Source organism: Streptomyces sp. NPDC050509, from assembly GCF_044457965.1.
Classification (GTDB): Bacteria; Actinomycetota; Actinomycetes; order Streptomycetales; family Streptomycetaceae; genus Streptomyces.
Genome location: NZ_JBITHL010000005.1, coordinates 569,959 through 627,629, shown reverse-complemented (window position 1 = coordinate 627,629; position 57,671 = coordinate 569,959). Strand labels below are relative to the sequence as shown.

The window sequence follows — 57,671 nt, the reverse complement described above, 5'->3', positions numbered from 1 at the left end:
GACCGTACGACCCGGCTGTGCATGCAGTCGGGCGATCATATCCGCGGTATCCATCACCACTGTCGGAATGGCCTCGGACAGTGTGCCGGCCCATTCGTGGACAGTGACCGCGGCAATTGGGCCGGCGTCGGCCATCATGAACGCGACCCGGTCGGACGGATAGTGCGGGTCGATCGGCAGACAGGCACCCCCGGCCTTGAACACGGCCAGCACCGCGATCACCATCTCGCTCGATCGCGGCAATACCAGCGCCACAACCTTTTCCGGACCCACGCCGGACTCGATCAGCACCCTCGCCAATCGATTTGACGCCGTCTCCAGCTCTGCATACGAAAGCTCGACATCTTCGAACATGACAGCCGACGCACCGGGATTTCGCCCGACCTGCGCCTCGAACAATTCGGAAACCGTCGCCGGGTCCACCGGTGCAACCACACCGTTTCGTTCTTCGAGCCAGGCCAGTTCGTCCTCACCGACCAGCGCGAACTCACTGATCCTTCGGGCCGGCTCGCGCACGATCGAGGTCAGGAGCGTCCGAAAATTTACGGCCATTCGCTCCGCCGACGCCCTATCCAGCACGGTGGACGAGAACTCAAGCTCCCCCTGCAGTCCACCGCCCGAGCCCGGTTCGACCGCGAGCAGTGTCAGCCCGAGTTCGAACTTGGCCGCTCCCCGGACGTTTCCGGATGAACTCGCGGCGATCGACTGCATCCCCAAGTCCTCGCCGTGATGCTCAAGACGCAATCCTGTACTCAGGTAGTTGAACGCGGCGCGGAAGAATGGATTCTCGGTGCCGATACGCCGACCGCTCCCGGCCGGGACTATCTCAGTCAGCGGCACGCTCTGGTGCTGGAGTACACCTCGGACACGCGGTGCCATCGATTCCAGAACCTGGCCGAAAGAAGCGAGGCCGGACATATCGCACCGCAACGGCAACGTATTCGCGAAGAATCCCACCGAATCGGCGATCGGCAGCTCACGGTTGGCCCAGACCGTGCCGAGTGCGAAATCGTACTGGTCCGTACAGCGGGCGAGCAGCACCGCGTAGGCGCTGACAAGGACTGTGTACGGCGTCATCGACCGGCGTGCTGCCAGTGCCTCCACCTCGCCCCACAGCGAGGCCGGCACGGTGAAGTAGACGGCGTCGTCTCCCTCGGTGTCTTCGCCGGACGCCTCTCGTCGTGGCAGTTCGAGGCGGGGTACTCCATCGAGCTCCGACCGGAAGAATCCGAGGGCCTCGTCGAAACGGCCTTCCCGCAGGCTGTTCTGCTCCCACCTGGCATAGTCACCCAGGTGCCGGTCGACCTCGGCCTCGGCGAACTCCGTACCCTCGCCGATCGCACGACAGGCGGCAAAGAAGTCCCGTAGGAAAACCGCGCAGGACCAGCCGTCGGTGATGGCGTGGTGCATGGTGAAGCACACATGCTGCTCATCCGGCGACGTGTCCAGCACCAAGCACCGCAACAGTGCTTGCCCGCCCAGGTCGAGGGGGGTCAGTTCCTCACGCCGGATCCGCTCGGCCAGCACCTCGGTCTGATCCTCGCCGAGCGCCGAGAGGTCCTCGAACACCACCGCAACCGCGCCGTCCTCACGCACGACCTGGACGAGGTCGCCGTCCCGGACGACGAACCCGGTGCGCAACGCCTCATGCCGCCGCGTGGTCAGTTCCAGCGCCCTGCTCAGCAGCGCGTGATCCAGCGGGCGAGTGGTACGGAGTTTCAGCACCACGCTGTACCGGGGGGTGCCAGGATTCAGATGTTCCAGGAACCACAGCCGGCGTTGCCCCTCCGACGCCGGGTGCTCAGCGCGTTGCGCCGCACGCTCCATGGGGTTCGCCGTCGGCCTCGTCAACGGGCCGCCGTAGAGCTGGTCGAGGAGGTGACGGGCCACGGCGTCGGGGGTGGGGTGGTCGAAGATCGTTGTCGCGGGCAGCGCGACCCCGATGGCTGCCGTGAGCCGGTTGCGCAACTCCACCGCCGTCAGAGAGTCGAACCCGACCTCCTTGAACGCCTGCGACACCCCTGGCTGGTTGCTGTCGGCAGCACCGAGTACGACCGCGGCCTCGGCGCGTACCAGATCGGTCAGGGTCGACAGCCGCGTAGCGGTATCCAGCCTCGCCAGCCTGTCCACCCAGGCACCATCGGTATCGGTATCGGCGGTGTGCGCCGTTCGACGGACCTTGCCCACCACGCCACGCAGCATCGCAGGCAGCTCACCGGCACGGGCCTGCCCCCGCAACGCCGCCGTATCCAGCTCCGCCGCCATCAGCACCGGTCGGGAGGAGGCCATCGCGGTATCCAGCAGACGCATGCCCTGATCGGAGTCCAGCGCCCGCATCCCCATGCGATTCATCCTGGCCAGCTCACGCTGCCCCAGGTGCCCGGTCATGCCGCTGGCCTCGGCCCAGTACCCCCAGTTCAGCGAGACCGCCGCATGGCCGGCTCGCCTGCGCCGAATGGCCAGCCCGTCGAGGAACGCGTTGGCCGCCGCGTAATTGCCCTGCCCACCGCTGCCCAGCACCCCCGCAGCCGAGGAGAACAGCACGAACGCGGCCAGATCCAGCCCCCGGGTCTCCTCGTCCAGGTACACCGCCGCGTCCGCCTTGGGGCGGAGCACGGCGTCGAACCGCTCGGGAGTCAGCGCGCCGATCACACCGTCGTCGAGGACGCCCGCGGTGTGCACCACCGCGGTGAGCGGCGCCTCCTCGGGGATGTACGCCACCAGGGCCCGCACCTGCTCACGGTCGGCGACGTCACAGGCCACTGTGCGTACCCGCGCCCCCAGCCCCTCCAGTTCCTTGCGCAGTCCGGCCGCCGCCGGCGCGTGCTCACCACGACGCGAGGCCAGTACCACGCTGCGAACCCCGTGCGCGGCCACCATGTGCCGCGCCACCACGGCGCCCAGCACCCCCGTCCCGCCCGTGATCAGTACTGTGCCTGCCGTGTCCAATGGCCGCGTCGGCCCCCTCTGGCCGGACCGGACCAGCCGCGGCACCCACACCACCCCACGACGAAGGGCGAACTGGGACTCCTCGGCGACCGACACCTGGCCCAGTACGCCCGACACCGCCTCGACCACCGACGCCCGTGTCCTGTCGGAACCGGCCCGCACCGGAACATCCAGATCGGCGAGCAGGATCCGGTCGGGGTTCTCCACCTGGGCGGTACGCACCAGCCCCCACACCGCGGAGGCCACCGGATCGACCGGAATGTCCTCGTCGCGGTCCCCGACCACGACGCCTCCGCGAGTGACCACCACGAGCCGGGAGGACGCCCACACGGAATCGCTGAGAAATGCCTGCAACACCGCCAAGGTGACCTTGATCGCCGATCGGGCCCGCTGCGGATCACCCACATCCGCCAGACCCGAATCCACGCACAACAGCACCCACTGCGCGTCCTCACCCGTCTGAGCCGCCTCGGCGAGGTCCCCCACGTCCGAAACCGGAACCACCGACGGCTGCCCGGTGCGACCTCCGGCAGGAAGACCGAGCCAGTCGATACCGAACAGCGCACCCTCGTGGTGATCACCGCGACTCTCCCCGGTGTCCTCGAGCCGCCGGACCGGGACGGGTCCGCTCAGCGCGGAGCCGACCGACAGCACCGGCATGCCGATCGGGTCGGTCAACTCCACCGACGTCCCGTCGGCACCGGGCACCAGCCGAACCCGCACCCGTCTGGCCCCGACGGCGTGCACCACAACCCGATTCCAGGTCAGCGGCAGCACCACGGCACCCGTATCGCCGTCGTCACCCGACGGGACGCCCGCACCGGGTCCGGCGCCGAGCCAACCCGCGTGCAGAGCGGCTTCGAGGAGGGCGGGGTGGAAAGCGAACCCGGCGGTCTCGGTCTGCGCGGGCAGCTCGACCTCCGCGAACCATTCGGCCCCACGAACCCAAGCGGCGCACAGCCCCCGGAACACCGGGCCGTACTCATGACCCCACCCGGCCAGGGTGTCGTAGAAACCCTCGACCGAGACCGGCGACGCACCCGAAGGCGGCCACACATCCGTCGTGTGGCCGACCGCGGCGGAACCGATCTCGGCGGCCAGGAAACCCGAAGCGTGACGGGTCCAGATCCCCTGCGCACCGTCGGAACGCGAATGGATCCCGAGGGAGCGGCGCCCCGTCCGATCGAGTTCACCCACCCGGACCTGGATCCGCACCGACCCCGTCTCCGGCAGCCGCAGCGGCGTCTCGATCACCAACTCCTCGACCGCGGTCAGCCCGACCCGGTCACCGGCCGTGATCGCCCACTCCACCAATGCCGCGCCCGACAGCAGCACCACCCCGGCCACCACATGGTCGGCCAGCCAGGGATGTGTACCCAGCGACACCCGTCCGGTCAGCACCGCCCCGCCGGACTCCGGATCCTCCACCACGGCACCCAGCAACGAGTGCTCCACCCGTTCCAGCCCCGCACCCGACACATCCGCCCGCACCTCGGGGTGCACCCAGTACTTCTGCCGTTGGAAGGCATAGGTCGGCAGTGCCGCCCTCCGGCCCGCCCCCGCCGGCAGCAGACGCGTCCAATCCACCTCGACGCCCTGAACGAACAGCTCCGCCAGCGAGTGCACGAACCGACTGGAGTCGCCCTGGTCACGGCGCAGCGTTCCGCACACCAGACCGGTCACCCCCACGTCCTCCAGGGTGTCCTGGAGGCCGGCGGTCAGCACCGGATGCGCACTGATCTCGACGAACACCCGAAAACCCTGCTCTGCCAAGTCCCGGGCCGCCGGTGCGAACCCGACCATGTGCCGCAGGTTGCGATACCAGTACCGGCTGTCGACCCGGTGGGCGATCCAGCCACCGTCCACGGTGGAATACCAGGGCACGGCAGGTAGTTCGGACGCGACACCGTCCAGGATTCCGGCCAGCTGGTCCTCGACGGCCTCCACCTGTGCGCTGTGGGAGGCGTAGTCGACCGGGATCATCCGGGCGCGCACACCCCTCGCCTGATATTCGGCCTGGATCTCCGCCAGCGAGTCGGGGTCGCCCGCGAGTACCACCGAGGCCGGGCCGTTGAGCGCGGCCACCTCGACGGTGCCGTCCGCCCGGATCCGACCGTCTTCGCGTACCTGTTCCTCGGGCAGTGGCACCGACAGCATTCCGCCGTGCCCGGCCAGCTCGCTCGCGATCGTCCGAGCACGCAGGGCCACCACGCGTGCGGCGTCGGGCAGCGACAACGCGCCCGCCACACACGCCGCAGCGATCTCTCCCTGGGAATGCCCGATCACCGCATCCGGTCGCACACCACAGGACTGCCACAAAGCCGCCAATGACACCATCACGGCGAATGTCACCGGCTGGACCACATCGACCCGGTCCAAGGTCGGTGCGCCCTCGACCTGGCCGACCACCTCGGACAAGGACCAGTCCACATAGGGCGCGAGCGCATGCTCACACTCGGCCATCCGTGCGGCGAACACCGGTTCGGTCTCGCACAGCCGCTGTCCCATCCCGGCCCACTGCGTGCCCTGACCGGGGAACACGAACACCGTCCTGCCCACCGGGCCCGAACCCGCGACACCCGTCACCACACCCGGCGCCGGCTGCCCCGCTGCCAACGCCCGCAGCCCCTCCACCGCTCCCGCGGTGTCGTCGGCGACTATCAGAGCCCGGTGTTCCCACAGAGTGCGGCTGCTCATCAAGGAGCGCGCCACTTCACCCAGATCCGGCCCCGCGGCGGCCCTACCGGACTCCAGGAACGACGCGAGCCGTCCCGCCTGCCCGGCCAGCGCCGCCGCCGTCGGCCCCGATACGACCACCGGCAACGACGTCCCACCATCCGCCTGGTGCCGCGGATCAGGATCGGTGTCACCTGCGGTGGTGTCCCGCTCGACCGCCGGGACCTGCTCGAGGACGACATGCGCATTGGTACCGCTGATGCCGAACGAAGAGACACCGGCCCGGCGCGGATGCCCACTGTCCGGCCACTCCCGCGGCTCCGTCAGCAGTCGCACCGTGCCGTCCGACCAATTGATCTTCGTCGACGGCTGATCCACGTGCAGCGTCTTCGGCAGCAGGCCGTGGCGCATCGCCAGGACCATCTTGATCACGCCGCCCACGCCCGCAGCGGCCTGCGTATGCCCGATATTCGATTTCAGCGAGCCCAGCCACAACGGGCTGTCGGCAACTCGGGCCCGGCCATACGTCGCCAACAACGCCTGGGCCTCGATCGGGTCACCCAGCGGGGTACCCGTGCCGTGCGCTTCCACCACGTCGACCTCCGACGCGGACAGGCCGGCATTCGCCAGCGCCTGCCGAATCACCCGCTGCTGCGCCAGACCGTTCGGCGCGGTCAGGCCGTTGGACGCACCGTCCTGATTCACCGCGGTGCCCCTGACCACCGCCAGCACCTCATGCCCGAGCCGTCGCGCGTCCGAGAGCCGTTCCACCAGCAGCACGCCCACGCCCTCGGCCCACCCCGTACCACTCGCGGCCTCGGCGAACGACCTGCACCGCCCGTCCGCCGACAGCCCCTGGCGTTTGCCCAACTCGACGAAGACTCCCGGCGTGGCCATGACCGTGACACCGCCGGTCAGCGCCATCGAACACTCCCCGGACCGCACCGCCCGACAGGCCAGATGCAAGGCCACCAAGGACGACGAGCACGCTGTGTCCACCGTCAACGCCGGTCCCTGCAGACCCAGGACGTACGACACACGACCGGACAGCACGCTCGGCGTCGTCCCGGTCAAGGTGTAGCCCTCGGAGTCGCCGGGCGCCTCGTGCGCCCGGGGTCCGTAGTCCTGAGGTATCGCCCCCAGGAAGACACCGGTGTGGCTGCCGCTCAGCGACGAGGGCACGATCCCGGCGTCCTCCACCGCTTCCCAGGCCGCTTCCAGCACCAGCCGCTGTTGCGGGTCCATCGCGAGAGCCTCACGCGGGGAGATCCCGAAGAAGCCGGCGTCGAACTCGGCCGCTTCCTCCATGAAGCCTCCGCCGCGCCCCGTGGAAAGCACCTCCGCGCTCCACCCGCGGTCGGTCGGCATCGTCGATATCGCGTCCGTGCCCTCGCGGACGAGGTCCCACAGGCCTTCCGGCGAGTCGACACCGCCTGGAAATCGACAAGCGATGCCGATGATCGCGATGGGCTCGTCCTCCGCGGCGCCGATCGGCGTCGGTCGGGCATCGGCGGTACCGGTCGTCCCGGACATCTCCGAAAGCAGAAAATCAGCGAGTCGGGCCGGACCCGGGTAGTCGAAAAGAGTACTGCTCGTCAGCATCAAGCCGGTCGCTGAACTGAGCCGGCCCACCAGCTCGACGAGCTTCGCGGAATCAAGACCGATCTCCAGGAAGGTCCGGTCGAGCTGGACGTCGTCCAGCTCGTCGACCCCCAGAACTGCCGCGCATTCGTCCCGGACGAGCTTCTCAAGGTCGACATCTCGCTGTGTGCCGGAAGGATTCTGCTGGACATGCGGCTGACGCCCCTGGTCAGAATCCGTTTCCGAGACAGGTAGTTCCACCCTGGTGGCACCGTCGAAGAATGCAGTCCAATCCACCTCGACGCCCGCAGCGTAGAGTTGGGCCACTGAGACCAGCAGCCGATCAGCGCTTCCTTCACCCCGGCGAAGACTGCCGACTGCCGCCGCGGAAGCACCTGCGGCCTGAGCAGCCTCCTGCACATTCCCGATCAGGATCGGGTGGGGACTCGCCTCGACGAAGGCATCGAATCCGTCTGCGAGCAATTCACTCACCGCGCCATAAAAGTTCACGGTTTCACGCATATTGCTGTACCAATAGTGCGGGTCGCACGTCTCGGTGTCCAACCGATGCCCCGTCACCGTGGAGTAGAACGGGACGCGGGAAGCCTGCGGCTGAATCGACGTCAGGAAGGATTTCGTGCGCCCCTCGATCCGCTCCACAAACGTGGAATGAGCGGGGAAGTCGGACTTGACCGGCGCCAGAAAGGCGGAGCCGGCCCACTCGGCCATGAGCTCGGACAGAGCGTCTTCGCTACCGGACACGGCCGTCAACGCCGGGCCGTTGACAGCAGCGATGGACAACCGCCCCTCCCAACGGGACAGCCTTTCACGTACGACCTCGACCGGGAGCCCCACTGCCACGACCCCGCCGATACCGGAGAGCCCCTCGACGATCGCCGTTGCACCCGCGGTCACGATCCGCGCTCCGTCCTCGAGGGACAGCGCACCGGCCACGCAGGCCGCGGCCACCTCTCCCTGCGAATGGCCGACCACGGCGGCGGGTTCCACGCCGTACGATCGCCATACCGCCGCCAAGGACACCGTGACCGCCCACACGACCGGCGAGATGACGTCGGTACGCTCCAACAGGGTGGCGGCCGCGTCGCCCCGCACCACATCCAGCAACGGCCAGTCGAAAAACGGTTCCAACGCCGCCCCGCAGGCGGCCATCGAGTCGGCGAACACCGTCGAGGTCTCCAGCAGTTCGACTGCCATCCCCGCCCACTGTGTGCCGTGGCCGGGAAACACGAACACCACACCGCGAGCACCGGGGCCATCGCCAGGGACCGCTTTCCCTGTCACCAGGCCCACCGCGGACCGTCCCTCCGACAAGGCATGGAGCCCCTCCAGCAGCTCCTGGCGTCCGGCGCCGAGCACAACACCGCGATGAGGGAACGTCGCCCGCGTGGTCGCGAGGGAGAAAGCCACATCGCTGATGGACAGGTCAGGCCGTGCTTCGACATACCCGGCCAACTGGGCGGCCTGCTGCCGCAAAGCGGTCTCCGAGCGGCCCGACAAAACCCACGGAATCGAGTTCGCGGTATCCATATTGACCCTCCTGCGAGTCAGAGCGTGGCGGCGAAGCGAGGGGCGTTCGGCTACTGCGGTGTAGGTGATGTCTCGCACGCAAGTGCCAGTGGTGGGGGGCGGGTGTGAAAGAGCGGGTCCCTCGGTAGAGACGTGGTCGGTGAGACCCAACTCGTCCAAGGAGACCCGCTGCCAGGCCAGTTGACCACTGGGGGCGCTGTTGCGTCCACTTCGGTCCCTCGCATGACTGTTACGTGCACCGGTGCGGGGCCGCTCAATGCGGGACCGCGCGTTCTGAGCCGTCCCACCGATATGACCGACGCGGAACGGGCTCAGATCCATGCGTCGACGCCGGTCCCGGCCTGGCTGGAGGGCCGGGGCGGCCGCCCGGAAGCGTTCTGCCACCGGGAAATGGTCGACGCGCTGCGCCACGTCGTCGACAACGGCGCGAAGTGGCGTGCTGTCCCCGCTGATTTTCCCTGATGGCTGGCGGTATACGACTTCTTCCGGCGGTGGTGTCGCCACGGTTACGTGCGCGAGCTGTACCAGCGACTGCGGCGCATCGAGCGACAGCAGCAGGGACGGTCCCCCGAGCCGAGTGCCGGGATCATCGACGCCCTGTCAGTCGACGGCGCGGACACCGTCGCCGGCGACAGCCGCGGCTACGACGGCGCGAAAGGGAGGGACGGCCCCAAGCGCCACCCCCTGACCGACACCTGCGGCCTGCTGCGGGAGGTCACCGTCACACACGCCCTAGTACCGGTCGCCGTAGGGCCGGTACCGAAGGTGGTTCTCCGCCACCTCCGGACCCACCGGAACCACCACAGAACTGACGGCCGCTACGAGGAGCGACCTGCTGAGGCGTCAGTCTCCGGGGTCGGCGGCGCGGGCCGGGTGCCGGCCGATGCCGGGGACGAACCGTCCCGCGCGGGCGCTGTATTCGAGGTAGGCCGGGCCGTGCGTCTGTCGGAGGTAGGGCTCTTCGATGACCCGGACCTGCAGTTCGATGGCGACGACGAGAGCCACGAACGCGGCGAGTGCGAGGACGTTGGGGACGGTCAGCGTCAGTCCGGCACCCGTGACGGCCATCGCGGTGAAGATCGGGTTCCGTACGTACGCGAAAGGGCCGCCGGTGACCAACGCGGTGCGGTCGTGCCGGTCGACCCCCACCCGCCAGGAGGATCCCATAGCCGTCTGCGCGGCCAGCGTCGCCCCGATGCCCACGACGGTGACGGCCACTCCCGCCGCGTGCGGTGCGGTCGCCCCGTCGATGAAGACCGGCAGGCCCGCCAAGGTAGCGGCGGGAGCCAGCGCGGCACCGAGCAGCGCTGTCAGGAAGAGGACTCCGGCCCACCAGGACGCCGAGCCGGGCCTGCCTGACAGTCCACGGAAACCCGTGTCGCCCGTGCGGCGACGCTGGAGGACTGATCGCCAGCCGAAGGCCGCCGTGAGCCACACCAGGTACAGGGCAAGCGCGGTCCAGGCCCAGCCGCTCACCGGCCCGCCTCCTCGGCTGAGCTGGAGCAGGCACAGCCGGGGCCACACCCGCACCCGTCCCGCTCAGCTCGCGTGACGCCAACGGCGGGCACCGCACAGCAGTTGTCGCCTCGCCAAGCCTCCCGGCCCTCCTTGACGGCGACCGCGGCGATCACCAGGGCGGCGATCGGGTCGGCCCAGGACCAGCCGAACAGAGAGTTGGCGAGCAGACCGGCCAGCAGTACAGCCGAGAGATATGTGCACAGCAGTGTCTGCTTGGAGTCCGCGACGGCCGAGGCCGAGCCCAGTTCGCGGCCCGCTCGGCGCTGGGCCGCCGACAGGAACGGCATGATCGCGAGAGACAGAGCGGCCAGGACGATGCCTGTCGTCGAGTGCTCCGCCTCACTCGTGCCGGTCAGTGCGCGTACAGAGTCCACAGCGACGTACGCGGCAAGCGCGAAGAAGGAGACGGCGATGACGCGCAGCGCGGCCTTCTCCCGGGCTTCCTGCACGGCGTGGTCGGCGGCGGAGAACTGCCAGGCGACGGCGGCGGCGGAGGAGACCTCGATCACCGAGTCCAGGCCGAAGCCGATCAGGGCGGTGGAGGAGGCGGCGGTCCCCGCGGTGATCGCGACGATCGCCTCGATGACGTTGTAGGTGATGGTCGCGGCGACCAGCAGACGTATGCGGCGGGTCAGCGCGGCCCGTCGCTCAGGCGCCGGGGACACGGAAAGAGGCACGGTCATCAGCAGCAGTCCTTGTCGTCCGCGTCCGGGCAGGTGCGGTCGGCCTCCACGGCAAGGACGGCGCCGCGCAGGTCGTCCAGGGCATGGCCCAGGCGGGCGTCGGCCAGTTCGTACCGCACCCGGCGCCCCTCGGGCACGGTCACGACGAGCCCGCAGTCGCGCAGGCAGGCGAGGTGGTTCGACAGTCGCGTACGGGAGATTCCCAACGCGTCGGCAAGGTCGGCCGGATGGGCCGACGCCTCCCGGAGGGCGAGCAGGATCCGGCAACGGATCGGGTCGGCGAGCGCGCGGCCGAATCGGGCCAGCGCGTCGATGTCAGATGCGACGGACAGCACGTCCCGACGGTACACAAAATCTTGAATTCAGGAAACCATGTATCGTCACGCCTTGAGACGATGCGGTCCGCAGCACCCGCGCTCGGTCCACTCCGAGGCCATATGTCCGGCATGCGGCTCGTGTGCCTGTGCAACGGTGGGGTGGCTGAGCCGCTTGAGCGTCGGTGGATACGCTTCCAGGGAGCGCGGGGAAGCACTCCGCGCCTCATTTCCTGTTCCGTCCGTCCCAAGGACGTACGTCTCCAAAGGCTCGCGACACATGCAACTCGGTCCGGTACGACCCGCCTCCCCGGCGACCGGGGTGTTGCGCGGGCTGCGTGCGTCGGTGCTCGCGGTGTTGTGTGTGCTGCTGCCGCTGGCCGGACACGCCCTGTCGCAGGGGCACGCGCCCCGTGTAGTCATCGTGGTGGGGATCGCCGCCGTGGCCATCCCCGGCGCGGTAGCACTGACGCGTCATCGGTTGACCGACGCGCAGGTGTTCGGCGTCCTCGCGGCCACCCAAGTGGCCTATCACGCCGCGTACTCACTGCCGGGCGCCTGCCGAGCGGTAGCGGGAGGAGCCCCGCCCCCCGGCGGTCTTCCCGCCGCCGTCGAGCACGGCGCGGTCGCCGGACCACCCGCCGGTGTGCTGCTGGCCGGACATCTGGTGACGCTGGCCATCGGTGCCCGGCTTCTTGGGTTCACAGAACGGCTGCTGTGGCAGAGCAGGCCGTTGCTGCTGGCCGTGGGACACCTGCTGCTGTTCATCTGGCCGCCGGTGAGCGCCACCCACCGGCAGGGCCCGGAACTCGAAATCCGGGAAAGCACCTCACCCCTGAAGTCGGCCGTACTGCCGCGGCTGAACCCGGGCAGAGCTCCTCCGCCCCGTGGGCTCGCTCCGTTCGCCCTTCACCGGCCGACACCGATCGGCGGTCCCTGCCTGCCCTGACGGGTACGACGGTGGACCCGCTCGGCTCGCCGGGTCCTATCGTCCCGGCGGCGTGGCCGCCGGGGGACACAGAGAGTCCCCATACATGCCCGTCATCAACCGGCGTGCTGCCCGCGTGGCCGTACGCACCATCGGCGTACCCGTGGTCGCGGCAGGTGCGCTCGCCGTCTCCGCTCCGCAGTCGGCCGCCCACACCGAGCTGGTCTCCAGCAGTCCGGGCAATGCCGCCACACTGGGCCGGCCACCCGAACGCGTCACGCTGACCTTCAGTGACGAGATGACGCAGAAGTACGCCAAGCTCGTCGTCACCGCATCAGGCACCACATCGGACGTCGGCGCGTCCGGCACGCCACAAGTCGCGGGGCAGGTCGTCTCGCTCGCGCTGAGGCCCGGCGCCCCGGACGGGCGTTATACGGTCGGTTACCGCGTTGTCTCCGCCGACGGGCACCCCGTCTCCGGTTCGTACACTTTCACCGTCAAGACCGCGGGCACCCCCACCGCCTCGGCCTCCGCCGCCGAAACGCCCGTCACTCCATCCCCCTCGACAACCGCCGCCTCCAGTTCCGGCGGAACGCGCTCCAGTACGAACACCCCTGTAACGGCCGGCGTCGGGGCGCTGGTCGTGGTCGGCGCCGGAGTCGGCGCGTACGTCGCCCACCGGAAGCGGGCCGGTCATGGCGGCTGACGGCACGTCCACGGCACGTCTGTCTCTCCTTCTCACCTCCGCAGCGGGCACGGCCGTCGCCGTCACCCTGGTCACTGTCCTTGCCGGGGGCGGGGTGACCGTACGGATTCCTGGGATCCCGGACGCCGGTCCGGTGACCGCCTGGGGCCTGCCCGTGGCCCGTACGGTCGCCGACGCGGCGGCCGTCGCGACGGTCGGTGCCCTGGTGCTGGTGGCGGTGCTGCTGCCGGGCGGGCGGCGGCTGAGCGGAACGCAACTGCGCTATCTGCTGTGGGCCGCATGCGCTTCCTTGGCATGGGCCGGGGCGTCGGCCGCCACGATGGTTCTCACCCTGTCCGATCTGTTCGCCCAGCCCGTCGGCGAGATTCTGTCCCCCGCCGTGGTGGCGGACTTCATCCTCAACGACGCCCAAGGGCGCTCTTACGCCATCACGGTGGCCGTCGGCCTCCTGCTCGGGACCTTTTGCCTGGGAATCGGCACCGCACGCTGGGCCCGCTGCGCGCTCGCGGTGGCGTTGCTGGGGGTGCTGCCGCCCGCGTTCACCGGTCACTCCTCGGCCGCCGCGAACCACGACTCCGCGGTCGTCAGCCTCTGCCTGCACCTGGTCGGCGTGACGGTTTGGGTGGGCGGGCTGCTCTTCCTCCTGGTCGTGGCCGCCCGCCAGGAGGAGGGCACCGGTGAGGCCGTTCGGCGTTTCAGTCCGCTCGCCGGATGGTCGCTGCTCGCGGTCGGCGCGAGCGGGATCGTCAATGCGGCGGTCCGGCTGCCCGCACCGGCGGAGGTGTTCACCAGCCGGTACGGCCTGCTGGTCCTCGCCAAGGCAGCGGCACTCGCCCTGCTCGCGGGGATCGGCCACTGGCACCGGAGACGCACCATGCCAGGGCTGTGGACCGGTGGGAGAAGTGCCTTCGTCGGACTTGCGGCCGGTGAGCTGCTGGTCATGGCGGCGGCCGTGGGGCTCGCGGTCGGGCTGTCCCGTACCCCCGCGCCCGGGACGGGCGAGGCCGCGCTGTCGCCCGCCGAGGAAATGCTGGGCTTCCCCATGCCGCCGCCTCTCGGTGACTTCCCCTGGACGCCGCTGTTCACCCAGTGGCGCTTCGACCCGCTCTTCGCCTTCGGAACGGCCGCTGCCGCGCTTCTCTATCTGGCAGGGGTACGCACCTTGCGCAGGAGGGGAGACACGTGGCCAGCCGGCCGGACGGTCTCCTGGCTGCTGGGGCTCGCGGTCACGGTCCTGGCCACCATGAGCGGGCTGGCCGTCTACGGCAAGGTGCTGTTCAGCGTGCACATGGGCCAGCACATGATCCTCGCCATGACGGTGCCGATCCTGCTCGTTCTCGGCGCCCCGGCCACCCTCGCCCTGCGCGCACTGCCGTCAGCGCCCAAGGGCGGCCCGACCGGGCCCAGGGAGCTGTTGCTGAAGCTGCTGCACAGCCGCTACGTGAAGGTCGTCTCGCACCCGGTGGTGGCGAGCGTGCTGTTCATCGGCAGCGCCTTCGCCGTCTACTACTCGTCCCTCTTCGAGACCCTGATGAGCAGCCATCTCGGTCACCTGGTGATGCTCGGGCACTTCCTCGCCGTGGGACTGCTGTTCTTCTGGGTCATCATCGGCGTCGACCCGGGTCCGCGCCGCCCGCCCCATCTGGGCAGGCTGTTCGTCCTCATCCTGACGATGCCGTTCCACTCCTGGTTCAGCATCTCCCTGATGAGCTCGTCCGACCTGATCGGCGCCGGCTGGTGGAACTCCCTGAGCCGCCCCTGGGTCGAGTTTCCGCTGGACGACCAGTACAACGCCGGAGCCATCGCCTGGGCCACCGGCGACATACCCGTACTGATCACCACCCTCATCCTGGCCGCCCAATGGATCCGCTCGGACGCACGGGAGGCCCGCCGCGTCGATCGCCAGATCGACCGTGGTGACGGGAACGACCCGCTGGCGGCCTACAACGCCTACCTGGCGAGCCTGCACGCCCGCGACCGCCGTCCGGGCCCACCGGCACCGCCGGCTCCCGGGGCGAACAGCGCCGCCCACGAACCGGTCGTCCCCGCCCCGCCCCCCACGTCCGCCGCCGCCACCCGACAGACCGAGGAATCGTGAAGAAGCACCTGTACATCGCCATGGTGATGGTGGCCGCCTTCGCCGCCGCCCTCGGTTCCTTCCTGCTGTTCTCCCCCGACGAGCCGCGCGGCTCCGTGGACGCCGAGCCAGCCGTCGAGGCCCTGCACGTGCGTGAGTCGAGCCATCGCCTCACCCGGCCCGAACGCTCCGAACTGACCGTCGTGGAGTTCCTGGACTTCGAATGCGAGGCGTGCGGGGCCGTGTACCCGGTCGTGGAAGAACTCCGCGAGAAGTACCAGGACCGCGTCACCTTCGTCGCCCGTTACTTCCCGATGCCCGGCCACCGTAACGGCGAACTCGCCGCCCGCACCGTGGAAGCGGCAGCCCAGCAGGGCAAGTTCGAGCAGATGTACAGCAAGCTCTTCACCACCCAGGCCCAGTGGGGCGAAGCCAAAGAATCGAAGGAAACCGTCTTCCGCGACTACGCCGAGCAACTCGGTCTGGACATGGGGCAATTCGACGCGGCGCTGAAGGATCCGGCAACGACCGCACGGGTGCGGGTGGACCAGCGCGACGGGCTGGGCCTGGGCGTGCAGGGCACACCGGCCTTCTTCCTCGACGGCGAACGTGTCTCCCCGGCTTCCAAGGAGGAGTTCGAAGCGCTCATCAAGGACCGGCTGTCCCGACCGTGACCGCACCTGTACCCCAAGGAGAACGCGCCCCCATGCAGTACCTCATCGACCAGGCCGGCGTATTCCCCGCGCGCGCCGCGGCACACAGCCTGGACCTCGGCTCCCTCGCGGACGGCGACAATCCCCGCGCGATGTTCATCACCTGCTCGGACTCCCGGATCGTACCCGCGCTGATCACCGGTGCCCGGCCGGGAGACCTCTTCGAACTGCGGACCTACGGCGCCGTCATCCCGCGCTTCACTCCCCACGAGCCGGCCGGAGAGTCCCGGACGATCGACCACGCCGTGGAGGAACTGAAGGTGACCGACATCATCGTGTGCGGCCACTCCCACTGCGGCCTCGTCGAAACCGATATAAGAACCGGCACGGCGGAAGACGCAGACGGCGCTCCCTCTCCCGTCGGTTCGACGGCCCCGATGACCGGTGACCTCACCGCCGCAGGCCACTGCCACGTACTGACCCAGTTGGACGTGCTCAGCGACTACCCGTCGATCGCCCCCCGCCTGGTCGACCGCTCGCTGCGGCTGCACGGCTGGTTCTACGAGATCGAGTCCGGCGCCACCCTCGAACATCGCCCGCGAGCCAACGCCTTCCTCCCGCTATGAGCAGCCACTCTTCCGACGCATACGACAAGGTGAGCACCGTGACCAGCAGCAAGGCACCCATCTACGACGAACGACTGACGGCGCCGAACACCTGGTGGGGCATCGCCGCTCTCTTCGGCCTGGCCGTCGCACTGGTCTTCCTCCCGTACGGAGGTATCGCCGCGTTTCTCGGCCTGATGGCCGGGGCCGGCCTGGCCGGGCTCTTCGTCAGCAAGCAGGGATCGGTACGCATCAGGGTCACCCGCGACCTGCTGGTCGTCGACGACGCCCGCGTCCCCCTCGCCGCCCTGGGTGAGGCACAGGTACTCACCGGCGAGGACGCTCGGGCCTGGCGTACGTACAAGGCGGATCTGCGGGCCTTCATGGTCATGCGCAGTTACATCACGACGGCCGTACGCATCGAGAACCTCGACCCCGAGGACCCCACGCCGTACCTCTACCTGTCCACCCGCGCGCCCGAGCGCCTGGCCAAGGCCATCGGCACTCGCGACTGACCTCGAATGGGCGGACTCCGGTACGCGACGGAGCTATGGCCCGTCGCAGCCATCGCGGCCTGTGGGAGGTGACGACCAGCCGTGTGAAGCGGCCGGCTGCGGCTGACGATCGGAGGTCAGGACCTGTGGGGCGGTACGGACGCCGCCCCACAGGTCCTGGTTCAGGCCGAGGCCCCGTGGCGCTCGTGCCGGGCGACGGGTGCGTTGTGCTGATCGGTCCAGTTCTGCAGGGCGCTCATGCAGGCGTGGTCGAGATGCCGCAGACCTGACAGGCCGAGTTCGACGGGGCGATCGGCCGGCAGGGCTTCCAGAGCGTCGAGAATGCGCGGCAGGCGCAGAAACGTCGCGTTGCCGGAGATGCGGACCTTCACCGGGCCCGTGCCCTGATCGCTGACGTCGACCTGGACGTGCGAGGTGTCCCAGGCGAGCTTGACGATCGCGAGCAGCAGCCCGATGAGAACGCCCTCGAACATGTTGGTGACCAGGATGGCCACCGCGGTGACCGCCAGGACCAGCGCCTCACCCCGGTGCTCGCGCCAGAGCGGGACGAACTCGCGTACGGGCAGCAGCTTGAAGCCCGCGTGGACGAGTACGCCCGCGAGTGCGGCGGTCGGAATCACGCCCAGCGCTCCGGGCAGAAGCGCGGCGAACAGCAGCAGCCACACACCGTGCAGGACGCGCGAGAGCTTGGTGCGTGCTCCGGCCTGGACGTTGGCGGCGCTGCGCACGATCACCGCGGTCATCGGCAGGCCGGGCGCGATGTCCGCCCCGCAGGTGCCCCGCGTGATCGGCGTCGACGGCTTCGCCCTACGCCGGCGTCACCGCTGTGCCACCGTGGTGATCGACGCCGAGACCTGTGAACGGATCGACGTCGCGATCCGCCGCGCCTGCCCGAAGCGAAGCAGGTCAGCGACCGGTGGCACCGGTGGCATCTGTGGCACAACGTGCGCGAAGCCGCCCTGAGCGAGGTGAAGGCACACAGCAGTTGCTGGGCCACAGTGCTGGACGCGCCCCTGTCACCTCTGCGGCACGAGCGGGCCGGCGCGGCGAAGGCCGATCAGATCGCGGTACGGCAGGCCGCGAAGTGCACTGTCCCCATGCCGGGCTGGAGGAGTTTCGACAGCCGGACCGATTCCTCGACCGTCACGGTCCTGCCAGGTGCGACGATGCCCAGCTCCTGGAGCTCGCTGATGATCGCAGGGCCCTGATTGCGGAGTCCGACGACGTACGTGCCGCGAAAGTCATAGGGGCCCTTGCGGCGACGCAACTGGACCGGATTCCCGTGGATTTGCAGGCCCTTCGGGTGATACAGGGTGTAGTCGGGCATCGTGTCGCCCGGGCCGTAGGTCCCCTTGGCGTTCTCGGGCGGAATCGTGGGCTCCCGGCGGTTGGTCTCCTCGTCCAGCGTGGCGTCCCGATCGTTGCCCTGGCCCCGGCCCGAGCCCAGGGCTGTGGACGGGCCTACCTCGCCTCGCTCGATCTACCCGCCCAGCTCGTCGCTGAGGGGAAGGTGATGGGGGGTGTAGAAGTGCACGGTCGTTCCGTCGGGAACGGTGATGGTGCCGGCGCCTTTGGATTCTTCGTGGTTTCCATGGCCGCCGAGGACCGTACTTCCGTCGGCTCGCCCAGGGGTCTGATGTGCATGCCATTTCCCTGCCGGGTCGTTGATCCCGGCCCGCTGTACCACCGGGTGGGGTTGCTCGATCATGCTGCTGAATGCGGCATTCCCGATGCTGCTCTGCAGGAACCGCAGGCGCTGTTGCGCTGATTCGGCCTGACGCGGCTGACTTGGCCGGCTCCCCGGAGCAGTGGGTTCACCTTGCCGTTTGCCGTACTGGAACACGCCCACTCCGTAAGTCGCTCTCAGCCCGTCAGGCTTGAACCGCCACATGATCGGGACCCGGCGGGAACATTGTTCCGGGCTGCGCGCACACCCCGGAGGCAACGACGCATACCCCTCTGACAACGTCTTCATGGTCGGCTCAGCCGCCACCCGGGGGCCACGCTACCGTCTCCGGCCCGTCAAGACCGGTCGGGCGGACTCGTCTCGGCTACCTGGAACCCGCGAGAGCCGGTACGGCGGCGGGCTGCGGGGCCGGTACGGCAAGGGGGGCCGGGGCCGTCTCGGGGCCGGGCCTGGGTGCGGCGGTCAGCGGCTGCCGGGGCTGCTCCACGCTCGGGGCCCGGTACCCGGCGCGCCACGGCACGTAGTGCGGGTTGTCCCGGCAGTCGTTCATGATCTCGGTCTTTTTCGCCTTGTCCACCGGGCAGACGCCGACGATGAACTGCCGGGCGACCCCGCCGGGGAAGGCGACCTCGACCTGGTCGGCGTACTTGTGGGTGTCGCCGATGGTCTTGTTCACATCCACCCCGCCGGGTGCGTCGATGTAGTAGTTCCAGCCGTTCTTCCAGGACTTGTACAGATCGTGGTTGTAGCTGGTGGAGACGTAGGGGGAGGGCTGGTTGACCAGGACGTACTTCTCGATGTCGTACTGGCCGTCGAGGGGGGCCTTGGCGTGGAAGCCCTCCTCGAAGACGATCTCGGGGCCGCGGCCGTCGGTGCGGTAGAGCTGGGAGCAGTTGGCGCGCCACGAGGGGGCGGGAGTGATCCGGTTGATGTCGACGCGCCGGTCGGGGGCGGCGTAGAGGCGGTCCTCGACGGTGGGGCACGAGCCGGGCGCCGAGGCCCGGACGGCCGTGGTGGCCTGGGGTGTCGTGGTGGAGGCCTGGGCGGAGGTCGTGCTGGTGGTGGCGGGAAGGAGAACGGCGGAGACGGCAAGGGCGAGTACGGCGCTCCGGCGCCGCAGGCGAGTGATCATCATGATGACCACCATCGCGGCCCGGTGACGCCCGGAGGGGCAACGTCACCCTTGCGTGGGCGAGTTGCCCCGCACCCTTGACCTGGAGTCCGAAGCCGCCTTCCTCTCCCTTTCGGTCCGTGACCAGGTGTCGGCGCGCGGGCCGGCGGAGTTCGCCGCCCGGGCGCCGCGGATACGGAAGACCGTGGCGAAGTGCCCGCGGGCCGCGTGGGCGATCGCCACCGGAGAGGACTGCCGCAGATCTGGTCCGATCTGATCCGATCCGATCTGTGCTGAGCTGATCAGGCCGACACGGCCCGGCAGCTCGGCCATGGCCGCTGGGGACGGCCGTGGGTCAGAGGTCGGGGTTGGTGGCGGCGGGAGTCTCACAGCTGCTCAGCACGGTCGTCCCCTCGATGGTGGCAACCTGCACCTTGGCATAGAAGATCTGCAAGTCGTCCTGTGCGCTGGTGTTCCAGATCTTGCCGTGCCCGTTCCCGTCGTAGACCTTGTGCCACGGCCAGTACTTCTTCACACCGCGGTGGTCATAGGTGATCAGGCGGATGCCGACGTGATGTCCGTCGGCCTTCTCGTCGTACACCCTCAGGGAGATCCCTCTGATCATCCACAGGCTCGAAAAGGTGCCGGTCCAGCTTCCCTCCGATCCGCCGTCCGGCGCCCTGCACGAGCCGCTCGCGGTAACGGCGGCGGCCGAAGCCGGCGTCGCCGCAAGCGGGATGAGGCCAACGGCCAGAGCCAGTACCGCGGTTGGAGCTATGGCGCGAAACTTCATGATGATTCCTCACCTCGTACCATCGAGACGTTGACGAGAACCGCCGCCGACGCCGTGGGAGTCGACAGGGCAATTGCGCGAGTGTTTTCCACTGCGGCAGTCGGTGCACTTGGGAACCGCACGACGTCGATAGTGCCGTGCTGTCGGGCAGAACGTCGTTGTCCGAGAGTCCATACGCCTTGACGATGCGTCTACAGTCAGTGCCGAGCGGCGACAGTGGCCGCATATGCCAGAGTCCGTCACGTTTCGCCCGGTTAAATCCTTGTTGAACCGTCGGCTGTACGGGATGAGAGTGGAGGAGCGATGGCAAGCCGGTCGGGGACTCGATGAGAGACGGTGGGGGACGTGCTGGTCGAAACGGTGTTCCGGAGTGAGGACGTGCCGGCGGCGGACCGGTTCGAGTGCTGGCGGGAGCTGATGAGCCGGTCGTACGCCCCGATGGAGCTGCGCAGCGACCATGCGGACGACTTCCGGGCGCACCAGCGTCTGATCGGGCTCGGTGCGGTGTCGGTGTGGCCGGGGGAGTTCCAGCCGCTGGTCTTTCGTAGGACGCCGAAGCTGATCAGGCAGTCCGATCCCGAGGTCTATCAGCTCACTCTCGTCCTGAAAGGCAGCGGGAGACTCGTCCTGGGCAGGCAGGAAGCGACCTGCGACGCGTACGAGTTCCATTCGAACGACTCCTCGCGGCCGTCCGAGACATGGACCGGCCGGGAGCGCACCGGAATCGTGGGAGTCGAGCTCCCCAAGGCACAACTGCCCCTGCAGAGAGGCCGGGCCGACCAGGCGATCGGGCGGCGGATGTCGGCGAAGGAAGGCGTCGGTGCGCTGCTGGCCCAGTTCCTCACCCAGGTGACCAGCAACACCGGCCAGTACGCCCCTGACGACGCGCCTCGTCTGGGGACGGTCCTGACCGATCTGGTCGCCGCGCTGTTCGCCCATACCCTCGGCACCGACACGTCCCTGACGCCGGACACCCACCGGCGAACCCTGCCCCTGCTCATTCAGGCATTCATCCAGCAGCGCCTGCACGACCCCGATCTGACCCCGCCCTCGATCGCCGCCGCACACCACATCTCCCTCAGCTACCTGCACCGCCTCTTCCAGGACGAAGGCGCCACGGTCGCCTCCTGGATCCGGCGGCAGCGCCTGGAACGCGCTCGCCACAACCTCACCGACCCCGCGCTCCGAACGGTCCCCATCCGCTCCATCGCCGCCCGCTGGGGGTTCACCCACCCTTCCGACTTCAGCCGCGCCTTCCGCACCGCCTACGGTCTGTCGCCCAGGGACTACCGCCACCAGGCCACCCGTTCCACGGCGTAGACGCGACGTCGAGGAGGAGCCGGCCGTCCACCGACGACAGAAACGGGAAGCCATGCGTCGTACGACCGTGCTGAGCGCCCTTGCCCTCGCCCTGGTCACCGCCGTCGGCGGTACCGCGTACGTCACCCGGACGCACATGGTCCGGGAGGCCGCCGCTCGCCACAGCGCCGGGACGCTGCTGGACACGGTGCCCGAGCGGGGGACGCTGCGCGTGTGCACGACCGGTGACTACCGGCCGTTCAGCTATCGCGACCCCGCCACCGCGTCGTACACCGGCATCGACATCGACATGGCCGAGAACCTGGCGACCAGTCTGGGGGTGCGGCCCGTTTTCGTGGCCACCACCTGGGCCGAGCTCATGGACGACTTCACCGCGGGCAGGTGCGACGTGGCCATGGGGGGCGTCTCCGTAACCCTGGCACGGGCGCGGAAGGTGTACTTCAGCACGCCGTACCTCGTCGACGGCAAGGCCGCGATCGCCCGTTGCGGGGACAAGGCCACGTACCGGTCGCTGGACGCGATCGACCGGCCCGGGGTGCGGGTCGTCGTCAACCCCGGTGGTACGAACGAGGCGTTCGCCAAGGCCCGCGTCCGCCGGGCCACCCTCCTCACCCACTCCGACAACACCACGATCTTCGACGAGATCGTGGCGGGCCGCGCGGACGTGATGATCACGGACGGGAGCGAGACGAGGTACCAGGCCAGGCTCCACCCCGAACTCTGTGCGATCAACCCCGACAAGCCCTTCAACTTCGTGGAGAAGGCCTACCTTCTGCCGCGTGGCGACAAGGAGTTCAAGGAGTACGTAGACCAGTGGGTGCACCTGACCACCCACAACGGCACCTACGACGGTTACGCCGCACCCTGGCAGGGCTGATCACGCGATCTTCGGGCCCGGCCAGGGCCGGCCCGTGGGTCCGGGCGACGGACGGCCCGCTACCGCGCGTCCGGTTGTCCGCCCAGGTGGCGGGCGAGGAAACGGTCCGCCGCGCGGTACATGTCGATGTTGTTCTCCGGGTTCACGAAGCCGTGGCCCTCGTCGTCCTTGACCATGTACTCGACCTCGACGCCGCGGGCGCGCAGGGCCTCGACGATCTGGTCGGACTCGGCCTTGACGACGCGGGGGTCGTTGGCGCCCTGTATCACCATCAGCGGTGTGCGGATGTCGCCGGCGCGGCTGAGGGGCGAGCGGGCCCACAGGTCCGCCTCCTGCTCCGGGATGTCGGGGTCGCCCGCGTACAGGTACCAGTTGTTGACCATGTAGGGCTTGACGAACTCCGGCGCGGTGCGCAGGTAGGTGACGAGGTTGGAGGGGCCGCAGAAGTCGATCGCGGCGGCGAAGACGTCCGGGGTGAAGGAGACGCCGACCAGGGTGGCGTAGCCGCCGTACGAGCCGCCGAAGATCGCGACGCGGTGCGGGTCCGCGTATCCCTCCTCGACGGCCCAGTTGACGGCGTCGATGAGGTCGTCGTGCATCGCGCCGCTCAGCTCCCCGATGCCCGCCTTGAGGAACGCCTTGCCGTGACCGGTCGAGCCGCGGAAGTTGACCTGCAGCACCGCGTACCCCCGGTTGGCGAGGAACTGGGCGCTGGGATCGAACCCCCAACTGTCCCGGTGCCAGGGCCCGCCGTGGACGAGGAGGACCATCGGCAGCCGCGCGGGTTCCACGCCCACGGGCAGCGTCAGGTAGGAGGGCAGCTCCAGACCGTCGCGCGCGGGGATCGTGACCGCCGTCATGGGGGCGAGGACTTCGGGGTCCAGGTTCGGGTAGGGCCGGAAGAGCATGCGGCCGCGCCGGGTGGTGTGGTCGTAGAAGTAGGTGACACCGGGGTCACGGTCGTGGTTGAAGCTGACGACCCAGCGCCGCCCGCTCACGTCCGACGACACGGCCGACAGGTCGCCGTCGGACAGCTTCTCCAGGTTCTCCAGGACCGCGGCGAAGTGCGGGTCCAGGGGGCGGATCTCCTGCCGCTCGCCGAGGTAGCGCACCCCGATCAGCTCCCCCGTGCGCCGGTCGTGGATGAGCGGCGAGGGCAGCGTGGGGAAGACCGCGGAACGGGGGTCGAGGTCGTAGCGCGGATGGCTGTCGACCTCGGTCTCCGCACCGGTGGTCAGGTCGAGCCGTACCACCCGGGTCCGTTCGCTGTCGCGGCTGGAGCCTATCCACGCGCCCGTGCCGTCCGGAGTGAGCTGGAAGGGCTGGATGTCCAGCGGGTAGTCGGAGCCGTCGAACGTGATGACCGGCCGCAGCTCTCCCGTCTCCGGGTCCCACCGCGACAGCTCGATGTCGCCGTCGCCGGTCAGGCCGTGGGCGTACAGCTCGCCGCCGGGCGTGTACAGCAGACCGCCGACCTGGCCGGGGTTCTGCGCCAGCATCGTCAGCCCGCCCGTGGCGATGTCGAGCTCGTAGAGATCGAACTCGACGGGGTTGCGGTGGTTCAGATGCAGGGTCGCCCTGCCCGGCCGGGAGACCATCGTCTCGAAGCCCACGGCCCTGGCCCCGGGGAAGGGGGTGAGGTCGACCGCCTCGGCATCCGGGTCGTCCAGGTCGACCCGGTGGATGTGATAGTTCTCGTCCCCGTCGCCGTCCTGCTCGTACAGCAGCCAGCGCGGATCGTCGGTCCAGTGGTAGCGGAGCACACTGCGGCGGTCGTCGGCGGTGACGCAGCGCGCCGCCTCGTCCGCGTCGAGGCTCTCCACCCATACGTTGAGACGCTCCCGCCACGGGGCCAGGTAGGCGATCATGGTGCCGTCGGGCGAGATCGACGCGCCGACGCGGACGGGAGAGCCGAAGAAATCCTCAACGGTGAGGTGCGGGATCTCGCGCGGAACGGTGGACATACGGGGCTCCTTCTCGGGTTCGTCGCGGTTCGTTCGCCGCAGTTCGTTCGCCGGGGGCGGGCGGCGCGGTTCGGTCGTTCGCCGGGGGTCGTTCGCCGGGGTTCGGGCGGCGCGGTTCGGTCATTCGCCGAGGGGCGTTCGCCGGGGGTCAGTTGCCGCGGTTCCCCGGACGTCCTCAGGTGAGGGGGTCGCCGACGGCTCCGCCGGTGGCGGTGCGGATGGCCTGGGCGTAACGCTCGGCGAGGGCCGTCACGCCCGCGAAGTCCGTGAGTTCGGCTCCGGCGAGGACGGCGGCGCCGATGTGCTCGTCCAGCACCCGTACGACCGAGGCGGTCGCCGCCGCGTGCAGCCGTACCTCAAGGTCGTCCGCCGGACGGCCGAGGCGGTCGCCGATGATCCCGCACATCTGGCGCTCCGTCTGGTCGCAGGCCATCAGCCATGCCGTACGGAGCGCGGGCTCGGTGTCGGCGAGCCGGATCATCTTCATCGCGAGCATCTCGTCCGCGAGATCGACGGGCGGCTTCTCGTGACGGAACCCGGCCAGTTCCGTGGCCAGGTGGTCCTCCAGGGAACGCTCCAGGGGCCACTTCCGCAACACGCTCATCAGGGTGACGACGCCCTGCATGACGATCGGCTCGGCACAGCTCTCCTTGCTGCGGAAGTGGCGCCAGATGGTGCGAGTGGACAGGCCCACGGCCTCCGCGATCTGATCGCCGCTCGTCGCGGCGACCCCCTGCTCCCAGAACAGGCGCGCCGCCTCCCGGGAGATCTCCAGCCGCAGCCGCAGCCGTCGCTGCTCGCTCATGCCTCCCCCGCCGGGCTTCTTCGTCGTCATCTCGCCGGACCGTCCTTTCCTCACCATGACCTCATGAAGTCATGACCGCATGACCGCATGACGTCAAGCGACAGTATGGCACTTAGCGACAGATCAAGCGAGCGCAGCACCCAGAAGGGGGGCGACTCCGACGCAACTCCTGCCTCTTGAGACACCCTTGACCCTTGGAAGCGCTCTCAGATACCTTCGGCACCACTTCACGATCACGCACGCTCACACGCATCCGCAGCACCCCCTCGGGGGCAGTTCGGAGGGGTCATGAGGACAGCCGTGGACGCACCCGCCGCGTTACGCCCGCCGACGCCGTACGGAACAGCGGGCGGATCCGCGGGCGGATGAGCGGTCCCGGTGCCCACGGCGGGCCATCCGTGGCAGGGAAGTCCGCGCCATGGCCGAGGACGGCCGGTACGGGCGGCTGCGCTCCGTACGGACCGACATCCGCTTCGGTGTCCCGGCGGCCGGCAGCTACCGGGAGCGGCCGGAGCTGGGCGGCGGGATCTTCCGCGACTGCGCGAGCTACTGGCTCCAGGCGGTCCAGGCGACCGTGGGGCTCGGCGGCGCGACGGGGCGCGGGACCGGGCGGTTCGCCGGCCCCTACGGGAGCGACCTGGCCTTCGAGGCGCGCCTCGGCCGGGAGGACGGCCGGGAGGCGGTGCTCCACTGCGAGGTGGGCGAGGGCCATCAGGCCCGCCACACCTTCGTCTTCGAGACTGCGGAGGTGCGGCCGCGCAACTCTCTGCTGCCGACGATGGGCACGCTGCCGCTGAACCTGGTCGTCCAGCACGCCGACGGGGCCAGGCAGGTGCTGCCGTTCCCCCCGGTGGCGAACTACGACTCCCAGCTCGACCGCGTCCGGGCGACGCTGTCGGGTCGTCACACGGACGACGGCGACAGCGACAGCGGCGGCAGTGGCGGTGGCGACGGCGGCGAGCTGGAGCGGGCCGGCGCGCGCGTCGAGCTGATGGCCTCGATCAACCAGGACGCGGTCCGCGCGTCGGAATGGCAGACACGGTGAACAATCTGCACAAACGGCGCCCCGGGGAGCGGCAGTTCGAACGGATGCTCGCGGCGGCGGGCGTCGACCCCGGCCTGGTGCGCTCGCGCACCGAGCTGTCGGACGCGACGTTCAACACGGTCTACCGCCTCCACCTGGCCGACGAGGCGCCGGGCCACCGCGGCCTCGTCCTCAAGATCGCGCCCGATCCGGCCACGCCGACGCTGAGTTACGAGCGCGGCATCATGCGGACCGAGGGGCTGTTCTACGCGGCGGCGGCGGGCCGGGCACCGGTGCCCGAGGTGGTGTACGCGGACTTCTCCCGCGAGCTGATCGACACCGACTTCCTGGTGATGTCCGCTCTGCCGGGCACCAACTGGCACGCGGCACGCGACGGGATCGGGGACGGTGAGCGGGCGGAGCTGCGCGGCGAGCTCGGCGGGATGGTGGCGGCGCTGCACCGGGTGACGGGCACGGCCTTCGGCTACCCGCAGACCGCGGCCGAGGACCGGTCCGGCCCCACCCCCGCGTCGCCGCCGGGGTGGCGCGCCGCGTTCCTCGCCATGGTGGACACCGTCCTGGCCGACGCGGACACCTTCGGCTCGCCCCTGCCGGAGCCCGCGGAGCGGATCCGGGAGACGGTACGGGCCGCGGCGGATCCGCTGGACGCCGTGACGACCCCGGTCCTGGTCCACTTCGACCTCTGGGACGGCAACATCCTCGTGGACCGGGCCGCCGCCCCCGCGGGCGCGCCCCGGATCAGCGGTCTGGTCGACGGTGAACGCGCCTTCTGGGGCGACCCGTTGGCGGAGCTGGTCTCGCTGGCCCTGTTCGACGACATCGAGCGCGACGCGGCGTTCCTCGGCGGCTACCGGTCGGCGGGCGGCCGGGCCGACTTCGACGGGGACACCCGGCGGCGGCTCGCCCTCTACCGCTGCTACCTCTATCTGATCATGCTGATCGAGGCGGTGCCGAGGGGCTTCTCCGGTCCCGAGCAGGAGGCCAGGGACCGCTACGTGGGCCGGCATCTGCGCGCCGAACTGGCGACCCTGTCGGGGGCGAGCACCGGGGACCGGCCGTGATCGAGATCCTCACCTCCGGGGTGGCGCTCGGCGTGCACGTCCCCGGGCTGCTGCCGGCCGACCGGCTCCGCGAACAGGGCGCCGACGCCGGGGTCCGGGTACTGGAACGGCTGCTGCCGGAGCGTACGTTGACGACCACCGCCGCCATGAAGTGGGCGTTCCACCGGGACTTCCGGTTCGCGCCGACCGGCCGGCGGGTGGCGACCGACCCGTCGGCCACGGTGGCGGACGAGGCCGTCGAGGAGCTGATGGACACCTGGCGGGCGAGGAGGATCGACCGGTTCGTGGTGTTCTCCGGCTACTGGCTGCCGATCGTCGAGCGGTACCCGTCCCGGTACGGGGCGGCCGGCGCCGCCGCGCCTCCGGTCGACGTCTGCCATGCGGACTCCGTGGCCTCGCCGTCCTTCGTGAAGACCGGCCATCCCGCGTCCGGCGGCGACCCGGACGTCCGCTCCTTCATGGTCGGCCCCGGGTGGCATCCATGGCTGGACGACGGCTGTCCGCCGTTCGGCCGCGTCGTACCGGGCGAGCCGACCCGCTTCACGCGCGGCGCCGGGCACCACGGCTCCTTCGACCTGACGCGGGCCGCGGTCGCCACCGTCAGCAAGCCGGGCGGCGGCACCCTGCTGGACTCCCTCTGGTCGGCGACCCCGGCCGTCCTGCTCGAACCGTACGGCGGCCACGAGGAGCGCAACACCGAGCTGTGGCAGGGACTCGGCTTCGGCATCACGTTCGCGCGCTGGGCGGAGACGGGGTTCGACCTGGCCGTCATCGAGAAGCTGCACCACACGCTCAGGGAGGCCGCGGCCCATCTCCCGGACTACTCGCGGCTGCTGGCCGAGGAGGCCGCGTCATGACCGCCGGCTCGCTCGGGACGCTGCGTACGACGGTCGACCTGGCGTTCGCCGCCCCTCCCGGCGGAGCTCAGGGCGTGTACGCGGCCACGTGGGGCCAGCAGGAGATGTGGCACAAGATCGCCCAGCACCGTCCGGGCGGCTTCTACCAGCTCTCGCAAATCATCCCGGTCGGGGAGCCACGGAGCCTCGACACCGTTCTGGAGTGTCTGCGGCACCTCGTCGGCCGGCACGCCTCGTTGCGCACCACCTTCCACGAGGACGCGGGCGGGCTGTTCCAGGTGATCCACCGGGACGGTGTGCTGCCCGTCCGGGTCGAGGAGGCGCCCGGCGAGGGCCGGGAGCGGGCGACGGCCGCCGCGCTGGTGGACGGCTTCCAGGAGGACGAGCCGCTGCTGGACCGGGAGTTCGCGCCTCGGCTGGCCGTGGTGACCCGGGGCGGGGCCGCCACGTACCTCGTGCTGGTCTGCTCGCACGTGGTGCTGGACGGGCACAGCGAACGCGTGCTGGCCTCGGAGCTCAGGACGCTGCTGGCCGCCGCGGACGCCCCGGCGGAGGCGGAGGCGGAGGCGGAGGCCCGTACGGTGCTCCCTCCGGTCGGGCACGGACCCGCCGAGCAGGCCGGCGCGGAGGCCCGCGCGAAGAGCCGCCGTACCTCCGCACGGTCCGTCGCCTACTGGCGCGCCACCCTCGCCGACGCCCCGCCCGCCCTCTTCCCGTCCCCCACCGAACCGTCCGCCGCCGCGCCGATCTGGTGCGGCAGGCTCGCCTCCGAGGCGCTCGCCACGGCCGAGGCGACGCTCGTACGGTCCGGGCTCGGGTCCGGCGCCCTCTGGCTGAGCGCCGTCGCCCGGGTCCTCGCGGCACACACCGGGCGCCCCGCGACGACCTTCCGCCTGCCGGTCAGCAACCGCTTCGACCAGGCGCTCGACGGTTACGTCGGCAACCTCTCCCAGCACACGGTGGTCACGGTCGACACCGCCGCCGGAACCTTCCGCGAGCTGGCGCGCCGGGTCGAACGCGACCTGATGCGCGCCTACTTCCACGCCCGGTACGACCCGGCGGAGCTGGCGGAGGCGACCACGGAAATCGAGTCCCGGCGCGGCGCCCCGCTCGATCTGACGTATCTCTTCAACGACGTACGGAGCCGGAACGGCAAGCCGCGCGCCGCCCCCGCCGACCCGGCCACCGCGGAGGCGGAGGAGTCGGGAGAGTCAGGAGAGTCGGGGGTGAGCTGGGAACTACTCCACAGCTCGAACAGCGACATCAAGCTGCACGTACGCGTCACGGAGACCCGCGGCCGACCGCGGCTGGACATCGCGGCCGACACCTCCTGCCTGTCGAGGAGCGCCATCACCGACGCCCTCTTCGCCGTCGAACGGCTCCTGGTCGAGGCGGCGCGCGAGGCGGAGTACGGCGCGGGGCAGGGGGCGGCGCCCGCCCCCTGAGTCAGGCGAGGCCCAGCCACGCCTCCGCCCCGAACGTGCCCTTCACATCCGAGGCGACGGTGGTGGCGTTCACCGTGGCCCGCAGGGCGTACACGGTGGTCTTCCGCGCGCCGCGCACGCTGAGCTGGACCGGGCTGTCGCGCGGGGCCCGGCTCACCATCGACGGGCAGGCGTTCGTGCCGCACGCCCGGGCGCTCCTGCGGGCGGAGGAGCGGGCCGCAGCCTCCGTACGGCCGGGGCACCGGGCGCTGCGGGTCGATGTGCTCGGCCGGCGGCTCTCCACGGCGGGGCTGCTGCGCGGCTTCCACCGCGCGCACCCCGAGGTCGAACTCGATGTCGTGACCCTCCTGCGCGCCGACACGGCGGTCGACGCGGTCCGCGACGGCACGATCGACGCGACGTTCCGCGCCGTCCCGCTGCCGGGCGGGCCGCTCCCCGACGGTGTCGAGGCGGTCCCCGTCCTCGACGAGCCGCTGCATCTGTGCACCGGTCCCGCCCATAAGTTCGCCGCCGCGCACGCGGTCACCCCGTCCCGGCTCGCCGGCCACCGGATCTGGATGCCCGGCAACGCCCAGGGCACGGAATGGGCCGCGTACTACGACGCGCTGGCCGCCGCGTTCGGGCTCACCATCGACACGATCGGCCCCGACTTCGGTGTCGAGCCGCTGCTCGACGCCATCGCGGACTCCCCGACGCCGGCGACCTTCGTCGGCGAACGGACCCCGCTCGTCTGGCCCGTCGGCCACGACCTGCGGCGCATCCCGCTGCGCGATCCGACCCCGGTCTACCCGCACTGCCTGCTCTGGCGCACCGACAACCCGCACCCGGCCCTCACCGCGCTCCGCGACCATCTCGCCGCCACGCGCCCCCGCCTCACGGAGGGGGAGACCTGGACCCCGGCCACCCCGGCCGGCGCCTACGCGGTGCGGTTGCGGCCCACGTAGACGTTCCGCGCCCGGTAGAAGGTGTCGCCGCCCGGCCCCGACGACCCGGAAGAGCCCTCCATCTGGAGGTTGATGATCAGCCAGAGCGGCTTGCCGACGAACCCGGCGCCCCGGTGGACCGCCTTCCAGGTGCCGTCGAGGTAGTAGTGGATGTCCACGTCCGTGGCGTTCACCTTGGTGATCCAGGCGCGGTACGTGTGCCAGGAGCCGGGCGACGGGACGCCGACGATCGTGCTCGACACGTCCGAGGACGTACGGAACGTGTTGAACCAGTTGTTCGTGTTCCCCTTGAACTCCAGGATGTCGCTCTCCGGCGGCCAGCTGTTGACCCCGGTCAGCCAGAACGCCGGCCAGGTGCCCGCCCCGCTCGGAGCCTGGAACTCGCCCTTGACCTCGTACTCGGGGAACTGGTCGGTCACCACGATCTGGTTCTTCGCGTGCACGGCGCCCGAGTGGTAGCGGATCGGGAGGTGCGGTGTGGAGCTGCTCGTGCCCTCGTCCCAGGTGATCCGGGTCGCCTGGAGGGTGAGCACACCGGAGTTGAGATAGATGTGGTTGTGGTCGGTGGAGCTGCCGTACATCCGGGCGCTGCCATTGTGATCACTGCCCCAGGGGTAGAGGTAGTTCCACTCCGCCTCGAACGCGCCGTAGCTGCCGAAGGACCCGTTGATCACGTCCTCCCACGCGGCCGCCGTCCCCGCTGACGTCGCCGCCCGCGCCGTACGGGGCGGTGCGGCGCCCAGGGCCAGCGCCCCGCCCAGCGCCGCTGCCCCGCCGAGGAATCCCCTGCGACCGACGCGGCCCGGGCCGCCCCCGCGCCCGTCGCCCTGGCTGCCGTACGACTCGCTCCGTACCGGTACGTCCCGCATGACGTCTCCCCAGGATGGGACAGAAAGCATCAGGACTCACCACATTCCCAAGGGGATCATGAGGCGTCAACGGGTGCGGCACGAAAGCCCGCCTCTCACCTGATCCCCCGTCATGGCGTAGGCCAGGGAGCCCATTCGGGGGAACGTCACGGCGTTGAAGGCGTCGAAATCGCCCTCCGTCGTGGCGGACCGTTCCCATGTCCTATGTCCTTCCCGTGTGCCGCGCGCTCGCCCGGAACCCCGCCGAGGGGGACCCGATGACTTCGGGAGCCAACATCAAGACCGACCACACCACCCGCGTCCGTGTCCCGTACGCCTGGGCGGCGGCGGGCCTGTGCGCCCTCGCGCTCGCGGGCTGTTCCGTGCTGGGCGCCGTACGGCCCGGCACGGACTCGGACGACAAGGCCGCGACGAACGCCGTGAAGCCCGCCGCCGCCCGCCCCGCGCAGCGCCCCGCGGGGCCGGTGCCCGCCGTGCTGGCGGACGCGCACGTCAACGTCGACGACGGAGCCGTGGTCGGCGTCGGAATGCCGATGTCGCTGATCTTCGAGCACCCCGTGCCCGTCGCCGAACGGGCGGCCGTCGAACGGGCCCTGACCGTCTCCAGCACCCCGCGCGTGACCGGCGCCTGGAGCTGGGTCAAGGACCGCAACCTCCTCGACGGCGGGCGTCTCGACTACCGCCCCCGCGACTACTGGCCCACCGGCACGAGGGTCACCCTCCGCGCGGGCTCGGGCTCCGGCCCGGGGGCCTCGCTGCACCGGCGCTTCACGGTCGGGCGCTCCCTCGTCGCCACCGTGGACGTACGCGACCACTCGATGACCGTCGTCAGGGGCGGCGTCGCCACCCGGATCCCGATCACGGCCGGGGCCCCGGGCATGGACACCTGGAACGGCGTCATGGTCGTCTCCAACAAGGAGCGCCGGCTGCTGATGGACTCCCGGACCGTGGGCTTCGGCGACGCGTACAAGGGCTACTACAACTACGCGGTCCACCTGACGTCCTCCGGCACCTACCTCCACGAGAACCCGCTGGCCGACGTGCACGCGGGCCGCGAGAACGTCACCCACGGCTGTGTCGGTCTCCCCACGGACGGCACGGCGCGCCGCTTCTTCGAGGAGGTCGTCCCCGGGGACGTCGTACGGGTCACGGGTGCGCCGGAGACGGTCGCCCCGGGCAACGGGTACGGGGACTGGAACGTCCCCTGGAGTACGTGGCTGGCTGGCAGCGCGCTGAGGTGACCGCGGTACGGACGCCGCGCGCCGTCAGCGGGTACTGAGCCAGTGCGGGTCGGGGACCACGGTCAGGACCGCCGAGACCAGCACGACCAGGGCCAGTACGCCCAGTTCGGCGCGGGCGGGGCGGACGGCGTCGCCGCCCCGGCGCAGCCGGACCCTGGCCGCCAGCGCCAGCGCGCACACCACGGCCACCAGGACGAGCTTGGCGATCAGCACCCTGCCGTACGCCGTCGTGAGGACGACGTCCACGGGGAGCCTGCGCAGCGTCGAGAGCGTGCCGGTGGCGGCCAGCGCGGCGAGGAGCCGGCCCGCGTGGCGGGCGTACCGGGCGAGCAGGTCCCTGGACCCGGCCGGATCGCCGCGCCGGAGCCACAGGGCGCGCAGTACGTACAGCAGCCCGCCGGTCCAGAGGGACGCCGCGGTGAGGTGGACGACGGTGAGCCCGACGCCCAGCATCGGGGTGTACGGCTCGGGGTGGGCCCGCAGCGCCTCCGCGCCGATGACGGCGGCGAGCGGGGCGAGGGCGAGGGCCGGGCGGGTCAGGGTGGCGCAGCCGGCCGCCAGCAGGAAGCCGTTGGCCATGACGAGGAGGAAGCGGCCGTCCGAGGTGCCGTACACGGTGGCGAGGTCGAGTCCGCTGACCCGGGCCAGCAGCAGGATCTGGCCGGCCGAGGCGCCGGCCCCGACGAGCGAGGCGGCGACCGCCCAGCGGCGCGGCTCGGGTGCGGTACGGGTGGCTCCGGCGCCGGGTGATCCGGTGCGGGCGGGTCCGGTGCGGGCGGGTCCGGTACGGGCGGGTCTCGTACGGGCGAGCCGGCCGCCCGCGAGTTCGCCGAGGTGCACGGCGAGCGCGGCGAAGACCGCCGCGCGCAGCACGGTGGTGACGCCCGCGCCGGGTATGCGCAGTTCCCCCGTGCCCCGGGCGGCGAGGCTCGCGCCCAGCAGTGCGACGAGGACGGCCGCCAGCGCGCCGCCCGCCACGAGACCCGTGGTGGCGGGCGTGATCCTGCGGCCGGGGACACGGGCGGTGTCATCGGCGGACGGGCCAGGAAATATCACCCGCTCATCATCTCCGCGGATCGCGGGGAGCGGCAACGCGGACGGACGGCAGACGGGTCAGCCGCGCCAGGGCTGGTAGTGCGGGTTGTCCTCGCACAGCGCCATGGTCTCGGTCTTCTTCGCCGTGTCCACCGGGCAGGCGCCGACGACGCGCTCCCGGGAGATGCCGCCGGGGAAGGCGACCTCGTCGTTGCCCGCCGGGGTCCGGGCGGCGCCCAGGGTCGTGACGACGTCGATGCCGCCGGGCGCGTCGATGTAGTAGTTGTAGACGGCCTTGTCCCCCACCGTGGACTTGTCCCCCGCAGTGGACTTGTAGAGGTCGTGGTCGTAGCTGGCGGAGACGTACGGCGAGCCCAGGCCGGCCAGGGTGTGGCGGGCCAGGTCGTACCGGCCGCCCACCGGCGCGTCGGGGTGGAGGCCCTGTTCGAAGACGAGCCGCGGTGCCCGGCTGTCGGCGCGGTAGAGCTGCTTGCAGTCGGTGCGCCAGGACGGCGCCGGGGTGATCCGCGCGACCTCGACCCGGTGGTCCACGGCGGCGAACATCCTGTCGGCGACGAGGGGGCACCGGTCGGCGGCCGGGGCGGGCTCGACGGCGGGGGCTGGCTCGGCAACGGGGGCTGGCTCGGCGACCGGGGCGGGTCCGGCGGGTCTCACGACGGCCGACGGGGACGGCTCGGGGCCAGACACGGCCTCGGTGGCCGAGGCGGGGACGAACACGGCGGCGGCGAAGAGGGCGACGGCCGCGGCCCGCCGCCGCAGGCGAGTAGTGGTCATGGGGAGCACCCTCCTCGCTGTGCGGCGGCGGGCCGTGGACCGTCACCCGGATTGGGGCGTGTTGCCGGTCGATGGACGCGCCGGCGGACGTACCCCGGCCGCTCGGATCAGCGGAAGACGCCCGTGTGCCCGAGCGAGTAGCGGCCCGGCTGCGGGTAGACCGCCAGCCCGTGCGGACCGCTGCCGACGGGGATACGGGCGAGCTGCTTGCCGCTGGTGGTGTCGATCGCGTACACCTCCTCGTCGTAACGTCCGGACAGCCACAGGACCTTGCCGTCCGACGAGACGCCGCCCATGTCGGGGCTGCCGCCGTCCGGCAGGTGCCACTTCTTCGTCAGCTTGTCCTGGGTGAAGTCGAAGACGGACACGGAGCCCTCGCCCCGGTTGGAGATGTACATCTCGCGGGAGTTCCGGCTCACGTAGAGGCCGTGGGTGCCCTTGCCGGTGGGGAGCAGCTTCGGGGTGGAGAACTTCTTCCCGTCGAGCACCCACACGCCGTCGGCCATCATGTCCGCGATGTAGAACGCGCTGCCGTCCGGGGAGATCTTCACGTCCTGCGGCATGGCCCCCTCGAAGGGCAGCTTCTGCTCGCCGACGACCTTCATCTTCGCGGTGTCGACCTTGAGGAGTTCGCCGGAGAACTCGCAGGACACGATGAAGTACCGGCCGTCCGCCGAGAAGTCCGCGTGGTTGACGCCCGCGCAGGTGACCGGTTCGGTCTTGAGGATCTTCATGGTGTGCGGGTCCCGGAAGACGAGTTCCCGGTCGAGGGAGGCCATGACGACCGCGTACTTGCCGTCGGGCGTGAAGTACAGGTTGTACGGGTCGTGCACCTCGACCGGCTCGCCCGCCTTGCCGGTGGCCGGGTCGATCGGGGTGAGGGTGTGGCCGCGGTTGTTGTTGACCCAGAGGGTCTTCAGGTCCCAGGACGGCACGACGTGCTGCGGCTGCCGGCCGACCGGGATCGTCTCGATGACCTCGTACGTCGCCGGGTCGATGACCGAGACGGTGTCGGAGTTGGTGTTGGGCACGTACACCCGTGAGGGGAAGCCCCGTACGACGGGCGAGAGCATGCCGGGGCGGTCGGCGGCGTAGATGTCCTTGGGGTCCTGCACGGGGGGCATGCCCGGCAGTCCGGCGGGCACGGACCGCGCGGGGACGGCCGGGCGATCGGCCTTGGTGACGGCCGCCTCCGTGTGGGCGGGGGCCCCGGAGTCGCCGCACCCGGCGAGGAGGGCGGCGAGACAGAGGGCGGCGGCGGTCGCGAGCCGGGCGGCGGGGCGCGGGGCGCGGCGGGGGGTCGGGGGCATCAGGTCAGCAGCTCCGTGGTCGTCACCGCGCGCAGGCCGCGGCGTTCCAGTGCGTCGAGGAGGGCGGGCAGCGCGGCCACCGTGTCCGCGTAGCCGAAGTGCAGGCTCACCACGGAGCCGTCGCGGATCTCTTCGGTGACGGTACGGACGACGGTGTCGGCGCCGGGTGAGGTGAAGTCGAGGGAGTCGACGTCGTACGAGAGGGTGTGCGGGTAGCCGGCCCGTCGTGCCAGCCGCTGGACGAGCGGGGTGGCGTGCTGGGTGCGGGAGGGCCGGAACCACGTGCCGACGGAGCCGGTGAGCCGGCGCAGCCGCTGCGCGCAGCCGGTGATCTCCGCGTACGCCGCCGCCTCGTCCAGGGCGGAGATGTCGATGTGGTGCAGCGTGTGGTTGCCGAGGTCGTGGCCGCCGTCGAGGATCCGGCGGGCGAGGGCGGGCTGTTCGTCGAGCCAGGTGCCGACGGCGAGGACGGTGACGCGGGCCCCGGCGCGTTCCGCCTCGGAGAGCAGGGCGGTGGCGGTGGCGGGGTCGCCCTGGCCGTGGAAGGTGAGGGCGACCCGGGAGCGGTCGCGGGGGCCGTGCGCGATCTCGGCGGGCTGCCCGGGGAAGCGCCGGGGCGGTGGGGCGGTACGGGCGGCGGGGCGCGCCGTGCCGGTACGGGCGCCGGCGCTCGCGCCGGGACCGGCGTCGGACGGGATTTCGGACGGCTTTTCGGACTGCTTTACAGAAGGGGGTGCGGTGTCGGAACAGCCGGTGGAGAGGGCGCCCGTGACGGCAGCGCCGGCTGCTGCGCGCAGTGCACTGCGGCGGTCGATCGGGATCACGACCCCATTTAAGGGGGAAAGGGGGTGAAAGCTGGCGATTGACCCGCTGCGGGGCCTTCGCGGGTCGCCGGGCCTCGCGTTCGGGCCGCCGGGTTCCGCTCGGGCTTCCGGGTTCCGCTCGGGCCGCCGGGCCTCGCGCTCGGGCTTCGGGTTCTGCTCGGTCGCCGGGCCTCGCGCTCGGGCCTCCGGGTTGTGCGCGGGGCTCCGGGTCCTGCGCGGTGGGCGGGCTACGGGGCCTGGCGGTCGGCGACGCGCATCTCGAACCAGGTGGTCTTGCCGCGCGGCAGCAGGTCCACGCCCCACCGGTCGGAGAGCCGGTCCACCAGGAAGAGCCCGCGTCCGCTGGTGTCCAGGTCACGCACCGGCATCAGGCACGGCAGCCCGCGCGAGGGGTCGCGCACCTCGACCCTGATCCAGCCGCGGCGGCGCAGCATCCGTAACCCGAAGACGCGGGCGCCGGTGTGGCGTACGGCGTTGCCGACCAGTTCGGAGACGAGGAGGACGGCGTACTCGGCGGTCTGCGGCGAGAGCTGCCACTGGCGCAGCACCACGCCGTGGGTGATCCGGCGGGCGGCGGCGGCGGATTCGGGGCGGGACGGCAGTCGCACCTCCGCCTCCGTCGGATTGCCGAACAATTCCAGCGCTTTGAGCGCCTGTTCGTCGTCGACGGACGGTATCCACCGCTCGGCGGCGGCGTTTCCGCGCTGCCGCGGCTGCTCCGTACCTTCCAGGCCCGCCATGCCCCCATCATGGCCGTACAGCGCCCGCCCCGTGGGCGTTCCAGGGGATTGGGACCCCCGGAACGAAGCATTCCGGGGGGCGTGATCGGCATATGCCGTTGGCAGAAATTGAGCGTGAGCACCTCTCCTGACCTGCGATGACGAGAAGCGATTGAAAGATCACCAAATGTGATCGCGAAGACCGCCTTAAGGCTGGCTTAAGGTCGCGCCGAGCGATGCACGGGGTTGACGTAACGGCCACGCATGTCCAACAGGGCGATTCTCAGAGGAACTTCGCCTTGCCCGGACCCTCCTCCACGAAGGAGCGCATCCCGCGCTCGCGGTCCTCGGTGGCGAACAGCCCCGCGAACCAGGTGCGTTCGACGGCGAGCCCGGTCTCCAGGTCCGTTTCGAGCCCCGTGTCGACCGACTCCTTCGCCGCGCGCAGCGCGAGCGCGGGCCCCTGCGCGAGCTTCGCCGCCCAGGCGTGCGCCTGCTCGTACACCTCGTCCGCCGGGACGACCCGGTCGACCAGACCGATCCTCAGCGCCTCGTCCGCCCGCACCTGACGGCCGGTGAAGATCAGGTCCTTGGCGCGGGACGGGCCGATCAGCCGCGCGAGCCGCTGGGTGCCGCCCGCGCCCGGGATCAGCCCGAGCAGGATCTCGGGCTGACCGAGCTTGGCGTTGTCCCCGGCGATCCGGTAGTCCGCGCAGAGCGCCAGCTCGCAGCCGCCGCCCAGCGCGTACCCGGTGACGGCCGCGACGACGGGCTTGGGAATCTTCGCCACGGCCGTGAACGACTCCTGGAGCGCCCGGGAGCGCACGACCATCGCCGCGTGGTCCATCTCCCGCATCTCCTTGATGTCGGCGCCGGCCGCGAAGACCTTCTCGCCGCCGTACAGGATCACGGAGCGCACGTCGTCCCGCGCGCCGGCCTCCGCGGCCAGCTCGCGCAGCCGGTCCTGGACGGAGACGTCGAGCGCGTTCATCGGGGGGCGGTCGAGCCGGATCGTACCGACGCCGCCGGAGACCTCAAGATTCACGGATGCCATGGCAAAAATGTTAACCGCCGCTAACGACAACGGGCCCGGCCGCGCACCGGGTGGGTGCGCGACCGGGCCCGCGGGACCCGGTGGGAGCTACTTGGTCCACTCCGACCAGGACATGTTCCAGCCGTTGAGGCCGTTGTCCGGGGCGATCTGCTTGTCCTTCGAGTTCTTCACGATCACCACGTCGCCGATGATCGAGGAGTTGTACATCCACGCCGACGGGGTGCCGTTGTTCCCGCCGCCCCGGATGTCCCGCAGACCGACGCAGCCGTGGCTGACGTTCGCCGAGCCGAAGGTGCCGGCGGACGCCCAGTAGTTGCCGTGCATGAAGGTGCCCGAGGTGGACAGGCGCATCGCGTGCGGCACGTCCTTGATGTCGTACTCGCCGCCGAAGCCGACGGTGGCGCCGTTCATCCGGGTCACCGCGTACTTCTCACTGATGACCATCTGACCGTTGTACGTGGTGGTCGACGGGGCGCCCGCGGTGATCGGGATGGTCTTGACCAGCTTGCCGTCCCGGACGACCTTCATCGTCTTGGCGCTCGCGTCGACGGTCGAGACCTGGCTGCGGCCGATGGTGAACGACACGGTCTTGGCCTGCTTGCCGTACACGCCGGGCCGGCCCTCGACGCCGTCCAGGTTGAGCTTCACGGTCACCTTCGTGCCCGGCGCCCAGTACTTCTCCGGGCGGAAGTCGAGCCGGTCGTTGCCGAACCAGTGGCCCTCGACGGGGACGGACGGCTCGGCCGTCACCGTGATGGCCTTCTTCACGGCCTCGGGCTCGGTGATGCCCCGGGTGAAGTTGATCGAGACCGGCATGCCGACGCCGACCGTCGAACCGTCCTCGGGCGTGTAGGTGCCGATGAAGGTGTTCTCCGGTACGAGCGTGGTGAACGTCGTGTCCTTCGCGGACGCGCGCCCGTCGGCGTCCTTGGCGATCGCGTGCACCTTGTACCTGGTCCCGGACGCCAGGTGCTGGCGCGGCTCCCACGCCGTACCGTCCGCCGAGAGCTTGCCCTTGACCGGACCGCCCTTGTCGTCCTGGACGGTGACGGTGGTCAGCTTGCCCTTGGCCGCGGTGACCTTGAGGGCGTCCATGGTCCCCACGGCCTTGGCGCCGTCCTTGGGTTCGATCGTCACGACCGCGACGGAGGCGGCGTTCCGCACCTCCGACGCGCCCTTGTCGCCGCTCCTGCCGTCGTCACCGGCCCCGGAGCCCCCGCCGCACGCCGTCACCACCAGGAGCAGGGCCCCCAGCAGCAGGGCGAGCAGCCCCGTACTCCCGCGTCCGCGACCGCTTCGGCGACCGCCTCCGGACGCGGTCGATGTGGCCGATATCGGCAGCCCGTTCACCATGGTTGTCTCCCCTCGCGCGGCCTGGCCCCGCCACGGCCCGCACCCCCGCGCGTCGAGTGCACGCGCATGACGAAAGATAATCACATGGCGAGCGCGACATAGCTCTCTCTTATGTCACCGTTCCGTCCCAACGGGCCGGGACGGCGCAGGTCATAGCGGTGGTACGGGGCGGGTCCCGCTGCGCGCGAGGGGGCGCGAGGGGGCTCGGTTCAGCGGAGCGCCGAGCCCGCCTTCCACTTGTTCCACTCCATGTTCCAGCCACCGAGGCCGTTGTCCGGGGCGACCGTACGGTCCGCTGAGTTGACCACCTCCACCACATCGCCGACCAGGGTCCGTTCGAAGAACCAGCCGGCCGGCGCGTCCGGGTCGCCGCCCTTGGTGTCGCGCAGCCCGATGCACCCGTGGCTGACGTTCTCAGAGCCGAACGTGCCCGCCGACTCCCAGTAGTTGCCGTGCAGGAACGTGCCCGTGGTGGTCAGCCGGATCGCGTGCGGCACGTCCTTGATGTCGTACTCGGCGCCGAACCCGACCGAACCACCGTTCATGCGCGTGACCTCGTGCAACTCCGTGACCACCATCTTCCCGTTGTACGTGGGGTTCTTGGCGTCGCCCGCGGTGATCGGCAGCGTCGACAGCGGCTCGCCGTCGCGCCGTACCTCCATGGTGCGCTCCTCGGCGTCGACCAGGGAGACCTGCGAGCGGCCCACCGTGAAGCCGAGGTTCTTGTGCTGCATGCCGAACACCCCGGGCGCCGCCTGGACGTCCCGCAGCCCCAGTTCGATCGTGACCTCGGTGCCCGGCTCCCAGTACTCCCGCGGGCGGAAGTCGATCCGCTCGTTGCCGAACCAGTGGCCCGCCACCTCCACCGGCGGGTCCGAGGTGACCTTGATGGCGCGCTGGACGGCGGCGCGGTCCTCGATCTTCCGGTTGAAGTCGAAGGAGATGATCATGCCGGTGCCGACGGTGGCGCGGTTCTCCGGCGAGAAGTAGGCGGTGAACCGGTCCGTGGGCACCGCCGTGGTGAAGGTGGTGTGGCGCGCCGAGCGGTGCCCCGCACCGTCCACGGCGACCGCGTCCACGCTGTACTTGGCCGCGAGCGCGACGACCGCGCCGCCGCGCGGGGTCCACGTACGGCCGTCCGCGGAGATCCGCCCCGGCAGTTCCGCCGGCCGCGCGTCCTCCACCTGGGTCACCTTCACCCGTTCGAGCCGCCCGTCCGGGATCGTCACCTCGATCCGGTCCGTCCGCGCGACCCCTTTCGTACCGTCCTCCGGGGTGACGGTGATGGTGTCGGCGGGGGTGCCCGCCTTGCTCTCCAGAAGGGCGGCGGGGCCGCCGGCGCACCCGGTCAGGCCCGCCAATCCGGTCAGTGCGGCGATCAGTCCCGCCCAGGTCAGGAAGACCGCCCCGCGGGTCCCTGCCCGCTTCGTCACGTTTCTCATGACCGCCCAACGACCACCCCCCTCCGGGGGAAACGTGAGGGCGGGGCCTCTTGGGGGCAGAACAGGAGGAGGACCACGCGAGGAGCAGCCCACGGCCGGGACGCCGTGCGCGCCGGGGAGCGGGGCCCATGAGCCGCGGGAGGCCGGTCAGTGGCGAGCGCAGCCGAGCAGGAGACAGTCCACCAGGAACGCGCCACGGAACACGTCGTGCAGCACGCCACGGGGCATATCACGGAACACGCCACGGAGGGGGACGAGCCGCCCGGCGCCCCCGCGCCCGTCGTCAGGCCGGGCGCGCCGACCCCCCTCGGGGCCCGCTACCGGGTCGCTCCCGACGGGGTGGCGGGCACCAACTTCGCGCTGTGGGCGGGCGGCGCGGAGGGGGTCGAGGTCTGTCTCTACGACGACCGGGGCACCGAGAGCCGGCTGCCGCTGACCGAGCTGACCCATGAGATCTGGCACGGCTTCGTGCCCGGCGTACGCCCCGGGCAGCGGTACGGATTCCGGGTCCACGGCCGCTGGGACCCCTGGACGGGGGCCCGCTGGAACCCGGCGAAACTGCTGCTCGACCCGTACGCGCGCGCCGTCGACGGGGAGTTCGCGCTGCCCCCCGAGGTCTACGGGCATGTACGGGACTGGCCGCAGCCCCAGGTCGCCGACACCGTGCGCGACGACCGCGACTCCGCCCCGTTCGTCCCCAAGGGGGTCGTCGTCCACGACGAGGCGCCCGACGACGGCTGGAGCGACGACCGGCGGCCCAAGACGCCCCTGGCCGACTCCGTCATCTACGAGCTGCACGTACGGGGCTTCACCAAGCTCCACCCGGGGATCCCGGAGAAGCTGCGCGGTACGTACGCGGGCCTCGCGCACCCGGCGGCGATCGGCCACCTCCGGCGCCTCGGGGTGACGGCGGTCGAGCTGCTCCCCGTCCACCAGTTCGCGCACGAGGACCACCTCCTGCGGCGCGGACAGCGCGACTACTGGGGCTACAACTCCGTCGGCTACTTCGCCCCGCACGCCGGGTACGCCGCCACCGGCACGCGCGGCCAGCAGGTCGAGGAGTTCAAGGAGATGGTGCGCGCGCTGCACGCGGCGGGGATAGAGGTCATCCTCGACGTGGTCTACAACCACACGGCGGAGGCCGGGGAGCGGGGTCCGACGCTCTCCCTGCGCGGCATCGACAACCGCGGCTACTACCGGCTGCCCGCCGACGCCCGCCGGTACACCGACTACACCGGCTGCGGGAACACCCTGCACGTGGTCCAGCCGCACGTGCTGCGGCTCATCACCGACTCGCTGCGCTACTGGGTGACGGAGATGGGTGTGGACGGCTTCCGCTTCGACCTGGCGGCGGCCCTGGCCCGCTCCATGCACGACGTCGACATGCTCTCGCCGTTCCTCGCGGTGATCGCCCAGGACCCGGTGCTGCGCCGGGTGAAGCTGATCGCCGAGCCGTGGGACGTGGGCAGCGGCGGCTACCAGGTCGGGGCGTTCCCGCCGCTGTGGACGGAGTGGAACGACCGCTACCGCGACGCCGTACGGGACTTCTGGCGCGGCGCCCTGCCCGACGTACGGGACCTCGGCTACCGGCTCTCCGGGTCGAGCGACCTGTACGCGTGGGGCGGGCGGCGGCCGTACGCCTCCGTCAACTTCATCACCGCGCACGACGGCTTCACGCTGCGCGACCTGGTGTCGTACGAGCGGAAGCACAACGAGGCGAACGGCGAGGGCAACCGGGACGGGACGGACGACAACCGGTCCTGGAACTGCGGCGCCGAGGGCCCGAGCGACGACCCCGCGGTCAACGCCCTGCGCTGGCGCCAGCTCCGGAACCTGCTGACCACGCTGCTGGTGTCGACGGGCGTGCCGATGCTGGTCGCGGGCGACGAGATGGGCCGTACGCAGGGCGGCAACAACAACGCGTACTGCCAGGACAACGAGGTGAGCTGGGTCGACTGGTCTCTTCTCGACGAGGAGTACGCCGACGGCGCCGACGCCCGGGACAGGGCGGACGGCACGGAGAACGGGCCGCTGGAGCTGCACCGGCTGACCGTCCGGCTCCTCGCCCTGCGCCGCGCCCACCCCGTACTGCGCCGCCGCGCCTTCTTCTCCGGCCGCCGCCAGGCCCCGGACGGACTGCGGGACCTGGCGTGGTTCACCCCGCACGGCGCGGAGATGACGGAGGCGGACTGGTACGCCCCGGCCTCCTCGCTCGGGCTCTTCCTCTCCGGGCGCGACATCCCGGGGCGGGACGCGCGCGGCGAGAAGATCACGGACGACAGCTTCCTGACGGTCCTGCACGCGGGCCCCCGGCCGGTGGAGTTCACGCTGCCAGGGCCGCCGTGGGCGGGCGCGTACGAACTGGTGGTGGACACGGCGCGCACGGACCAGCGGGAGGCGCCGGGGACGGCGCACAAGGGGGGTGCGGTGGTACGGGTCCCGGCGCGGGCGGCGCTGCTGTTCCGGGTGGTCGCGTGACGGGCACGTCAGGGACGGGGCGGGGCACGTCAGCACGGTGCGGGTCAGGGCGGTGCGGTGCGGTGCGGTCAGCCGAGGATGCCCCGGTCGTAGCCGGCCGCGACCGCCGCCGCGCGGTCCTTCACGCCCAGCTTGGCGTAGAGATGGGTGAGATGGGTCTTCACCGTGGCCTCGCTGATGAACAGTTCGACGGCGATCTCGCGGTTCGACGTGCCCCTGGCGACCCAGCCCAGCACCTCGCGCTCGCGCGCCGACAGGGGTTCGCCCCCGGCGGCCGGGGCCCGTACGTGGGAGACGAGGCGGGAGGCGACGGCGGGCGAGAGGACCGTACGGCCGTCGGCGGCGGCCCGTACCGCCGTGAACAGCTCCTCGCGGGGCGCGTCCTTGAGCAGATAGCCCGTCGCGCCCGCCTCGATCGCGGGGAGCGTGTCGGAGTCCGTGTCGTACGTGGTGAGGACGAGGACCCTGGCACGGGCGCCGCCGCGGGTGAGTTCGGCGATCGCGTCGACCCCGCCGCCGCCCGGCATCCGCAGGTCCATCAGGACGACGTCGGGGTCGAGACGGACGGCGAGCGCGACGCCCTCGACTCCGTTCGCGGCCTCGCCGAGCACCCGGAAGCCGGGCGCGGACTCGAACATGCCGCGCAGACCGTCCCGTACGACCGGGTGGTCGTCGACGACGATCAGGGTGATGATCCTGTCCGGTGTGCCGGTCCCGCCGGTCCTGTCAGCCATGGCGCACCAACGGTACGCGAGCCGAGACCGCCGTCCCCTCCCCCGCCGCCGACTCGACGGTGACGGTGCCCGCGAGGCGTTCCGCCCTGGCGCGCATCCCGGCCAGACCGAAGCCGCCCGTACCGGAGCGCGGGGGCGTCGCGAGCGCGTCGAAGCCGCGGCCGTCGTCCCGTATGTCGAGGCTGATCTCGTCGCCCATGTAGGAGAGCGTGACGCCCACGCGGCGCGCCTGCGCGTGCCGGGCGGTGTTGGCCAGGGCTTCCTGGGCGATACGGAGCAGGGTCGCCGCGACCTCGTCGTGCAGCGGCTCCACCGTACCCGTGACGGTGAACCCGGCCCGCAGCCCGGAGCGTTCGGCCCAGGTGGCGACCGTCTTCCTGAGCGCCTTGGGGAGCGTGTCGTGCTCCAGCTCGGCCGGGCCGAGGTTCTGTACGGATCTGCGCGCCTGGCCGAGGCTGTGCCGGGCGAGGTCGGCGGCCCGCTCCAGATGGAGGCGGGCGAGCGCGTGGTCGGGGGTGGTGGTGACCACCTGGAGCTGGGTGATGATCCCGGCCAGGCCCTGCGCGATGGTGTCGTGGATCTCGGCGGCGAGCCGGCGGCGCTCGTCGGCGACACCGGCTTCCCTGGCCTGGACGAGCAACTGGGCCTGGAGGGCGGCGTTCTCCGCGAGGGCCTGTTCCAGCCGGGCGTTGGTGCGCTCCAGCTCGGCGATGGTGGCGGCCTTCTCCCGTACGCTCTCGGCCTCACGGGTCGCGAGATGGCCGAAGATGAAGACAAGGGAGCAGTGCAGCAGGAAGAGCGCCCCGAGGACGAACGCCTGGAGCGGGGACGTCGGCGGCAGCCCGCCCGACTGCGAGCCCGCCATGGTGACGGCGGTGACGAACATGCCGGTGCGGGCGTACCGCCGGGGCAGCAGCCGGTCGACGTCGAAATAGCCGAGGATGGCGTAGATCGAGTAGAAGGGGTGCAGCCAGGTGAGCGCGAACGCGAGGGCCGTACGGGCCACGTAGTACGCCCGGGACGGCCGGGACCGCGCGGGCACCCGGCCACGGGTCCGGTGCCACCACAGTTGGAGCGCGAAGGCCGCGAGCAGCAGCGCGGCGCTGGGGACGGGCGCGCGGTGGCTGTCGACGAGGGCCGAGATGCCGGTGGAGAGGGCGAGCGTGGCGTACGGGCCCCAGCGGAAGAACTGCTCCCAGCGCTCCTCCACGGAGACGGACGCAGGCGCGGACCCGGGCGCGGACGCGGACCCGGGCGCGGACGCGGTGGTCGGGGTCGTCGCGGTGGGCGCGGTGGTCGCGGTGGTCGGGGTGCCGGGCATCCCCCCAGTGTGCCCGCGCGCCGCCGCGGTGGCCGCTCTCACCTGGAGACCCCGCCGTTCACTCCCACCGGAACCAGCGGGCCGCCCCGGCCGTCAGCACGAGGGCCCACAGCGCCGTCACCCCGAGATGGCCCCAGCCCGGCCAGTCGCCGCGCATCGCCTGGTCGAGCGCCTGGGAAGCGGCGCCGAAGGGGGTGAGTTCGACGAGGTGGCGCAGGGTGCCCGGCATGGTCTGCACGGGCATCCAGACCCCCGCCGTGAACATCGCGGGGAAGAAGGCGGCGGAGCCGACGGCCCCGGCGATCTTCTGCGTACGGGAGACCGCCGACACCACCGCGCCCAGCGCGAGGGCGCTCACCGTGGCGAGGACCAGGGCCACCGCGTAACCGGCGAGCTGGCCCGGCGGCTTGACACCGAAGGCGGTTCTGCCCACGACGATCACCAGGACGGCGGAGCAGAGCGCCGCGGCCCCGTGCAGCACGATCTGGGCGCCGAGCAGGGAAGCGGGCCGTACGGGGGTCGCCGACATCCGGCGCAGGATGCCGCGTTCGCGGTAGCCGGTGAGGACGGGCGGCATGGCCTGGAGCCCGGACATGATCATGGCGAGCAGAACGCCGACAGGCACGTAGAGGTCGATGACGCGTCGGCCGCCGAGCTCGTCCGAGGTCTCGCGGAAGGAGGGGATCAGCCCGAGGATCGTCGTCAGGACGGTCGGGAAGAGGACGACCCAGAAGAGGCTTCCGGGCTCGCGGAGGAAGAGCCGGGCCTCGGCCCTGACGACAGCGGCAGGGGCGGAACGGGACGGGGCCACGGGACCCGGGGCGGCGGGACGCGGGGCGGCGGGGTCGGTGGCAGGGGCGGGCATCGGCTCAGGCCTTCTTTCCGGCGGGGCTCGCGGGAGCGGGGGCGGTGGTGTCCGCCGTCCGCGTGAGGTCGAGGAACGCGTCGTCCAGGGTCGCCTCGGTGACCCGGAGCTGGTGCGCGGTGACGCGGTGCCGGGCGAGCAGGGTGATCACGGCGTTGACGGTGTCGTCCGTCCCGTTGATCACCACGCGGTCGCCCCGTGTGTCGACGGAGACCGCCTGCGGCAGCGCGGCCAGTTCGGTGTCGTCGAGCGGCGCGGAGGGGGTGAAGGAGATGACGGTGGCGGCGGCCGAGCGGCCGATCAGCCCGGACGGGGTGTCGAGCGCGGCGATCCGGCCGTGGTCGATCACGGCGATACGGTCGCAGAGACGCTGGGCCTCCTCCATGAAATGGGTGACCAGCAGCACGGTCACGCCGGAGTCCCGTACCTCCTCGATCAGGCTCCAGGTGTCGCGGCGGGCACGCGGGTCGAGTCCGGTGGTCAGCTCGTCGAGGACGACTACGCGCGGGTTGCCGATCAGCGCGAGCGCGATGAACAGCCGCTGCTTCTGGCCGCCGGAGAGCTTCGCGAACCGGGCCGTCAGCCGGGCGGTGAGGCCGAGCCGTTCGGCCAGGGGCCGCCAGTCGGCCGGCTCCGGGTAGAAGGCCGCGTACAGTTCCAGGGCCTCCCGTACGGTCAGTTTGGCCTGGAGCTCGCTCTCCTGGAGCTGTGCGCCGAGGATCCGGGTCACGCGGTCGTGGTCGGTGACCGGGTCGAGCCCGGCGACCCGCACCGTACCGGCGTCCGGGACCCGAAGGCCCTCGACGCATTCGACGGTGGTCGTCTTGCCGGCGCCGTTGGGTCCGAGGATCCCGAAGATCTCCCCCTCGTCCACGGTGAAGGAGACGCCGTCCACCACCGTTCGGCCGCCGTACGCCTTGCGCAGGCCGTTCACTTCGATGATCGCCATGCGTACGAGGGTTCCGTGCGACGGGGACGGGCGACATCGGCCATCGCGCTCGACTCGCCATCATCCGATCAGTTGATGCGCTGGTACGACTGGACGAGAGTGGCAGGAAAACCACATGAGCGTTGTCAGTGGCGGACCGTAGGCTCGCTCTGATGACCGAGACAGACGCACCCGCCACGGACCGGCCCGGGGAACGCCCCGGGGAGCGGTCCTCCTCCGTCCGTTCGCTGCTGCGGCTGTGGCCGTACGTACGACCGGTGCGCAGGCGTCTCGCCATGGCGGCGGTCGTCGCGATAGTGGCCTCGTGCCTGGGGCTGGTGATGCCGCTCGTCCTGAAGTGGATGGTGGACGGCCCGGTGAAGGACCGGGACCCCGGCGGCGTCTGGCTCGGCGCGCTGGCGCTGCTGGCGCTGGGGGTCGCTGAGGCGCTGCTGTTCGGGATGCGGCGGTGGCTGGTGGCCCGGCCGCTGGCGGGGGTCGAGGCGGCGATGCGCGCCGATCTCTACCGCCATCTGCAGCGGCTGCCGGTGGCCTTCCACGACCGGTGGCCCTCGGGCCAGTTGCTGTCGCGCGGCACGACGGACCTGATGCTGCTCCGGATGTTCCTGGCGTTCCCGCTGACCTTCCTGCTGGTCAACGCGACGACGATCCTGGTCGGTTTTGTGATTCTGCTGCTCCAGGACTGGTCGCTGGGGCTGGTGCTGCTGATCCCCGTCGTCCCGCTGGTGATCGTCTGTTCGCTCTTCGAGACGCGGTACTCACTGGTCGCGCGGAAGGCGCAGGACCAGGTCGGTGATCTGACGACGGTGGTCGAGGAGAGCGTGCTCGGCATCCGGATCATCAAGGGGTTCGGCCGCCACCGCAGCCAGGCGCTGGCCTTCCGTGAGCTGGCGCGGCGGCTGCGCACGACGGAGCTGGGCAAGGCGCGGCTGCTGGCCGGCATCTGGGCCGTGATCATGACCGTTCCCGAGCTGGCCATCGGCGCTGCGCTGGTGCTGGGCACGATCCAGGTGGCGGACGGCGGGCTCTCGGCGGGCACGCTGGTGGCGTTCCTGTCGACGGCGCTGGCGCTGCGCTGGCCGGTGGAGTCGATCGGGTTCCTGCTGGCGATGAGCCAGGAGTCGGCGACGGCGACCGACCGGTACTTCGAGGTGATGGACGTACGGGAGGAAGCGGAGGCGCAGGAAGCGGAGGCTCAGGAAGCTGAGGCGCAGGGGTCGGCGACCGGGGTCCTCGCGGCGCACCCGGGCGGCGCCGGGGGCGGGCTGCGCTTCGAGGGGGTCTCGTTCCGCTACCCCGACGCCGCCGCCGACTCCGTGCCCGTCCTGGACCGGATCGATCTGCACATCAGATCCGGCGAGACGATGGCGCTGGTCGGCGCCACGGGGTCGGGCAAGACGACGCTGACCGCGCTCGTACCCCGGCTGCACGAGGCGACGGCGGGGCGGATCACCCTGGACGGGCAGGACATCACGGAGCTGCCCAGGTGGCGGCTGCGGGTGCTGGTGTCCGTGGCCTTCGAGGAGCCCACGCTCTTCTCGGCCACCGTCGGGGAGAACGTGCTGATGGGCGCGGCGGGCGCCGGGCCGGACGCGCTGCCGCGCGCGCTGGACGTGGCGCAGGCGGACTTCGTCGAGGGGCTGCCCCACGGGGTACAGACCGAGGTGGGCGAGCAGGGCCACAGCCTCTCCGGCGGCCAGCGCCAACGGCTCGCGCTGGCCAGGGCGGTGGCCGGCCGGCCGCGCTTCCTCGTACTGGACGACCCGCTCTCCGCACTGGACGTGCACACGGAGGCACGGGTGGAGGCGGCGCTGCGGCGGGTCCTGCGGGAGACGACGGCGCTGGTCGTGGCGCACCGGCCGTCGACGGTGCTGCTCGCCGACCGGGTGGCGCTGATCTCCGGGGGCCGGATCGCCGCCGTGGGGACGCATCAGGAGCTGCTGCGGAGCAGCGCGGAGTACGCGTGGCTGATGTCGGGGGCCTCGGAGCCCGCCTCGGAGCCCGTTGAGGAGAGTGTCCGATGACGACGTCGACCACGACGGACGCGCACGGCCCGGAGCCGGATCCGGTCGAGGTGCCCCCTCAGTCGCCCTCGCCCTCGCCCTCGCCGTCGGGGCCCGCGCCCGGTCCGGGGGCCGGCCCGGGCGCGGACGACCCCTTCGGGAAGGACGCGCTGCCCGCGCCCCCGGGCGCCACCGGCGCGCTGCTGCGGTCCCTGCTGCGCGCGCGGCGTACGCGGGTCGCGGTGGCCGCGCTGCTCCTGCTGCTCCAGCAGGCCGTGATGCAGGCCGGGCCGCTGATCGTCGCGTACGCCATCGACCGGGGCGTGCCCGCGTTCCGCGCCGGGGAGTACGGACCGCTGTACGCCGTCGGCGCGGGGTATCTGATCTGCTCGGTGGGGTCGGGCGTCCTGCAGTACGCGTTCATCCGGGCCTCCGCCCGGATCAACCAGGACGTGCTCCTCGATCTGCGCGGCCGTATCTTCCGCCACGCCCAGGCGCTGAGCGTCGACTTCCACGAGCGGTACACGTCGGGGCGGCTGATCTCCCGGTCGACCACGGACGTGGAGTCGCTGCGCGAGCTGCTGAGCGAGGGCCTTCAGGAACTCATCGCCGTGGTGCTGGCCTTCGTCTACATCTCGGCGTTGCTGCTCTACCTGGACGTGGGGCTCGGCGCGGTGGCCGTCGCGTCTTTCGTACCGCTCTATCTGCTGGTACGGCTCTACCAGCGGCGGGCGGCCCTGGCCTACTCCCGGCGCTCCACCGCGATCGCGGCCGTCATCGTGAAGTTCGCGGAGACGATGAACGGCATCAGGCCGGTGCAGGCGTTCCGGCGCGAGCGCGCCAACGACGCGGACTTCGGTGCGCTCAACCACCGTCACGAGCGCAGCAACGGTGACGCGATCCTGGAGATGGCCCGCTATGTGACGGGTTCCCGGCTGGTCGCGAACACGGCGGTCGCCGGGATCGTCCTCTGGGGCGCCTACCGGGTGGCGGACGGCACCCTGCCGCTCGGGGTGCTCGCGGCGGCGGCGCTGTATCTGCGGCGGCTGTACGACCCGATCGACCGGCTCGGGATGTTCCTGAACTCGTACCAGTCGGCCGCCGCCTCCATGGAGAAGATCGCGGGCCTGCTGGCCCAGACCCCGTCCGTGCCGGAGGCGGAGCGGCCGAGGGAACTGCCCGCGACGGAGGGCGGCTTCCCGGGCCGGGCGGCCGTCTTCGAGGGGGTGCGCTTCGCGTACCGCACGGGCGGCGAGGTCCTGCCCCACTTCGATCTGACCATCCCGGCGGGCCAGACGGTCGCGGTCGTCGGCTCGACGGGCGCGGGCAAGTCCACCCTGGCCAAGCTGCTGGCCCGGTTCTACGACCCGACGGAGGGCCGGATCCTGCTGGACGGCGTGGACCTGCGCGAGCTGGACACGCCCGAGCTGCGGCGCGGGGTGGTGATGGTGACGCAGGAGGCGTTCCTCTTCTCCGGCACGGTCGCGGAGAACATCGCCATCGGCCGCCCGGACGCCGGCCGCCCGGAGATCGAGGCGGCGGCGAAGGCGATCGGCGCGCACGACTTCATCAGCGGTCTGCCGGACGGCTACGACACGGATGTACGCAAGCGGGGCGGCCGGATCTCGGCGGGCCAGCGCCAGTTGGTCGCGTTCGCCCGCGCGCTGCTCGCGGACCCGGCGGTGCTGATCCTGGACGAGGCGACCAGCTCGCTGGACATCCCGGGCGAGCGGGCGGTGCAGCGCGCGATGGGCACGGTGCTGCACGGCCGTACGGCGGTGGTCATCGCCCACCGACTGTCGACGGTCGAGATCGCGGACCGGGTCCTGGTGATGGAGCACGGCCGCATCGTGGAGGACGGCGCCCCGGCCGACCTGATCGCGGGCACGGGCCGCTTCGCGGGCTTGCACCGCGCGTGGCGGGAGAGCCTGGCCTGAGCGCGCCCCGGTGCAGGTTCCGCGTCTTGATGGACAACGGACCCGTGAAATGGGCCATGGATGAGCAATTTCACGGTTCCGTGGTCACTCACCGCTCTCAGTAACCACGGTCCTCCGCATGGCGATCAAGGGTTCAGCCCCGCTGTCGGGAAGGGGCCCGCCGAGCGTACGGGCCGCCTCGTCCAGCTCCGCGTGTATGGCGGGACGTGCGCATCGGACGTCGTCCAGGATGCTCTCCATCCATTCGATCAACATCGTCCCTCCGTTGAGAAGGTCGGAAGGCCGGAAGTCAGCCGGGCCGGTTCGGGTCGTCAGACGAGGCCGTGCTCGTGGGCGAACACCACGATCTGCACCCGGTCGCGCAAGCCGAGCTTGCGCAGGATGGATCCGACGTGGGTCTTGACCGTCGACTCCCCGGCGAAGACGCTGCGTGCGATCTCGGCGTTGCTCAGTCCCTGGGCGACGGCGACGAAGACCTCCCGCTCCTTGTCCGTCAGGGCGCCGAAGGCGGCCGGTGCCGGGGTCGTGGCGCGGACCTGCTGTTCCATGAGGGTGATGAGGTCGGCGGGGGCGAGCACCGCGTGCCCCGCGTGCACGGTGCGAATGGCGTTGCAGAGCTGCTGCGGGGTGGCTTCCTTGAGGAGGAAACCGCTGGCGCCGTGGCGGATGGCGGTGGCGGCCCGGTCGTCGAGGTTGAACGTGGTCAGCACCACCACCCGGAGCGGGCGGATGAGGCCGGTGGTGGGGGAGGGCAGGAAGATCTGCCGGGTGGCCTCGACGCCGTCCATGCCCGGCATGCGGATGTCCATGAGGACCACGTCGGGCCGGCGCTCGTCGACGAGGCGGACCGCTTCGTGTCCGTCCGCGGCGGTGCCGACGACGGTCATGTCCGGCTGGGCCTGCACCATCACCTGCACGCCCTCGCGGAAGAGCCGCTGGTCGTCGACGAGCAGGACCCGGATGTCGCGGTTGGAGTCGTCGAGCCGGTTCATCGGGACTCCGTCCGTACCGGAATCCACGCCGTGACCTGAAATTCCTCGCCTTCGCCGCCGGTTCCCCGCTGGATGTCGAGCCTGCCGCCCACCAGGGCGAGGCGCTGCCGCATGCCGGTCAGCCCCAGCCCGGCGGACGCGACGGACTTCGACTCGGCGGCGATCGCGTTCCGCACCTGGATGCGCAGTTCGTGCTCCCCGGGCCGCTGCGGCCAGTGGCGGTCCAGACGGACCGGAACACTTCTGCGGCCGTGCTTGACGGCGTTGGTGAGCGATTCCTGCAGCACGCGCAGAACCACGTTCCGCACATCGGGCGCCAGGGGACGTTCGGTGCCGTGCTCGGTGTGGATGACTTCCTGGCCGCCCGCGCGCACCCCGGTCAGGATGTCGTCCAGGCGCCCCACCCGTCCGCCGTCGTCCGCCGGGGCGCCGGTCAGCACGTGCCGTACGTCCTGCAGGGAGCTACGGGCCGACGTCGCGATGTTCTGCATGATCCTCTTCATGCCGTCGCGTGCGTCCTCGTCGTCGGGAAGGTACTGGGCCGACTCGGCCTGCGCGAGGATCACCGCCAGCGAGTGGCCGACGACATCATGGACATCCCTGGCCAGGCGCGCCTGCTCCTCCTGGAGCGCGGCGATCTCCTGGGCCCGGGAGCGTTCGGCGTGCGCGCGTTCCGTGTCCGCCTCGGCGGCTTCCTGCGACCGCTTCGCGACTCGGGCGCGCTCCGCGAAGCGGACCGTCAGCCCGGCCAGCCAGGGCAGCCCCAGAAGCGTCACGGCGGTGACCAGCACGACGTAAGCCCAGTTCGCCCCGGATTGGCTGAGCCAGACGCTCAGCCCGTCGAGGGGCCCCGCGATCGGCAGCGGGCCACCCGCGGCGGCATGCAGCAGGACCAGACCAACGGCGAGGGGGACGGCCAGGCCGCTCAGCCACACGGTCGCCCGGTTCCCCCACCGGGCACAGCAGAAGAGCACGCTCGCCTCGCCGACCTGGACGAGCAGGAAAGGGACGGCGGCCAGCACCTGGGCCACGCTCACCAGCGCGGCCAGGGCGAGCGCCGCACCCGGTGCGCGCCGGCTCCCGCCGACCACCGTCGCGGCGCTCATGACCAGCAGGAGTTGTGGACCGTCGACCACGGACGAAGCATGCCAGGCCACCTCCAGAAGCCCCAGAACAAGAACAGCGAGGCCGACGGCCGCGTCCGGAACCCAGGCACGCCGGAACCAAGAGACGCTCACACCGTTTCTCCACTCGTGCCAGGGCCGGTCAGCCCAGGACCGTCCCCAGAAAACCTTGGTAGACGACCGCGTAGGCACACAGTGCCAGTAGCACGGTTGCCGCCAGCGTCAGCGCCCGCTCACGGTTGCCGCGTGCCATCGCCAGGGGCAGCGCCACCATGAGTGCCGCGCAAACCGAGGCCTGCGGCATGTAGTGCAGCACGAAGGCGTAGTGGGCGGCCTCCGCGCCGATCGCTCCGGCCACCGAGGCGCCCCCCACGATACGGCGCCGGATGCTGCCGCGCCGCCACCATGCCCCGGCGGCGCCGAACAGTGGTCCGGCCACGACCGCCATGACCAGCCACACCAGCCCGGTTGTCAGCGTGCCCATGCCGCCACGGCCGAATTCGGCGAACCCGTAGTAGCCGGTGACCAGCCCCACTTCCGCGACCAGCCCTCCGGCCACCGCTACCCGTACGCCCCGGTCCGCCAGCAGGGCGCCGGCGACGAAGGCGACCGCCGACCAGACCGCCCCCGAGTTGGCGATCTGGTTCCAGTTGCCCGGCAGCCAGCCCTGCGCCAGGTTCGTCATGACACCCAGCGCGAGTCCGGCGCCGAGACATCCCGCGACCGTTTTCAGCGCGGAACGGTCCGGCGAGAGCGGTGCGACCTCGCGCCTCTGCGTGGCGAACATGTAGGGGCCAGCCCTTCTGCAGCGATCGGCAATGACGGCCCGCCGCACGTCGGACACGGTGCGGCTGAGCAGGCTTCCACTGTCCCGATCCCTTGCCTGCGCCGCCTCCGCCTCAGGTACGCGGAATCGGCACCTGAGGCGGAGGAGGTGAGGGGACGAGTCTGCCAGGTGGCGGCTGTAGTGGATCTCGCCGTTGTCCCGGGGCTCGCCAGCGGACGCAGCGGCCGTCGATTTCCGGGAGCGCCACGAGCAGGCCCGCCGGCGCCAGGCCGTCATCGCCGCGAACGCCGAACTCCAGGAGCGCGAGCTGATCAAACTCGCCTCCCTGTCCGCGGCGCTCGCCGAAGCGCTCCGCCACCGCGGCGTCACGGACCCGGCCGCGAGCCCGCGGCCGAGGCGGGCACCGCCGTCTTCAAGATCGCGTTCGGGCGCTGGACCGAGGGCCCCGGCCACGAGGACCTGTCGGAGCTCGTCCGGGACTCGCCGACCGAACTGAAGGCCGCCACCGCGGGCGACCGGCCGCACTGACCCCGCCGGGACCGCGATCCCCCTGCGGGGCCTCAGTGCCCGGGCCCGGCCCCGGTGTCCGCCTCCGCGGCCAGTTCCCGTACCTCGGCCGGCACTCCCCCGTCGTGCGCCAGCCGGGTCAGGGCCTCGTGGCTGCCCGGTAGTTCGGGGGTGAGGCGGAGCAGCCATACGGCCTGTTCGGCAGCGATGCCCCGGTGCGCGTACCGTTCCGCGAGGTCGGTCGCCCAGGGGGTGAGCGCCGTGGTGTCGTCGACCATCAGGCCGCACCAGCGCAGTACCTCCTGCGCGATCCAGGCGGAGATACGGCGGGTCCAGCGCGCCGTGAAGTCGGTGGTGTCCAGGCCCGCCCGCGCGCACCGCGCCTCGGCCTCGGCCATGCGCTCCCGGGTCACGTCGCGCGCGTACGGCATGAGGGCCCGCAGCACGGTCCTGGCCTCGACCCAGTCGGGCAGGGCCTCCCCCTCGCCGAGGTCCTTCGCGCGGACCTCGGGGGGCGGCTCCGGCGCGGCGAGGGGGGCCGCCGGGAGGCAGGCCTCCAGTACGGCGCGGGCGAGCGCGAGGTTCTCGGGGCTCTCCGCGGTCTGAGGCGGCCAGCCGAAACCGGTGTCCCAGGAGTACGGGAGGGCCCGTACCGCCTCGGGGAGCAGCGGCGTCCCGGCGTGCCCGCCGTCGTCCGTCGTCGTCACGACACCCCCAGGTATTCCATCGCGCTCTTGGGATCCTTCATCTTGCCCGAGTCGCGCGCGGCCTGCTTCTCCGCCGCGCTCTTCCCGTTCCAGGCGGCGTCCAGGTCCTTGAGCTGCTTGGGGGTGAGGTCCTGGCCGGCGATCCTGGCCCCGAGGCCGTTGTCCGCGATGGTCTGCGCGGGGGTGCCCTCAGGGATCGCGCCGGTCTTCTTGTCCTTCTGGAAGCCGTCGAAGATCTTGTCCCAGTCCTTCTGGGTCTGGATCTCGTAGCGCGCCGCCCTGGGCGGGTTCGCCCCGTCCTCCTTGGCCCACTTGCCGAGTTTCTCCGCCTGGGCGCGCAGGGACGCCTGTGTGGTGGCGTTGGCGGTGTTCTTGACCTCCGAGACGTGGATGCTGCCGTCCTTGCCCTTGTAGACGACATCGGCGTCGTCGATGCCCTTGAGGTCGACGGTGGTGCCGTCCCCGAGGTCCACCGACTGGCGGCCCTTCTTCTCGCCGACGGCCGCGTACACCTTGGTGCCGGGCGCGGCCTCCAGGTCGGCGGCGCGCTTGGCGGCGCGGACCTCGGCCATGGCCTCGGCGAGCTGGTGGCGGTCGTTGGCCTTCAGGACGGTCGCGCCCAGGGAGCCGCGGCTCTGGTTGTCGATGCCCTTGGTGTCGAGCATGTCGGAGAGGTCGTCCAGCGCGGCGGCCAGCTCGTCCTTGCCGAACTCGCCGCGGCTGAGGTCCGGGTTGTCCTTGGCCTTCGCGGAGAGCTTGTCGACCGCGCCCTCGTTGAGGTTGTAGCGGTCCTCCTTGGGCGTCTTCTGCTTGTTCTTGGCGTCCTGGATGGTCTGCTTCGCCCGGTCGGCCGCGTCGCCGAGTTCGGCGCCGTCGGCGGCCCGGTCCGCGTCGTCGGCCTCCTTCTGCGCGTCGCGCGCGTCGTCGGCCTCCCCTCCCTCGCACCGCTTCGTGCCGCCGCCCTCCGCGAGGACGATCAGCGGTACGGAGGCACGGGCCGAGGCGAGGACCCCGGTGCCGGTGCCGGCCACACCGGCCGGGCCGCCGTCACCGCCGTCGTACGAGCCACCGCCGTACGGTACGAGCCGGGCGCCGCCCAGCGCGATGCTGCAACTGCCCTTCTCCTCGACCTTCTCGGCCGCCTCGTCGGCATGCCGCTGCGCCTCGTCGGCCGCCTCGCGCGCGGCCTTGGAGTCGCCGAGGCCCGCCGCCTTCCGTGCCTTGTTCGCGGCGCCCTTGGCCTTCTCGGCGCCGTCCGCGATGGCCTGGGCGATCTTGCCCAGCTTGCCGAGTTTGCTGGTCTTCCCGGCGACCTTGGCGGCGTTGTAGCCGGGGATGAAGAGCGAACCGATGTTCCAGGCGACGTTGGTGACGGCCTGGGTCTTCTCGCCCCGGTTCCAGGTCTCGCGGACGTCGTCCCCGATGAACATGTCGTCCAGGACCTGGCCGCCGGTCTTGAGCGAGGCACCGGTCCAGTCGCCCAGCGCCCCGAGGTAGTCGCCGTCGCCCCACTTGTCGGAGGCGTCCTTCGAGTCGTCCGACCACTTGTCGCCGAGCGACTTGCCGTAGTCGAGGAGGCCGTTGAAGGTGTCGACCGGGTGGATGACCGTGTTGAACATGCCGGAGAGGTCGCCCCCGATCCCGTCGACGAACAGGCCCTCACCGACCTGCCCCGCCTTGTCCCAGGTGCAGCCCCAGAAGCCGGAGCAGTCGGCCTTCTTGTCGTCGCCGCCACCGCCCTCGTCGCCCTTGCGCTCCTCGCCGGGGGCGAAGATGGGCTCGTACGGGTCGGTGGGGTCGCCCGCCTCGTCGCCGGATCCACCGGGGGCGTCGGCCGTACCGCCGGAGCTGTCGGCTCCGCCTGTGCCACCCGTACCGCCGGTACCACCCGTACCGCCGGTGGCTCCGCCCGTCGTACCGCCGCTGGAGGTGCCGCCGTCCGCCGTACCGCCGGACTGGTTCC

At 71.2% G+C, this 57,671-nt stretch carries 44 protein-coding genes and 4 pseudogenes (2 of these 48 only partly in view); 20 read left to right on the top strand and 28 right to left on the bottom strand.

Annotated features, from left to right (window positions below; genetic code table 11):
• Positions 1-8,754 carry part of the coding region annotated (locus ACIBJC_RS18270; RefSeq protein ID WP_399293162.1) for an amino acid adenylation domain-containing protein on the bottom strand (this coding region is incomplete at its 3' end). Its footprint begins 909 nt before the window's first position, so 8,754 of the 9,663 annotated nt are shown.
• A gap of 291 nt (positions 8,755-9,045) precedes the next feature.
• On the opposite strand from ACIBJC_RS18270, the gene ACIBJC_RS18265 reads away from it, so the two are divergent.
• Complete coding sequence (locus ACIBJC_RS18265; protein ID WP_399293160.1) at positions 9,046-9,216, top strand: transposase; 171 nt, start codon at positions 9,046-9,048, stop codon at positions 9,214-9,216.
• A gap of 381 nt (positions 9,217-9,597) precedes the next feature.
• On the opposite strand, the gene ACIBJC_RS18260 is transcribed toward ACIBJC_RS18265, so the two are convergent.
• Genes ACIBJC_RS18260 through ACIBJC_RS18250 form a run of 3 tightly spaced genes read right to left on the bottom strand, consistent with a single transcriptional unit; the run spans position 9,598 to position 11,290 of the window.
• Complete coding sequence (locus tag ACIBJC_RS18260; RefSeq protein ID WP_399293158.1) at positions 9,598-10,230, bottom strand: methyltransferase family protein; 633 nt, start codon at positions 10,228-10,230, stop codon at positions 9,598-9,600.
• The gene (locus tag ACIBJC_RS18255) at positions 10,227-10,955 is read right to left on the bottom strand and encodes a cation transporter (RefSeq protein WP_399293156.1); all 729 of its coding nucleotides are present in this window, start codon (positions 10,953-10,955) and stop codon (positions 10,227-10,229) included. Before ACIBJC_RS18255 ends, ACIBJC_RS18260 begins: the two co-directional genes overlap by 4 nt.
• Positions 10,955-11,290: an ArsR/SmtB family transcription factor gene (locus ACIBJC_RS18250; RefSeq protein ID WP_399293153.1), complete on the bottom strand. Its 336-nt coding sequence runs from the start codon at positions 11,288-11,290 to the stop codon at positions 10,955-10,957. The genes ACIBJC_RS18255 and ACIBJC_RS18250 overlap by 1 nt, the downstream gene beginning before the upstream one ends.
• A gap of 259 nt (positions 11,291-11,549) precedes the next feature.
• On the opposite strand from ACIBJC_RS18250, the gene ACIBJC_RS18245 reads away from it, so the two are divergent.
• The 6 genes from ACIBJC_RS18245 (at position 11,550) to ACIBJC_RS18220 (ending at position 16,753) form a co-directional block, all read left to right on the top strand.
• Positions 11,550-12,218 (top strand): hypothetical protein, encoded by a 669-nt coding sequence (locus ACIBJC_RS18245; protein ID WP_399293151.1) that lies wholly within the window; start codon positions 11,550-11,552, stop codon positions 12,216-12,218.
• 85 nt (positions 12,219-12,303) lie between these two features.
• Entirely contained in the window at positions 12,304-12,903 is a 600-nt protein-coding gene (locus ACIBJC_RS18240; protein ID WP_399293149.1) for a copper resistance protein CopC, read from the top strand.
• A complete protein-coding gene (locus ACIBJC_RS18235; protein ID WP_399293147.1) occupies positions 12,893-15,001 on the top strand; it encodes a cytochrome c oxidase assembly protein in 2,109 nt (702 codons plus the stop codon). The genes ACIBJC_RS18240 and ACIBJC_RS18235 overlap by 11 nt, the downstream gene beginning before the upstream one ends.
• A complete protein-coding gene (locus tag ACIBJC_RS18230; protein WP_399293145.1) occupies positions 14,998-15,654 on the top strand; it encodes a DsbA family protein in 657 nt (218 codons plus the stop codon). The genes ACIBJC_RS18235 and ACIBJC_RS18230 overlap by 4 nt, the downstream gene beginning before the upstream one ends.
• A gap of 32 nt (positions 15,655-15,686) precedes the next feature.
• Positions 15,687-16,259, top strand: a complete 573-nt coding sequence (locus ACIBJC_RS18225) for a carbonic anhydrase (protein WP_399293143.1) — start codon at positions 15,687-15,689, stop codon at positions 16,257-16,259.
• 38 nt (positions 16,260-16,297) lie between these two features.
• A complete protein-coding gene (locus tag ACIBJC_RS18220) occupies positions 16,298-16,753 on the top strand; it encodes a DUF3093 domain-containing protein (protein WP_399293141.1) in 456 nt (151 codons plus the stop codon).
• 161 nt (positions 16,754-16,914) lie between these two features.
• Here ACIBJC_RS18220 and ACIBJC_RS18215 read toward each other — a convergent pair.
• Positions 16,915-17,505, bottom strand: a pseudogene (locus tag ACIBJC_RS18215) (SulP family inorganic anion transporter); the annotation flags it as partial.
• Between ACIBJC_RS18215 and ACIBJC_RS18210 the strand changes: the two are divergent.
• Positions 17,471-17,769: pseudogene (locus ACIBJC_RS18210) on the top strand (ISL3 family transposase); the annotation flags it as partial. The pseudogenes ACIBJC_RS18215 and ACIBJC_RS18210 overlap by 35 nt on opposite strands.
• A gap of 41 nt (positions 17,770-17,810) precedes the next feature.
• On the opposite strand, the pseudogene ACIBJC_RS18205 reads toward ACIBJC_RS18210, so the two are convergent.
• A pseudogene (locus ACIBJC_RS18205) lies at positions 17,811-18,461 on the bottom strand (putative adhesin).
• Between the two features lie 490 nt (positions 18,462-18,951).
• A pseudogene (locus tag ACIBJC_RS18200) lies at positions 18,952-19,575 on the bottom strand (ADP-ribosyltransferase); the annotation flags it as partial.
• 61 nt (positions 19,576-19,636) lie between these two features.
• Between ACIBJC_RS18200 and ACIBJC_RS18195 the strand changes: the two are divergent.
• Positions 19,637-19,828, top strand: a complete 192-nt coding sequence (locus ACIBJC_RS18195; protein ID WP_399293139.1) for a hypothetical protein — start codon at positions 19,637-19,639, stop codon at positions 19,826-19,828.
• A gap of 78 nt (positions 19,829-19,906) precedes the next feature.
• Here ACIBJC_RS18195 and ACIBJC_RS18190 read toward each other — a convergent pair whose 3' ends face one another.
• Positions 19,907-20,344, bottom strand: coding sequence for a hypothetical protein (locus ACIBJC_RS18190; protein ID WP_399293137.1), 438 nt, complete (start codon positions 20,342-20,344; stop codon positions 19,907-19,909).
• A 345-nt stretch (positions 20,345-20,689) separates the two neighbouring features.
• Between ACIBJC_RS18190 and ACIBJC_RS18185 the strand changes: the two genes are divergently transcribed.
• Together ACIBJC_RS18185 and ACIBJC_RS18180 are read left to right on the top strand one after the other, a co-directional pair.
• Positions 20,690-21,664 (top strand): helix-turn-helix domain-containing protein, encoded by a 975-nt coding sequence (locus ACIBJC_RS18185; RefSeq protein WP_399293135.1) that lies wholly within the window; start codon positions 20,690-20,692, stop codon positions 21,662-21,664.
• A 52-nt stretch (positions 21,665-21,716) separates the two neighbouring features.
• Complete coding sequence (locus ACIBJC_RS18180) at positions 21,717-22,541, top strand: transporter substrate-binding domain-containing protein (RefSeq protein WP_399293133.1); 825 nt, start codon at positions 21,717-21,719, stop codon at positions 22,539-22,541.
• 59 nt (positions 22,542-22,600) lie between these two features.
• Here ACIBJC_RS18180 and ACIBJC_RS18175 read toward each other — a convergent pair whose 3' ends face one another.
• Together ACIBJC_RS18175 and ACIBJC_RS18170 are read right to left on the bottom strand one after the other, a co-directional pair.
• Entirely contained in the window at positions 22,601-24,505 is a 1,905-nt protein-coding gene (locus ACIBJC_RS18175; protein ID WP_399293131.1) for an alpha/beta fold hydrolase, read from the bottom strand.
• A gap of 175 nt (positions 24,506-24,680) precedes the next feature.
• On the bottom strand, positions 24,681-25,340 hold the full coding sequence (locus ACIBJC_RS18170) for a TetR/AcrR family transcriptional regulator (protein ID WP_399293129.1): 660 nt from the start codon (positions 25,338-25,340) through the stop codon (positions 24,681-24,683).
• A gap of 364 nt (positions 25,341-25,704) precedes the next feature.
• On the opposite strand from ACIBJC_RS18170, the gene ACIBJC_RS18165 reads away from it, so the two are divergent.
• The 5 genes from ACIBJC_RS18165 to ACIBJC_RS18145 all read left to right on the top strand — a co-directional run bounded on the left by ACIBJC_RS18165 (position 25,705) and on the right by ACIBJC_RS18145 (position 30,662).
• Positions 25,705-26,355, top strand: coding sequence for a hypothetical protein (locus tag ACIBJC_RS18165; RefSeq protein ID WP_399293232.1), 651 nt, complete (start codon positions 25,705-25,707; stop codon positions 26,353-26,355).
• A complete protein-coding gene (locus ACIBJC_RS18160; protein ID WP_399293127.1) occupies positions 26,340-27,416 on the top strand; it encodes a phosphotransferase family protein in 1,077 nt (358 codons plus the stop codon). The genes ACIBJC_RS18165 and ACIBJC_RS18160 overlap by 16 nt, the downstream gene beginning before the upstream one ends.
• Positions 27,413-28,273, top strand: a complete 861-nt coding sequence (locus ACIBJC_RS18155) for a hypothetical protein (RefSeq protein ID WP_399293125.1) — start codon at positions 27,413-27,415, stop codon at positions 28,271-28,273. Before ACIBJC_RS18160 ends, ACIBJC_RS18155 begins: the two co-directional genes overlap by 4 nt.
• Positions 28,270-29,718 (top strand): condensation domain-containing protein, encoded by a 1,449-nt coding sequence (locus tag ACIBJC_RS18150; protein ID WP_399293123.1) that lies wholly within the window; start codon positions 28,270-28,272, stop codon positions 29,716-29,718. Before ACIBJC_RS18155 ends, ACIBJC_RS18150 begins: the two co-directional genes overlap by 4 nt.
• Before the next feature lie 95 nt (positions 29,719-29,813).
• Positions 29,814-30,662 carry a LysR family transcriptional regulator gene (locus ACIBJC_RS18145; RefSeq protein WP_399293230.1) on the top strand — a complete coding sequence of 283 codons (849 nt, stop codon included), beginning with the start codon at positions 29,814-29,816 and terminating at the stop codon, positions 30,660-30,662.
• Here the strand turns inward: ACIBJC_RS18145 and ACIBJC_RS18140 are convergent.
• Positions 30,635-31,531, bottom strand: coding sequence for a family 16 glycosylhydrolase (locus ACIBJC_RS18140; protein WP_399293121.1), 897 nt, complete (start codon positions 31,529-31,531; stop codon positions 30,635-30,637). The two genes, ACIBJC_RS18145 and ACIBJC_RS18140, sit on opposite strands and share 28 nt — an antisense overlap.
• Before the next feature lie 257 nt (positions 31,532-31,788).
• On the opposite strand from ACIBJC_RS18140, the gene ACIBJC_RS18135 reads away from it, so the two are divergent.
• The gene (locus ACIBJC_RS18135; RefSeq protein WP_399293119.1) at positions 31,789-32,772 is read left to right on the top strand and encodes a L,D-transpeptidase; all 984 of its coding nucleotides are present in this window, start codon (positions 31,789-31,791) and stop codon (positions 32,770-32,772) included.
• A 24-nt stretch (positions 32,773-32,796) separates the two neighbouring features.
• On the opposite strand, the gene ACIBJC_RS18130 is transcribed toward ACIBJC_RS18135, so the two are convergent.
• The 8 genes from ACIBJC_RS18130 to ACIBJC_RS18095 form a co-directional block, all read right to left on the bottom strand.
• Entirely contained in the window at positions 32,797-33,828 is a 1,032-nt protein-coding gene (locus tag ACIBJC_RS18130) for a CopD family protein (RefSeq protein ID WP_399293117.1), read from the bottom strand.
• 57 nt (positions 33,829-33,885) lie between these two features.
• Positions 33,886-34,602 carry a hypothetical protein gene (locus ACIBJC_RS18125; RefSeq protein WP_399293115.1) on the bottom strand — a complete coding sequence of 239 codons (717 nt, stop codon included), beginning with the start codon at positions 34,600-34,602 and terminating at the stop codon, positions 33,886-33,888.
• A 107-nt stretch (positions 34,603-34,709) separates the two neighbouring features.
• Entirely contained in the window at positions 34,710-35,912 is a 1,203-nt protein-coding gene (locus tag ACIBJC_RS18120) for a hypothetical protein (protein ID WP_399293113.1), read from the bottom strand.
• On the bottom strand, positions 35,912-36,736 hold the full coding sequence (locus ACIBJC_RS18115; RefSeq protein ID WP_399293111.1) for a polysaccharide deacetylase family protein: 825 nt from the start codon (positions 36,734-36,736) through the stop codon (positions 35,912-35,914). The genes ACIBJC_RS18120 and ACIBJC_RS18115 overlap by 1 nt, the downstream gene beginning before the upstream one ends.
• Positions 36,737-36,963: 227 nt before the next feature.
• Complete coding sequence (locus tag ACIBJC_RS18110) at positions 36,964-37,581, bottom strand: ATP-binding protein (RefSeq protein WP_399293228.1); 618 nt, start codon at positions 37,579-37,581, stop codon at positions 36,964-36,966.
• Between the two features lie 157 nt (positions 37,582-37,738).
• Complete coding sequence (locus ACIBJC_RS18105) at positions 37,739-38,509, bottom strand: enoyl-CoA hydratase/isomerase family protein (protein ID WP_399293109.1); 771 nt, start codon at positions 38,507-38,509, stop codon at positions 37,739-37,741.
• A gap of 87 nt (positions 38,510-38,596) precedes the next feature.
• Positions 38,597-39,859: an Ig-like domain-containing protein gene (locus ACIBJC_RS18100; protein WP_399293226.1), complete on the bottom strand. Its 1,263-nt coding sequence runs from the start codon at positions 39,857-39,859 to the stop codon at positions 38,597-38,599.
• A 212-nt stretch (positions 39,860-40,071) separates the two neighbouring features.
• On the bottom strand, positions 40,072-41,304 hold the full coding sequence (locus ACIBJC_RS18095; RefSeq protein WP_399293107.1) for an Ig-like domain-containing protein: 1,233 nt from the start codon (positions 41,302-41,304) through the stop codon (positions 40,072-40,074).
• Between the two features lie 228 nt (positions 41,305-41,532).
• Here ACIBJC_RS18095 and glgX point away from each other — a divergent pair, with 228 nt between their 5' ends.
• The gene (gene glgX / locus ACIBJC_RS18090) at positions 41,533-43,782 is read left to right on the top strand and encodes a glycogen debranching protein GlgX (protein WP_399293224.1); all 2,250 of its coding nucleotides are present in this window, start codon (positions 41,533-41,535) and stop codon (positions 43,780-43,782) included.
• A 68-nt stretch (positions 43,783-43,850) separates the two neighbouring features.
• Here the strand turns inward: glgX and ACIBJC_RS18085 are convergent, their stop codons facing one another.
• The 4 genes from ACIBJC_RS18085 to ACIBJC_RS18070 are packed head-to-tail and all read right to left on the bottom strand — an operon-like array spanning position 43,851 to position 47,651.
• Positions 43,851-44,516: a response regulator gene (locus tag ACIBJC_RS18085; protein WP_399293105.1), complete on the bottom strand. Its 666-nt coding sequence runs from the start codon at positions 44,514-44,516 to the stop codon at positions 43,851-43,853.
• Positions 44,509-45,837, bottom strand: a complete 1,329-nt coding sequence (locus ACIBJC_RS18080) for a sensor histidine kinase (RefSeq protein WP_399293103.1) — start codon at positions 45,835-45,837, stop codon at positions 44,509-44,511. The genes ACIBJC_RS18085 and ACIBJC_RS18080 overlap by 8 nt, the downstream gene beginning before the upstream one ends.
• A 58-nt stretch (positions 45,838-45,895) precedes the next feature.
• Complete coding sequence (locus ACIBJC_RS18075) at positions 45,896-46,702, bottom strand: ABC transporter permease (protein WP_399293101.1); 807 nt, start codon at positions 46,700-46,702, stop codon at positions 45,896-45,898.
• Between the two features lie 4 nt (positions 46,703-46,706).
• Positions 46,707-47,651 (bottom strand): ABC transporter ATP-binding protein, encoded by a 945-nt coding sequence (locus ACIBJC_RS18070; protein ID WP_399293099.1) that lies wholly within the window; start codon positions 47,649-47,651, stop codon positions 46,707-46,709.
• A 152-nt stretch (positions 47,652-47,803) separates the two neighbouring features.
• Here ACIBJC_RS18070 and ACIBJC_RS18065 point away from each other — a divergent pair, with 152 nt between their 5' ends.
• Together ACIBJC_RS18065 and ACIBJC_RS18060 are read left to right on the top strand one after the other, a co-directional pair.
• Positions 47,804-49,675 carry an ABC transporter ATP-binding protein gene (locus tag ACIBJC_RS18065; protein WP_399293097.1) on the top strand — a complete coding sequence of 624 codons (1,872 nt, stop codon included), beginning with the start codon at positions 47,804-47,806 and terminating at the stop codon, positions 49,673-49,675.
• Complete coding sequence (locus ACIBJC_RS18060) at positions 49,672-51,591, top strand: ABC transporter ATP-binding protein (RefSeq protein ID WP_399293095.1); 1,920 nt, start codon at positions 49,672-49,674, stop codon at positions 51,589-51,591. The genes ACIBJC_RS18065 and ACIBJC_RS18060 overlap by 4 nt, the downstream gene beginning before the upstream one ends.
• A gap of 311 nt (positions 51,592-51,902) precedes the next feature.
• On the opposite strand, the gene ACIBJC_RS18055 is transcribed toward ACIBJC_RS18060, so the two are convergent.
• The 5 genes from ACIBJC_RS18055 to ACIBJC_RS18035 form a co-directional block, all read right to left on the bottom strand.
• A complete protein-coding gene (locus tag ACIBJC_RS18055) occupies positions 51,903-52,583 on the bottom strand; it encodes a response regulator (protein WP_399293092.1) in 681 nt (226 codons plus the stop codon).
• Entirely contained in the window at positions 52,580-53,821 is a 1,242-nt protein-coding gene (locus ACIBJC_RS18050) for a sensor histidine kinase (protein ID WP_399293090.1), read from the bottom strand. Before ACIBJC_RS18050 ends, ACIBJC_RS18055 begins: the two co-directional genes overlap by 4 nt.
• A 28-nt stretch (positions 53,822-53,849) precedes the next feature.
• The gene (locus tag ACIBJC_RS18045) at positions 53,850-54,494 is read right to left on the bottom strand and encodes a DUF6518 family protein (RefSeq protein WP_399293088.1); all 645 of its coding nucleotides are present in this window, start codon (positions 54,492-54,494) and stop codon (positions 53,850-53,852) included.
• A gap of 560 nt (positions 54,495-55,054) precedes the next feature.
• Positions 55,055-55,708 (bottom strand): hypothetical protein, encoded by a 654-nt coding sequence (locus tag ACIBJC_RS18040; protein ID WP_399293086.1) that lies wholly within the window; start codon positions 55,706-55,708, stop codon positions 55,055-55,057.
• Positions 55,705-57,671 carry the 3' portion of a hypothetical protein gene (locus ACIBJC_RS18035; protein ID WP_399293084.1) on the bottom strand. Its footprint extends 616 nt past the window's final position, so 1,967 of the gene's 2,583 nt are visible here — the last part of the coding sequence; the start codon falls outside the window, past its right edge; it ends in the stop codon at positions 55,705-55,707. Before ACIBJC_RS18035 ends, ACIBJC_RS18040 begins: the two co-directional genes overlap by 4 nt.

Coding starts and splice junctions, on each gene's coding strand:
- ACIBJC_RS18080 (WP_399293103.1), bottom strand. CDS start 45,837: ATGCCCGGCACCCCGACCACCGCGACCACCGCGCCCACCGCGACGACC.
- ACIBJC_RS18245 (WP_399293151.1), top strand. CDS start 11,550: ATGCAACTCGGTCCGGTACGACCCGCCTCCCCGGCGACCGGGGTGTTG.
- ACIBJC_RS18105 (WP_399293109.1), bottom strand. CDS start 38,509: ATGGCATCCGTGAATCTTGAGGTCTCCGGCGGCGTCGGTACGATCCGG.
- ACIBJC_RS18060 (WP_399293095.1), top strand. CDS start 49,672: ATGACGACGTCGACCACGACGGACGCGCACGGCCCGGAGCCGGATCCG.
- ACIBJC_RS18235 (WP_399293147.1), top strand. CDS start 12,893: ATGGCGGCTGACGGCACGTCCACGGCACGTCTGTCTCTCCTTCTCACC.
- ACIBJC_RS18125 (WP_399293115.1), bottom strand. CDS start 34,602: ATGACCACTACTCGCCTGCGGCGGCGGGCCGCGGCCGTCGCCCTCTTC.
- ACIBJC_RS18045 (WP_399293088.1), bottom strand. CDS start 54,494: ATGTTCGCCACGCAGAGGCGCGAGGTCGCACCGCTCTCGCCGGACCGT.
- ACIBJC_RS18070 (WP_399293099.1), bottom strand. CDS start 47,651: ATGGCGATCATCGAAGTGAACGGCCTGCGCAAGGCGTACGGCGGCCGA.
- ACIBJC_RS18225 (WP_399293143.1), top strand. CDS start 15,687: ATGCAGTACCTCATCGACCAGGCCGGCGTATTCCCCGCGCGCGCCGCG.
- ACIBJC_RS18180 (WP_399293133.1), top strand. CDS start 21,717: ATGCGTCGTACGACCGTGCTGAGCGCCCTTGCCCTCGCCCTGGTCACC.
- ACIBJC_RS18120 (WP_399293113.1), bottom strand. CDS start 35,912: ATGCCCCCGACCCCCCGCCGCGCCCCGCGCCCCGCCGCCCGGCTCGCG.
- ACIBJC_RS18055 (WP_399293092.1), bottom strand. CDS start 52,583: ATGAACCGGCTCGACGACTCCAACCGCGACATCCGGGTCCTGCTCGTC.
- ACIBJC_RS18085 (WP_399293105.1), bottom strand. CDS start 44,516: ATGGCTGACAGGACCGGCGGGACCGGCACACCGGACAGGATCATCACC.
- ACIBJC_RS18150 (WP_399293123.1), top strand. CDS start 28,270: ATGACCGCCGGCTCGCTCGGGACGCTGCGTACGACGGTCGACCTGGCG.
- ACIBJC_RS18075 (WP_399293101.1), bottom strand. CDS start 46,702: ATGCCCGCCCCTGCCACCGACCCCGCCGCCCCGCGTCCCGCCGCCCCG.
- ACIBJC_RS18135 (WP_399293119.1), top strand. CDS start 31,789: ATGACTTCGGGAGCCAACATCAAGACCGACCACACCACCCGCGTCCGT.
- ACIBJC_RS18175 (WP_399293131.1), bottom strand. CDS start 24,505: ATGTCCACCGTTCCGCGCGAGATCCCGCACCTCACCGTTGAGGATTTC.
- ACIBJC_RS18265 (WP_399293160.1), top strand. CDS start 9,046: ATGACCGACGCGGAACGGGCTCAGATCCATGCGTCGACGCCGGTCCCG.
- ACIBJC_RS18160 (WP_399293127.1), top strand. CDS start 26,340: ATGGCAGACACGGTGAACAATCTGCACAAACGGCGCCCCGGGGAGCGG.
- ACIBJC_RS18170 (WP_399293129.1), bottom strand. CDS start 25,340: ATGACGACGAAGAAGCCCGGCGGGGGAGGCATGAGCGAGCAGCGACGG.
- ACIBJC_RS18240 (WP_399293149.1), top strand. CDS start 12,304: ATGCCCGTCATCAACCGGCGTGCTGCCCGCGTGGCCGTACGCACCATC.
- ACIBJC_RS18065 (WP_399293097.1), top strand. CDS start 47,804: ATGACCGAGACAGACGCACCCGCCACGGACCGGCCCGGGGAACGCCCC.
- ACIBJC_RS18095 (WP_399293107.1), bottom strand. CDS start 41,304: ATGAGAAACGTGACGAAGCGGGCAGGGACCCGCGGGGCGGTCTTCCTG.
- ACIBJC_RS18140 (WP_399293121.1), bottom strand. CDS start 31,531: ATGCGGGACGTACCGGTACGGAGCGAGTCGTACGGCAGCCAGGGCGAC.
- ACIBJC_RS18255 (WP_399293156.1), bottom strand. CDS start 10,955: ATGACCGTGCCTCTTTCCGTGTCCCCGGCGCCTGAGCGACGGGCCGCG.
- ACIBJC_RS18190 (WP_399293137.1), bottom strand. CDS start 20,344: ATGAAGTTTCGCGCCATAGCTCCAACCGCGGTACTGGCTCTGGCCGTT.